The sequence below is a fragment of the Pseudomonas sp. P7759 genome (assembly GCF_013386445.1).
Taxonomy (GTDB): domain Bacteria; phylum Pseudomonadota; class Gammaproteobacteria; order Pseudomonadales; family Pseudomonadaceae; genus Aquipseudomonas; species Aquipseudomonas azotoformans_A.
The window spans coordinates 1-54363 of record NZ_JACART010000016.1 but is presented as its reverse complement, the minus strand read 5'-3'; the positions used below and the strand labels follow the sequence as shown (position 1 = coordinate 54363).

Below are 54363 nucleotides of genomic sequence, written 5' to 3'. Positions count from 1 at the left end.
TGAGTGGCCGCGCCGCTGAGTTGTTGGCGCGGGGTGACTTGCATGACATTTACCTGGGCAAACAGTAAGGGCGACTATGCATGACTGAATCCATCCGCAACGCTGATGTACTGATCATCGGCGGCGGCCTGAGCGGCACGATGCTGGCCGTGCAACTGCTGCGCCTGCCGGGTCGGCGCCGGATCCTGGTGATCGAGCCGCGTGCCGAACTCGGCCGGGGCGAGGCCTATAGCGCTGTCGAACTGGGCCACACCCTGAACGGCAATGCGGCGCGCATGAGTGTCGACCCGGACAATGCCGACGATCTGACTCGATGGCTCACCGAGTACATCGGTGCGGGCGGCTGGCCGGAGTCGCGTCAGCAGCCTGTGCCGATCAGCGAATTGTTCCCGCCGCGCGGGATTTTCGGTTTGTATGCCCAGCAACGCTTGGCCGAGGCGAAGGCGCAGTCTGCCTCCAGCGTCGAGCATGTACGTGCTGAAGGGGTCGACCTGCAGGTGGACCAAGGTTCAGCACTGCTCACCCTGGATGACGGCCAGCAATTGCGCGGCGGTGTTGCGGTATTGGCCACCGGCATGTTCCCGGCGGCGCGCACACCGCAGACCGAGTCCAGCGGGTTGAACGCAGCGGCGGTGGATCCCTGGGATGTGCAAGCCATGACCGCGATTGACCCGCAGGCACCGGTGCTGATCATCGGTTCCGGGCTGACCATGGTTGATGCGGTGGTGTCCCTGGAACAGGCCGGGCATCGTGGGCCCATCGAGGTTTTCTCGCGCCACGGCCTGTTGCCCCATGTGCGTCGGCAGCCGCCGAGCTGGGTGGATTTCCTTGGCGAAGATCAGCGCCTGCGCAGCCCTCGGCAATTGCTGCGCGAGGTGCGTCGGCAATGCGCTCTGGCGCAAGCACAGGGCATCGATTGGCAGGCGCCGCTGGACACGGTGCGTGCGCATATCGGCCGGCTGTGGAGCCAGGCCAGTGAGCGCGAAAAACGCCAGTTCGTGCGCCATGTGCGGCCGTGGTGGGAAAGCCATCACCACCGTTCGCCGCCGTTGAGTGCGCAGTTGGTGGCACGCTTACATGATGAGGGGCGGTTGCGGATTCGAGCGGCGTCGTTCAAAGGCCTGGAGCCTTCGGTCGAGGGCGTGACCATTGGTGTGCGCTACCGGGGTGAGCAGGCGTTGCAGCAGGTTTGCGGCGCGGCGCTGATCAACTCCAGCGGTATCGAATACGACTGGCGCCGTGTGGCCCGGCCGTTGCCCCGGCAATTGCTCAAGCGTGGGCTGATCCAGCCTGGGCCGTTGGCGTTGGGGATTGCGGCGGATGTTTCGGGGGCAGTGGTGGATGCCCTGGGGCAGGTCAGCCCTCGGTTGTTCGCCATGGGACCGCCGTTGCGGGGGATGTGGTGGGAAAGCACAGCGGTGACGGATGTGGCGCTGCAAGCGAAGGCCTTGGCCGCAAAGCTGACACAAATCTAACTGTGGGAGCGGGCTTGCTGTGGCGAGCAAGCTTGCTTGCGCTGGGGTGCGTAGCGCCCCTAAAAAGCCGGAGACTGCTGCGCAGTCAACGGGAGCAAGCTCCCTCGCCACAGCAAGCCCGCTCCCACATTTGAATCTTCATTTATCTTGAGGTTTTCACAAGTCCCGGTTTCAGCCCAAACACCTCAACCCCCTGCGCCGTCGATTGCCCGGTCGTCACCTTCACCCGCTCCACCGGCTTATCCATCGCCTCGCGGTATTCCACCGTCATATCCGGCCCAATCGCCTGGCTTGGAATCACCATCGCCTGCGCGTTGTTGTAGGTCACGATGGTCAAGCGCGCACTCATGCCCAGTCGCACCCGTTGCAACTGCTGCGACGTAAGCTTGGGGATCGACAAGGTCACTGGAAACTGCGCACTGCCCTGGCTGTCATTGGCAATCGCCAAGCCGCTCACCACGCTCACCGAGCCGCTCAGCCGCTCGCCGTCAAACCCATCGCCCAGCACTTCCACGGCCTGGCCTTGATGCAATTGGTTGATGTCGAGTTCCGAGACCTTGGCGACGATTTTAAGCCGTTCGATGTTCGCCAGGCCAAACAGCACCTGACCCTGGCTGACCTTGCTGCCGGCCTGCACTGGAGCCGTGTTGCTGCCGCCAGCCTGAGTCGAATTATTGCCCGGCGGCGGCACCACGATGCCGGAGAACGGCGCCTTGACTTCTTTGCCTTCAAGCAGTTTGTGCAAGGCGTCGTATCTCACCGTGGCGTTGGTCAGTTCCATGTCGGCGATCTGGCGGTACTCGCCCTTGCCCTGATTGACGGCCTGTTGCAGTTCGCTGCGGGCGGAGGCGAGATCCAGCTGTTGCTGTTGGGTCTGTTGCCTGAGGTCGTCCAGTTCGTTACGCGGGATGATGCCGCGCTGAAACAGGTTTTCGCTCTCGGTGAGTTTGCGCTGGGTATTGCCGGCGGTCATTTCGGCGGTGCGCAAGCTGCGGCGCGCACGGCTGACGGTGGGGCCGTTGTCCCAGTCCTGCATTTCCTGCACGGTACGCCGGGCCTTGAGTTGGGCGGAGAGGGCGTCGCGCAGTTGCACTTCCAGGGTGGCCGGGTCCATGCGCAGCAGCACCTGGCCGGCCTCGACCCGCTGGCCTTGCTCCACCAGGTTGGCTTGCACGTTGCCGTCGAATGGTGCGGTGAGGGTGATGGTGGTGTCGGGCTCGATCTTGCCCACCAGGCCGATCTGGTGCACCAGCGCGTCGGGCTGGACGGCTTGCCACTGTTCGCCGCTGCCGGCCGGATCGGAGGCCGGGCTGCGCAAGGCCAGGCCCACGCCGCCCAGCAACAGGATAATTACAGCACCCAGCAGGCGTTTCTGATTAGTAGTCATTGAGGGCGATTTCCCAACTTTCCAGCGTCATGCCCAGGGTCAAGTCGAGCTGGGTCTGGGCGTTCAAATAAGCGATCAGCGCATTGAGCCTTGCGTTTTCGGCGTTGCGCAGGTCGGTCTCGAAACTCAGCACCTGGAAGTTGGTGGAGCGTCCGGCGCTGAGTTTTTCCCGTTCGATGTCGATCTTGCGCCGCGACAGCTCGACGGCGCGCTGGGAGATTTCATATTGTCGCCAGCGGGTGCCGAGGTCGCGCACCACATTGTTGACGCTGCGCTCCAGCTCCTGGCGCGCATCGGTGATACGGATCTCCTGATCCTCCACATTCACCCGCGCACGTACTTCAGCCTGGCGTGTGCTGATATCGCCGATGGGGATTTGCACCTGCACCCCAGCGTAGCTATCCCAGGTTCGGTTATTGGAACGACCGGCGTCGTTGTCGGTGTTGGCCCGTATCTGGTTGGCACCGGCCACCAGGTCCACCTGCCAGCGCCCGGAATCCTTGGCGATCACCAGGTTGAGGTCGGCCTGTTGGCTGCCGAGTAACGCGGCAAGGTATTCCGGCTGCTGGGTCTGCGCGAGGTTGAAGGCCTGGCGCTTGTCGATCTGCACGGGCTGGGCCTCCAGGGCCTCGGTGGCGCGAATTGGCGTCGACAGGTCCAGCGCCAGCAGACGCAGCAGGGCCAGGCGACTGGTGTCCAGCTGGTTCTGCGCTTCTTCCACGCCCAGTTGCTGGGTGGCGATATCGGCTTCGGTCTGCACGATTTCGAACTCCGCCATACGCCCGGCATTGATCAGCGCCTTGTTCACTTCCAGCAAGGTGCCGGAGCGCTTGAGGGCGTCCTGCACGATGCTCAGTTGCTCCTGGGCGCGCAGCAGTTCGCGGTAGGTGGCGATGATCTGGCTGATGGTCTGCGCCACGGTGGCCTTGAGGTTCAGGCGGTTGGCCTGTTCCGACAGGCGCGACAGACGCAGCGGCGCCGTGGTGGCGTCCCAGCCGGCGCCGCGCAGCAGCGGTTGGATGACCGCCAGGTCGAGGCCGTCGCTGCGGTAGCGGCCGGCGCGGTCGGCGGTGTTCAGTTGTTGAGTCCAGGCCATGCTCAGGCGCGTGCCGTATTCGCTGAGCAGGCTGGTGGCCGGCGCGAGGTTGGCATTGCGTGTGTTGTCGGCGGAGCCACGGTTGGTGCGGTAATAACTGTTGAGGGTGAGCTTGGGGTTGAACACATCTTCGGCCACGCGCAGGTCGAACTTCTGCGCCACCCGTTGCAGGTAGGCGCTGCGGATCGCCGGGTTGTTGCGCAGGCCCAGGTACACCGCATCGCCCAGGGTCAGGGTGGTGACCTGGGCATTCAACGAGACGCTGCGGTCATAGCCGCTGCGGGTGGTACTGGGTGCCGATGGCTTGATCACCACGTCGGCGGCCATGCCGGGCAGGCTGGCGAATGCGAGCAGCCAGAGCCATTTATTCATCGCGCAGGGCCTCCACCGGCTGCAAGCGTGAGGCCGAGACCGCCGGGTAAATGCCGAAGAACAACCCCACCAGCAAAGTACTGCCCACCCCCAGCGGCAAGGCGGCGACCGCCAAGGCAAACTCCCAGCCCGACAGCCAGGCATACAGCCAGGCGGCAGTCATGCCCAGTACCGCGCCGCAAAGCGCGCCGACGGCAGTGAGGGTCACGGCTTCGAGCAGGAACAGGTTGCGGATATCCCGCTGGCGCGCACCCAGGGCCATGCGGATGCCGATCTCGCGGCGGCGCTCCGAGACGTTCATCAGCATCACGTTCATCACCCCCACGCCACCGCCCACCAGCGAGATCGCGCCCAGGGCCAGCAGCAGGTAAGCGAAGGTGCGGCTTTGCCGGGTCATGCCGTCGATCATTTGCTGGGGCACCTGGATGTCCACATCGTGGTCGGGAAGTCGGGGTCTCAACGCGGCGGCCGCGTCCTGGGCGATACGTTCCATGTCCTGGCCGGGCGCGGCGCGGATGATCACGTTGCCAATCTGCGGGGTTGCATAGATGCGGCGCATGCCTTCGGCGGGAATGAACAGCGAATCGTTGGCTTGCACCGGCATCAGCATCGCTCGTGGCTGGTTGCGCAGGATGCCGACGATCAGGAACAGGTAATCGTTGATGCGCACGCGATCGCCCAATTGCAGGGGATCGCCCGGCGCACTCAATGACTGGGCCACTTGGTCACCGATCACGCCGTAGGTTTCATTGGCATCAAAGCCCGAGAGGAAGCGCCCCTGCTGCACCGCCAGGCGCATCGCGTCCTTGATGTCCGGCGTGCTGCCGACGAAGTTGGCGTTGACGGTACGACCATGAAACACCACGGGCCCGCTGAACAACGTGAGGGCGCCGATATGGTCGATGCCTGGCACTGTCTGGCGTACGGCGTCGAGGTCAAGGCGCGCGGGCATCGGCACCGTGCTGGCGCCCTTGGGGGGGAACTGCGCGATCAGGGTGTCGGTGCCCATGTCCTTGAAAATCATCGCGGCATCTACCGCTGCGTTATTGCCGATATTGATCAATGCCACCACCGACGAGCTGCCGATCACGATACCCAGCAGGGCCAGGATCGAGCGCTTGCCCAGGGTGCGCAAGCTGACGAGGGCTTCATGCAGCAGTTGGCTGAGGCTTTGTTCGACCCACAGGCTGCTCCTTACCCGCTGCGTCATGGGCGCCCGGCCTCGTGCACCACGCCATTGCGCACCAGGATCTTGCGGTCCAGGCGCTCGGCGATGTGGGGGTCGTGGGTGACGATGATCAGGGTGACCTGTTGCTCGCGGTTCAGCGCCAGCAGCAGGTCCATGATGTCCTGGGCGGTGGTGCTGTCGAGGTTGCCGGTGGGTTCGTCGGCCAGGATCACCGAGGGCTTGCCCACCAACGCCCGGGCAATGGCGACGCGTTGGCGCTGGCCGCCGGACAGGTCGGCGGGGCGATGGTGAGCGCGGTCGGCCAGGCCGACCTGTTCAAGCATACGCAGGGCTTGTTCCACCGATTCATGGCGCGACACGCCGCGATAACTCAGGGGCAGGGCGACATTGTCCAGGGCGCTGAGGCGGGGCAACAGGTTGAAGCTCTGGAACACAAAACCGATCTGCTGGTTGCGGATCGCCGCCAGTTCATCGGGCGTGGCGTTGAAGATATCGTGGCCGGCGAAGTGGTACTGGCCGCAGTTGGGCAGGTCCAGCAGGCCGAGGATATTGAGCAGGGTACTTTTGCCGGAGCCGGAGGCCCCGAGGATGCCGCAACTGTCACCACGGGCGATGGACAGGCACACATCATTGAGAATGGACAGGTGCTGCCCGGCCAGCTGATAGCGTTTGCCGATGCCTTGCAGGGAGATCAAGCCTGGGTGCGCGGGAGTATCTGTCATGAATACGCCTTCAGTCTCGACGCCGTCGTCAGAGTCCCCGTAAAGCCTTGTAACAAGTTCGGGGCGCGTCAGGGTGCGTCATGGACCGGTTTTTGTTTCTTTTTTTTAAAATATTGTTTGAATACTAACCGCCTTCCAGCCGCTTCGCCAGCCGTCGATGTAGAGCGGTTTCAGCTTGGGAAAAGGCCTACTCAAAGAGGTCGGGAGGTTGGGGAAAACCCGCTTGCCTGTCGCCGACGGGCCCGTCGGCCAAGGCTTTCGATCATATGGCGGTGTGTCACTACTTGCTTTCGAACGAGGGCCCCGGTATAAAAAATCAAATTATTTTTTTAAACAATATTTCCTACGTGGAACTTCTATGGTCGCGAAGAAAGTCAGCGCTCCAAACATCACCAAGACTCGATTGCTGGATGCGACAGAGGCTCTCTTCATCAAGTATGGCTACGACGCCGTTCTGCTTCGGCAGATTACCGAGCGTGCCCAGGTGAACCTGGCGGCGGTGAACTACCACTTCGGGGACAAGGATTCCCTGATGCAAACCCTGCTCAAGCAGCGCCTGGAGCCGCTCAACGAGCAGCGCCTGGAATTGCTCGCGCGCTGCGAGGCGCAGGTCGACGGCCCGCTGGATTGCGACACCCTGCTCGGTGTGCTGTTTGCCCCGGCCATGGGCCTGGAACGCAGCGATCCCGCCAGCGCCAGTGGGGAAGGGCGTTCGTTTATCCGCTTCCTGGGGCGGGTGTACAGCGACACGTCGCCGTTTATCCAGGAATACCTCAAGGTGCATTACCAGCCGGTGTTCCAGCGGTTCTTCGAAGCCTTTGCCCTGGCCCTGCCGGATCTGCCGCGTAATGAACTGGGGGTGCGCCTGCAATTTGCACTCAAGGCGATTTCCGGGGTGATGGCCGGTACTGAGTTGCGCCTGCTGATGAACTCCATGAGCCTGGGCCGTCCGGCCACGGATGCCGAGGTGATGGCCAAATTGATCACGTTGGTGTCGGCGGCGATTCGCGTGCCACAGCAAAGCCCGGAGGCGGAACATGCCTTGGCCAAGGTGCTGGATACCCAGCGGGCGATTCGCGAGCAGTCCGCCGCGCCAGCGAGCAAGGCCGCGCGTTGACTCAAATCCCAGGCAAAAAAAAGCCCGCTGGGGCGGCGGGCTTGATATGCAACATTTGTAACGGATGAGGCTTCACACTACGTTCCGGGATGTGAATAAAACGTGAAAACTTTGTAAGGGAAAGTGTGAAATTCTTGAAATCTGTAAACGCGTTGAAAATGTCTTGTTCCGCCCGATGCATTCAGATCTTCCAGCGCCCCGCGCTCTTGGCCAACCGCTGGCGCATCGCATCCACGTTCTGCGCCAGTTGCAGCGTCAGCAGCCGATAACCATCCAACGCGCTGTACACCGGGGCATCCAGTGCCGGCTCAATACCCGTATGGCTCTGCCGCTCCAAGCGCTCCGTCACCCCCGACTTCAACGCTCGCGCCATCCCCACCAGTTGCACGCGGATCTGCCGATGCTCGGCCTTCAACATCACCTGCATACGCGCCATCGCCTGTTCATCGCGTGGGTCGGGCCGGGTGTTGCCGAGAATTTCCAAGGTGCTGATGCACATCCGCAGATGCCGCTGGATCGCGTCCAGTTCGGTCATGGAGATGCGCACTTCCTTGGACACCGACGGCATCAGCGAGCGCAACTGCAACATCGCCGCATTCAGGCGATTGAGCAGCTTGAGGTGTTCATCGCTGGTGACGGACTCGCCATTGATGATCCGGCTATAGATCGCGGCGCAATCGCGCAACGCGCTGGCCAGGTTGTAGCGCCAGGAGTACACGGCGTACAGCGGCAGGGCAAAGGAAAAGGCCAGGGCCAGGGCGATACCGATCAGGATGTCGACCGTGCGCCACAACCCATCCGACAGCGGGTTGTCACCGTGGCCGGCGACGATAAACACGGTGATCGCCGACAACAGCGCGGTGTACCCACCCTTGCCGATGGCGTGATAGGAAAAGAACCCGCACACCACCGACATCAACAGGTAAGTCAGCAATGGCTGGCCGACGTAGGCCTCCTGAACCACCAGCAGCAAGCCGACACTGGCGCCGATCAAGGTGCCGTAGGCGCGCTCCACGGCTTTCTTGCCGATATTGCCGTGGTGCTGCAACCCGCCGATCACCACCAGCATGGTCACCGACGCCCACTCACCGTGGGGCAGATTGATGCCGGTGGTCAGCAGGATCGTCGCCAGCAAGCCGATGGACACGCGCACGGCGTGGATCAGCTTGGCATGGCGATAGCGGCGGTACGGGTCGAGCAGGGGGCGCAACAGGCGCCGGGCAAACACAGGCAGATGCAGGTTAATCAACGACGAATCGTCCTCTAGAAAATGTAATCGGTGGTCAGGAAACTCGAATCGCGGTTACGCAGGATGTCGCTGACCAGTGCCTTGTTGCTCTCCTGGAACTTGGTCGCCACCAAGGTGCGGATCGAGAACACGCGCAAGGCGTCATGCACCGACAGCGTGCCCTCGGCCGAGTTCTTGCGCCCGTTGAACGGGAACGTGTCTGGGCCACGTTGGCACTGGGCGTTGATGTTGATGCGGCCGACCTGGTTGGCAAAAGTGTCCACCAGGCGCCCGACTTGCACGGCGTTGGTGCCGAAAATGCTCAACTGCTGGCCGAAATCCGAGTCCAGCACGTAGTCGATCACGGTCTCCAGGTCGCGGTAGGGCACGATGGGCACCACCGGGCCGAACTGCTCTTCATGGTACACGCGCATCTGCGGGTTCACCGGGTACAGCACCGCCGGGTAGAAGAACGATCCGCGGCTCTCGGCGCCGTGCGCATTCACCACCTTGGCACCGTGTTGTGCGGCGTCAGCCACCAGGCCGTTGAGGTAATCCACCTTGCCCACTTCGGGCAATGGCGTCAGCGCCACGCCGTCTTCCCACGGCATGCCGGGTTTGAGCGTGGCCAGCTTCTGGTTGAATTTCTCGATGAAACGGTCGACCACGTCTTCATGCACAAAGAGGATTTTCAACGCGGTGCAGCGCTGGCCATTGAACGACAAGGAACCGGTGACGGCTTCGCTGACGGCATTGTCCAGGTCCACTTCGGGCAGCACGATGCCTGGGTTTTTCGCGTCCAGGCCCAGCGCGGCACGCAGGCGATGCGGCTTGGGGTGCAGTTTCTTCAAGTCACTGGCGGCCTTGTTGGTGCCAATGAACGCAAAGATATCGATCTTGCCGCTGGCCATCAGCGCGCTGACGGTTTCGCGACCGCTGCCGTAGATCACGTTGATCACCCCGGCCGGGAAGCTGTCACGGAACGCTTCCAGCAAAGGGCGGATCAGCAGCACGCCCAGCTTGGCCGGCTTGAACACCACGGTGTTACCCATGATCAACGCCGGAATCAGCGTGGTGAAGGTCTCGTTCAGCGGATAGTTATAGGGCCCCATGCACAGGGCCACGCCCAGCGGCACGCGGCGGATCTGGCCGAGGGTGTCCTGTTCCAACTCGAAGCGGCTGGAGCGACGGTCGAGTTCCTTGAGGGCATTGATGGTGTCGGTGATGTAGTCGCAGGTGCGGTCGAACTCTTTCTGCGAGTCCTTGAGGTTCTTGCCGATTTCCCACATCAGCAGCTTGACCACCGCGTCGCGCTGTTCACGCATGCGGCGCAGGAAGGCTTCGACGTGCTGGATACGTTCGGCCACGCGCATCGTCGGCCATTCACCCTGGCCACGGTCATAGGCACGCACGGCGGCATCCAGAGCGGTGAGGGCGGTGTCGGCGTCCAGCAGGGGCGTGCTGCCGATGTGTACGCGTTCGTCGCCAAACTGCACCGGGCTCTGCACCTTGGCCAAGGGGCCATTCCACACCTGCAACTGGCCATCGACCAGGTAATCACGCTGTTCAATGGGCGCCCCCAGCTGAAATGGCTCGGGAATCTCGGCGGCGGAAGCGGGAAACAGCTGGGCGAGCAGGTTGCTGGTGGTCATGTCGCTACCCCTGGAATAGTTGCAAAACATGACTAGAGAGTCACCCAACAACAGGCTCTATGGCAAGGCTTGCGCGCTTTCTTGTACGCAGCCATGCGCCTGACGGTTAAACTGCGCGGCTTTTCAAAAGGAGTTCACATGAGTCAGTACCAGCCGGGCATTCTTGCCGCACCGGTGCCGTTGCAGGCACGCCATCTGTTTTTTGCCGTGGACTCACTGGCCGCCGTACCCGCTGCGTTGGACGCGCTGGTGCAGTTGACCGATTCGGCGGCGGTGGTGGGTTTTGGCGAACCACTGGTGAATGCCTTGGGCGCCCGGATTGAAGGCTTGCGCACATTCCCCACGGTCAGCGGGCCGGGCGCGCATAACCCGTCAACCCAACAAGCGTTGTGGGTATGGCTGCACGGCGTGGATCGCGGTGAATTGCTGTTGCGCAGCCGCGCCTTCGAAAAGGCCCTGGCCCCCGCGTTCCGCCTGGTGCAGATGACCGAAGGCTTCCGCTACAAGACCGGCTTCGACCTCACCGACTACGAAGACGGCACCGAGAACCCCCACGACGACGCAGCCGTCGAAGCGGCCCTGACCGACAGCGGCGCCAGCTTTGCCGCGATCCAGCAGTGGCAGCACGACCTCGACGGCTTCGCCGCCTTGCCTGCGCAAGAGCGCGACCACATCATCGGCCGCCGCCATGGCGACAACGAAGAACTCGACGACGCCCCCGAGTCCGCCCACACCAAACGCACCGCCCAGGAAAGCTTCACCCCGGAAGCCTTCGTTGTGCGCCGTTCGATGCCATGGGCCGAGAACGGCCAGGCCGGGTTGATGTTCCTCGCGTTCGGCCATTCCTTCGATGCGTTCGAAGCGCAGCTGCGCCGCATGAGCGGGCTGGAAGATGGGATTGTCGATGGCCTGTACCGCATCAGCACACCGTTGACCGGCGGTTACTACTGGTGCCCGCCGATCAAGGATGGGCGCCTGGACCTGAGCGCGCTGGCTTAAATCACACCGCACACCAGTCGCTCGCCGCCACCGCCCAATGGCTTGGGCATGTCGGAATGGTTGTCGCCGCCGGCATGGATCATCAGCGCGTGGCCCTTGATCTGTGCCAGGCTTTTCAAGCGGGGCGCCAGCACCGGGTTGTTCGAGGTGCCGTCCATGTTCACGTACAGCGCCGGCAGGTCACCCAAGTGGCCGTCGGCGTAAGGGCCCAGGTGCTTGCCGGTCTTCTCCGGATCGAAGTGCCCGCCAGCGGCCAGTGCCGCGACTTTCACGCCGTCTTTCACACCCGCTTCACAGCTGCCGTTTTCATGGATATGAAAGCCGTGCACGCCCATTGGCAAGGATTTGAGATCAGGGGTGAAAATCAAGCCGTAGGCCGATTCACTGATGGTGATGCTACCGACGGGCTGTGGCGCGCCATCGGCACTTACCAGGTTGACCGGCACTTGCAACGACGCCGCCTGGGCGGAGCCGACCGCGAAGAGACTGAGCAGGCCGAACAGAATAGAGCGATTCATAAAAGCGTTCCTGAAGGTTATGGGTGTTGGGCAGTTTCAGGAATAACAACGATTGGGCTGCGGCAAACATTCCGTTGGAAAAAACATATTTTTCCAACGGAATAACCTCGGGCCATCAACTGTTTTGCATACCCATCTGTGCAAACAGCGGCACCATCCCCGCGCCGCGACAATGGCGGCAGCCATACACACCCAGCACCACCGGTTCTCTCACCGCCGGTTTTGGCGCCCGCTCGAACCAGGTGGGCGCCACGAAGCGGTAGCCCAGGCCGGGTGCCGTGGCGATGTACAACGCTTCATCGTCACCGAGGGTGCGACGCAGGGTCTTGATCTGCGTGCGCAGGTTGCATTCCTCCACCACCAGTTTCGGCCAGGCAATGTCGAGCAGTTCGGTTTTCTTCAGCAGTTCGCCGGGGCGCGAGGCGAGGGCGATCAGCAGTGTCAGCGCGCGGCTGCCCAGGTTCACGGGTTGCCCGTGCTTGAGCAGTTGATGGCGCTTGGGGAGCAGTCGATAAGGGCCGAAGTGAATCTCAGCGCAACCGTCGTTGTCGAGGAGCGATGTGGGTGAATCATTCATGTCGGTCATAGATCACCTGGAAGTTTTATATATAGCCGGCCCGTGAACGAGTCCTTTGGTTATTAGTGCAGTTGCACTAACGGGCGCGGAGGAAAGTTGTTCTCCCAGCAATAAGGCTGCTTGGGAGGGGCTATCAAACGCGATGATTAAGTCGCTGTTGTTACAAATGGAAATATCTGGGAAGTTGGGCAAAAGGCTATTAGCGAGAAATGTGAAGTCGTCGCGAAAATAATTGCCATGCCTTGCTTCATAGCTCGTTTGCATCGCGCCTTATTGCTCACGTCCGTTGTGCTCATAGTTGAAAGGTCCCCGTAAAACCGGGCCTGCAGCGTGTCTTGGTTTTTTTCTGAAAGTTCCGTGACCCTAAATGGATGAGTTTTTCTCAACGCCAGGTTGAGCCAAACCTTTCACAGCGCCTGTGCGGAACGTTTCACAAGCTTTCACAGCGAAGGCGTTTTGATCGTGAGTAGTATGGAACCCATGCAAACCGACGGCAGTTCGAAGGCTCACTGTCTGACGTTTTGGGCATTCACCGGTTTGCATACTTTCAGCTTGCTGTTGCGCAACTGAATAACTTCCCTATCGATGCAAGGAGATGAACATGGCTGATGTCCCACCAGTAAAAGCAGGCGGCGCCGACGACGCTATCGCGAAGATGGAAGCGACCTTCAACATGGCTATCGAGAAGTCGGCCAAGATCACCGAAATCAGCACCGCGAAAAAAGCGGAGCTCGACGCCACCAAACAGCGTCCGCAGAACTGATTCGCCAAACGGGCGGCGCCGGCGCTGCCCGTTTACCCTCTGATGCTTGACCCCGTTGCACATGCTCAAGGGGGCAAACCCAACCATGACAGCCTTGATTTCCTTGGGGCCGGTCGCCGCTACTGGCGCACCGACCTTGACCGTGACCGATGGTTTGCACCAGGGCAGTTCCCTGGTGCTCGACCAGCCGGTCTATACCCTCGGCGCCGACCTGGCGGCCGACTTGGTACTCACCGATCCCGGCATTGCCGGCCTGCACCTGCGCCTGCGGTTTGAAGGCGACCAAGTGGCGGTCGAAGCGCTGGGCGGTGACGTGTTGCTCGCCGGCAATGTGCGTATTCCCCACGGCAACGGCCATCGCGCGCGATTGCCGTTGCAACTGCGGATCGGCACGGCGGGTGTGAGCCTGGCTGTGCCTGGTGGCGCTGAAAAACCGTCGGACGCCCCACGCAAAATCACCCCCTGGATTGTCGCGACCGTCCTGCTGTTTATCTGTGCGGGGGCGCTGGCGGTTCGTAGCGAAGCGCCACTGTTGCCCGCAACGGTCGTGGCCGACGAGGTTGCGCCGCTGAAAAAACCGTCCCGCGAGCAAGCCAAAGCCTGGTTGGAGCAGCAGCTACAAACCGCCCGCTTGGACACCGTGAAAATCAGTGACAGCAACGGCCAGCTCAGCGCCACCGGCACCTTTGAACAGTCGCAAAAGCCACAGTGGCTGGCCTTGCAGCAGGCGTTTGACCAGCGCTACGGCCAGCAGGTCGTGCTCAACCCGCGTGTGACGGCCCGCGCCGATGCCGCCGCGCCGCGCGTGCGCTTCCAGGCCGTATGGTTTGGCGCCCAGCCCTACGTGATCAACGACAGCGGCAAGCGCCTCTACCCCGGCGCAGCCCTGGCGGACAACTGGGTGCTGGAACGCATCGAAAACAACCAAGTGATCCTCGCCCGTGGCGAGGAGCGCTTCACCTTCACGCTGTGACCATGCTTTTAAGCTAAGGCCCTGGGATGAAAGTCGAACCCCGCCCGTTGATTCCCAGTGATGTGCGCAGTGCGCCGGTCGAAGCGGTTCGCCCGGTCAACGCGCGCCAGGCCACCGCCTTCGAAGCGGTGCTCAAGACCCGCAAGACCCAGACCCGCCGCTCCCTGCGCAGTGACCTCGAAGCACTCACCGCCGCCGCTGGCGTGGACTCGTTGCTGTTCGGCGGCGCGCGTTCGCTGGAGCTGCTGGAGCATGTGATGGAACACATCCTGCCCGGCCTGGACGCCGAGCCACACATCAAGGCACTGGCCATCGAGCTGATCGGCGAAGAGATCGAGATGCGCCGCAACCTCGAACAGCAACGCTCGGAGGTGCATACCTGATGGCCCGCGAAAACGACGACGCCGTGCAACTGCTCAAGGGCATTGGTGAGCTGTATCGGCGTAACGGCCAGTCCCAGCGCGCGCTGGTGATGCTGCTGATTGCCGTCAGCGTCGCACCCCACGACGGTGTGTTGCTGCGTTCGCTGGTGCTGGCGTTCACCGACAGCGGCGACGCCGCCCGCGCCCTGAGTGCCCTGGACCGCCTGGTGGCGCTGGAAGGCGAATCTGCCAGCCTGTTGCTGCTGCGCGCCCGCGCCTTGTGGTACGGCGAGCGCAAGGACGAAGCGCGCCAATGCTTCAAACGCTACCTGGCCGCACGCAGGGCTGGCGCATGAGTGCACTCAACCGCCTGAACAACCTGGCGCGCCTCGCTGCGCAGCGTACCGACGTGATCATCGTTGCGTTCATGCTGATGGCGATCGTGATGATGATCATCCCGCTGCCCACCTACCTGGTGGATGCGTTGATCGGCCTTAACATCGCCCTGAGCATCCTGATCCTGATCGTGGCGTTCTACATCGGCCATTCGGTGGAGTTTTCCGCGCTGCCGCCGCTGATTCTGTTGAGCACGCTGTTCCGGTTGTCGCTGTCGATCACCACCACGCGTTTGATCCTGCTGCACGGCGACGCCGGCCATATCGTCAAGGCCTTCGGCGACTTTGTGATCGCCGGGCAAGTGGTGGTGGGCATGGTGGTGTTCCTGATCATCACCGTGGCGCAGTTCGTGGTGATCACCAAGGGGGCCGAGCGTGTGGCGGAAGTGGCTGCGCGCTTCACCCTGGACGCGATGCCCGGCAAACAGATGAGCATCGACAACGACCTGCGCAACGGCGACATCGATCAGGCCGAAGCCCGTCGCCGTCGCTCGCGCCTGGAACGTGAAAGCCAGATGTTCGGCGCGATGGACGGCGCCATGAAGTTCGTCAAAGGCGATGCCATCGCCGGCCTGGTGATCCTTGCGGTCAACCTGCTCGGCGGCATGTTGATCGGCATGATCGAGCGCGACATGCCCTTCGGCGTCGCGGTGCACACCTACTCGTTGCTGACCGTGGGTGACGGCCTGATCGCGCAGATTCCGGCGCTGCTGATTTCCGTGGCGGCGGGCACCGTGGTCACTCGCGTCAACAGCGACGGCGAAGCGGGGGACCTGGGCAGCGAGATCATCAAGCAACTGGGCGCCAGTTACCGTGCGCTGGGCTTGACCGCCTTGATCATGATTGGCGTGAGCCTGCTGCCAGGGTTTCCGACCTGGGTGTTCCTCGGGCTGTCCCTGGTGTTTGGTGGTGCGGCGTTCATGATGTATCGCCGGCATCATCGCCAGCCAGAACTCGAAGCGCTGGTCGAGACGCCGGAACCGGTGGTCGAAGTGCAGGCCGAACTGGATGACAACCTGCTGCCCGATACCCGTGTGCTGCTGACCCTCGGCAGCGGTGTGTCCCAGAGCGCGCCGCGCCAACTGCTGCGCCAGCGCGTCGAAGCGCTGTGCCATGACCTGCGTACCGAACTCGGCGTGGACATGCCGGTGCCGGGCATCTACATGGAGGCCAAGGCCACGCCGGGCAGTTTCCGCGTGTCCCTGGAAGGCGTGCCGGTGAGCGAGGGCGAATTACCGATCAACTGCCTGCTGGTGCAGGACGATCCGGTGCATGTGCAGCTGCTGGACATCGCCACTGTGCAGGCCGACTCCCCCCTCAATGGTCGCAGCGCCCACTGGGTCGAACGCCAGCACGAAGACACCCTGCGCAACGCCGGCATCGGCTTCCTGCTGCCCGACGAAGTATTGCGCGGCGTGCTGGAACGTAGCCTGCGTCGCTATGCCGCCGACTTCCTCGGCATCCAGGAAACCCGCCTGCTGCTGGAGCGCACCGAGGCGACCTACGGTGAACTGGTCAAGGAGGCCTTGCGCCTGGTGCCGCTGCAACGGGTGGCCGAAACCTTGCGCCTGTTGGTTGGCGAGGGCGTGTCGATCCGCAACCAGCGCGCTTTGCTGGAAGCCATGGTGGAGTGGGGCGCCCGCGAAACCGACGCCGGGCGCCTGACCGAACACTTGCGCGCCGCGCTGGCGCGGCAGATCAGCCATCAATACGCCGACCGCAACCGGGTGATCGGTGCGCTGGTACTGGCGCCGGGCCTGGAAGATCAACTGCGTGCCTCATTGCGCCGCCAGGAGCCGCAGCGCGAACTGATCCCCGAAGAAGTCAGCCGCGCCTTGCTCGCCCAACTGCGCCAGGCCTGTGACAACACCCGCGAGGTCAACAGTGCGGTGTTGCTGGTGCACCCGGAACTGCGTCGCAGCCTGCGCCGCCTGGTACTGCGCGGTGAGCTGGAGCTGGCGGTGCTGTCGTTCCGCGAGCTGGCCACCGAGTACAACCTGCAAGCGCTGGTGACCATCAGCCTCACCGAAATCTCCAACCGCCGCGCGCCTGCCGCGGCTTCCGTCACCCCCCTGGCGTCCGCCTCATGATGCGTTTTTGTGTGCTGTTGCTGAGTGTTTTTGCGTGTGTGAGCCAGGCTCAGGAAATCGCGGCCGGTGCCGGGGGCTCGATTGCCCTGGCCTCCGGTGAAGGGCGCATCCTGCATTTTGTCGCGCCGGTGGATTCAGTACTGGTGGCCGAGCCGAATGTGGCCGACCTGCAAGTGGTGTCGCCGGGCACGATCTATATTTTCGGCAAAGCGCCGGGCAACACCAGCCTGATTGCCCTGGGCAGCGACGGCAAACAACTGGCGAGCCTGACCCTGGCCGTGAGCAGTGGCAGCCAGGCGGTGAGCACTCCGATGCAGGCGCTGCACCCCGGCAACGGCGCACAGATCAGCGGCGCCGGTAACCGTCTGGTCGCCAAGGGCACCCTGGGTTCGGTGGCGGAAGCGACCGACCTGAATGCCTTGCTCAACCCTCAGGGGCAAGGTTTCCAGAGCGCGATCAACACCACCGAATACGCAGGCTCCGCCCAAGTGAACCTGCGTGTGCGTTTTGCCGAGGTGTCGCGCTCCGAGCTGCTGCACTACGGTGTGAACTGGAACGCCATGTTCAACAACGGCACCTTCTCCTTCGGCCTGATCACCGGCGGACCACTGGCCGCCGCCACGGCAGGCGGCTTGGCAGCAGCAGGTGCCGGTTCAGGCAATGTGAATATCGACGGCATGCTCGATGCGTTGCAGGCCAACGGCGTGTTGCAGATCCTTGCCGAACCGAATATCACCGCCATGACCGGCCAGACCGCCAGCTTCCTCGCCGGTGGCGAAGTGGCGATCCCGGTGCCAGTCAACCGTGACCTGGTGGGCATCGAATACAAGTCGTTCGGCGTGTCGTTGCTGTTCAACCCGACCCTGCTGCCCAACGGCCGCATCGCCTTGCAAGTGCGCCCGGAAGTCAGCAGCGTGGTCAGCGGCGGCACTGTGGATTTCGGCAACTTCCACGTGCCGTCCTTCAGCGTGCGCCGCGCCGATACGCGGGTGGAGGTCGGCAGTGGGCAGACCTTCGCCATTGCCGGGCTGTTCCAGCGCGAAAGCAGCCAGGACATCGAGAAACTGCCACTGCTGGGCGACCTGCCGATCCTCGGCAACCTGTTCCGCTCCAAGCGCTTCCAGCGCAATGAAACCGAACTGGTGATCCTCATCACCCCGTACCTGGTGGAGCCGGTGCGTGGTCGCACCCTCGCCACGCCCCTCGACGCACAACCGGCTACCGCAGCGGCCACCGGACCGCGCAGCGGCGGGGCGTTCGGTTTCTACATGAATTGATCAGGGGGACTGCCGTGACTGCTTTACGCGTATTGATGCTGTTGCCCCTGGCGCTAATGGGTTGCCAGACCCACCTGGCGCCGACGTATTACTCGTCCGAGTACCGCGCGGATGGCTTGCCGACTCAGTGTCAGCAGCCTCCGGCCACGGACACCATCGGCCTGGGCGAAGACTTCAAGCCGACCCTGGCGTTGGGCTGCGCGAACAACCTGAACCTGATGCAAATGGTCGAGCGCAAGCAAGACCTGACCCAAGGCCGCCCAACCGGCCCGGTGATGGCCGCGCCCGTGGGCCGCGCTGCCCAGGTGTACATCGAAGGTTTCGATCGCGAGCAATTGCAGCGGCGCAAGGACCAGCAAGAAGCCAAGGCCGGCGCAGCGGGAGGCCAGCAATGAACCGCTTATCGCGGGTCTACCAACCCCAACTCCCGAGCCTGCGCCACCGGGTCACTGATGGCTTTGATGCGCTTGGCTTCCGTCACCAACCGCTCCCGCTCGGCCGCTGGAATGTCATCCAGCGGCAACCCCGCCACCCGCTGCTCATACCCCGCCAACACCATCACCAACAACTCATTACGCTGATGCCGGGGCAAGGCGCGGGGCGACTGCGCGACCGGTGCGATGGTCTCCAACGCCTGCTGCGACTGTCCACCCAACGCGTAAGCCAGGGCCAGGTTGCAGCGGTTGTCGAGGTCGTCGGGCTTGAGGCTCAGGCTCTTGGCGAACGCGGTTTGCGCCGCAGCGGCCTGGCCATTGAGGATCTGCGCCACACCCAGGCGGGTGTAGGCCACTGGCAACCCGCCAATCTCCGCCGCCTGGCCCAGGGCAGTGACGGCACGCTGGGTCTTGCCCGACTGCAATTGCGCGGTGCCCAGGCCGAGCAGGGCGTCGGCATTGTGCGCATCGAACCCCAGGGCTTGCTGGAAAGCCCGCTCGGCGCCCAGCGCATCCTTGGCGTCGAGCCTGGCCTGGCCGAGCTTGAGCCACAACTCGATGCCGGCACCGGGTTGCTGCGCCGCACGCTCGTACAGCGCGGCCGCACTGGCGTAGTCGCCGCGCTTGCGCAGGTCATTGGCCAGTTGCAACGACTTGTCGGAATCGGTCGCGGGCTTGCTGGAGCAGGCCGCCAGCAACAGGGTACTGGCGAGCAGAAAATTCTTGGACATCGTCACAACTCGTCTGGCGAAGGCGGACGCCATGTAAGCATATTTTTGCTGGCTGTCCTATGCCTGTTCGGCAGCCGTTTTGCCAATGCCGCCGAAGAACCGGCGTGGTTCTCCCAGCCCTATGCCTACGTGCTGGTGGACCAGGATGTGCGCAGCGCCCTGGAAGAATTCGGCCACAACCTCGACGTGCCCCTGGTGCTCTCCGACAAGGTGCGCGGCAAGGCCCGCAGCACGATTCGCGGCGCCACTGCCGGCGAATTCCTGCAGACCCTGTGCAGCACCAACGGCCTCACCTGGTACTTCGACGGCAACCTGCTGTACCTCAATGCCAGCGATGAAATCAGCACCAAGCTTTTCAAGGCCAACGCCCTGGACCTCGACCAGTTGCAGGCCTACCTCAGCAACCTCGATGTGTTCGGCCAGCAGTTGTCCATGCGCAACGGCCCCGAGGGCGATGAAGTGTTCGTGTCCGGACCACCGCCGTACCTGGCGCTGGTGCAGCAGCATGTGGATCACCTGCAACCCAAGGTCGTGGCCGCCCCGGTGGCGCGCGAGCGCGGGGTGCGGGTGTTCCGTGGCGCGCAAGTCAGTACCGAAACCCCAACCCAGTAAAGGAGCAGCACCATGTCCGTAACGGCCGTAGACAGCAATCTCGCCCCTGGTGGCGCCAGCCCTGAAGCCAAGTTCAATGCCGCGGTGGATAACGCCAAGGCCGCCGACAAACCCAACGAAGCCGATGACCCCGAGTTCACCGATGCGTTGATCACCCAGGCGGTCACCATCGGCGGTCAGTTCATCATCATGCCGAAGATGCAGGAACTGCTGAACGACGCCATGTCCGATGACGACGAAGAGTAGGAAGCCCCTATGACTATCAGTCTCGCCGCCGGCGCTTCGGCGCTGCCGCCGTCTGCCGGCGCGGGGCCCGCCGGGGCCTCGCAGAACCTGTTCGAGCACATGGCCAACACCGCCAAGGGCATGCCCGAAGGCGCCAGCCCACACCAGATCGGTTCGGGCCTGATGGAGCGTATGAACAGTTTCATCGACCGCACGCGGGCGTTTTCCGAGCGCGCCGACTTGCTCACCAACAACCCGTCGGCGCCGCCACCGGCATCGTCAGAGATCCGCACCGCCAGCGCTTCACCTCAAGGCGAGCCGGGGAAAAAGGTCGGTGAGCAACAGGTCGACCAGATCGTCCACTCCCTGGGCAAGATGTTCGACTACTCCATCGAAACCCAGATGGTGGTGCGCGGTGCGACGCAGATTTCCGGTTCCGCCAACACACTGCTCAAGGGCCAATAACGCCATGCCAAGCCCCAACCGCGCCTTGCGCCTGCTGCTGATCGGCCTGCTCGCCAGCCTGTTGCAAGCCTGCAACACCGACCTCTACACCAACCTCAGCGAGCGCGACGCCAACGCCATGGTCGCGGTGCTGCTGCGCGGTGGCATCCCGGCGGAACGCAAGGCCCAGGACAACGGCCAGCTCAAGGTGGTGGTCGATGAGTCACGCTTTGCCGAAGCCATGACCCTGCTCGACAACGCCGGCCTGCCGCAACAGAGCTTTTCCAACATGGGCGAGGTGTTCAAGGGCAACGGCCTGGTGTCGTCGCCGGTGCAGGAGCGGGCGCAGATGATCTATGCGCTGAGCGAAGAGCTGTCGCACTCGGTGTCGCAGATCGACGGCATCGTCGCCGCCCGCGTGCACGTGGTGCTGCCGGACAACGACTTGCTCAAGCGCGTGATTTCGCCGTCTTCGGCCTCGGTATTGGTGCGTTACGACCCAGGCACCGACATCAATACGCTAATCCCGCAGATCAAGACCCTGGTCGCCAACGGTATTTCCGGCCTGAGTTACGACGGCGTTTCGGTGACGGCAATCAAAGCCGCTGTGGCCATCAGCAATAACCCGGCACAGCCGCGCCTGGCCCGCTTCATGGGCCTGTGGCTGCTGGAAGACAACCTGCCCCAGGCGCGGCTGATGTTTGGTGCGCTTCTGTTGATCGCCCTCGGCGCCGTGGGAGTGCTGGCCCGTCAGCAATGGGCGCGTCGCCAGTCCCAGGCGCTGTATGTGCTCAAGGAGGGTGAATGAGTCTGTTCGAGCGTTGGCAGGGGCTGATCGCCGAGCCCCTGCAGTTTGTACGCGGGCCGAGCCTGGGCGCGTGTTTTGCCGATGAATTGCCCGACGCCGTGCTGCAGGCGATGCACGGCCAGCCGCGTTTTCGCCAGCGCCTGGAGCAGTTGCTGGTCAGCCATTACCAACTGGCGCCCATGGACCAGTTGGTCACGCCCTTGGCGGCGGACTTGTCGGTATTGCTGCTGTCACCCGCGCAGTTCGCCCGCTTGCCGAGGCTGTGCGGGGCGATCTGGCATGCCGCGACCCTGAGCCGGGAGATCCGCCGCGAGGTGGTCAATGAGCTGCGCGAAGGCCTGGGTGCTGAAGTCTTCGTTTCAGCCCTGGCCTTGCGCCAACTCGGCGGCGCAGCGGATTTACTGCGCGATCCCGGCGAATTGATCGAGGCCATCGACCGCGACGGCCAAGGCTGTGTCGCCGCCTGGCTGCACGCCCAGCATGCCGACTGGCAGGGCTGGTTGCGTTTGCGCTTTGCCTTCCCCCAGGGCCACAGCGCCCGAGTGCCCCGTGACCTGGAAATCGTCCAGGCCGCCGCCGCGTGCCTGCTGGCCGAGGAGATGACGCCATGAGCGAATTGCCGAGCCGTCCCACCGCACGCATCCTGCGCGCCGAAGACGCCGCGTTATGGAGCGACGGCTTTGCCTTCCTGCAAGCGGCCAAGCAACAGGCCGAACAGATCAAGGCCGACAGCGAACAATGGCTGAGCAGCGCCCGCGCCGAAGGCTTCGAAAGCGCCCGCCAAGCCGGGGCTGAGCAGGTCGCGCAGTTGCTGCTGCACACCCAGTCCCAGGTACAGCACTACTTGAGCAGCCTGGAAGCGTCTTTGGCCGACCTGGCCCTGGGCATCGTGCGTGAAGTGCTGGGCGAGCTGGACAGCGCCGACCGCGTGGTACGCAGTACCCGCCAGGCCTTGAGCGCGTTTCGCCAGGACCAGGCGTTGACTCTGTGGGTGCCGCCTGCGGAGGTCGATGCGTTGCGTCAACGCCTCAAGCTGGAAGGGCTGGCGATTGCCGTGGATGCAGACGAACAGTTGCACGCCGGCCAGGCACGCCTGAACAGCCCGGCTGGATCAGTGGAACTGGGCCTCGAAGCCCAATTGCAAAATCTGCGGCGCAGCCTGTTGCCGTTCGCCGAAGAGGGCGTGGCATGAACCTGGAACAGCTGCTGCCACGCCTGTCCGGGCGCTTGGCGCAAGCACGCTTGCGCCCCATGCACGGTACGGTGTTGAGCATTCGTGGTGTACTGCTGCGAGCCAGTGTGGCCGGCGCGAGCATCGGAGAGCTGTGCCAACTGCGCGACCCCGGCAGCGCCCGCAGCCTGAGCGCCGAGGTGATCGGCTTTGACGGTGACGAGGCGATCCTGTCGCCCATTGGCTCCATGGAAGGGCTGTCCACCCGCACTCAAATCACCGCCACCGGCGAGACGTTGGGTGTCGCCGTGGGTGATGCGCAACTGGGGAGGGTGATCAGCCCCATGGGCGATTTTCTCGACGGCGACGGCCTCCCGCCGACCGTGGCCCTGCAGCATTACCCGCTGCACGCCGAACCTCCGGCACCGTTTTCCCGGCAGTTGATCGTGCGTTCCATGGCGCTGGGCATTCGTTCCATCGACGGCCTGCTGACCCTGGCCCAGGGCCAACGCATGGGTATCTTTGGTGAGCCCGGCGTGGGTAAGTCTTCGCTGTTGGCCAGCATCATTCGCAACAGCGAAGCCGATGTGATCGTGATCGGGCTGATCGGCGAGCGGGGCAGGGAAGTGCGCGAACTGCTCGACGTGCAACTCGACGCCCAGGCCCGTGCGCGCACCGTGGCGGTGGTCGCGACCTCGGATCGCCCGGCGGCCGAGCGGGTGCGCGCGGCGTTTGTTGCCACCACCCTGGCCGAATACCACCGCGACCAGGGCCGCAACGTATTGCTGCTGATGGACAGCCTGACCCGCTTCGCCCGTGCCCAGCGCGAGATCGGCCTGGCCGTAGGCGAACCGCCGACACGGCGTGGTTATCCGCCGTCGTTTTTCTCGGCCTTGCCGCGCCTGCTGGAACGCGCCGGCCCCGGCCCCACCGGCAGCATCACCGCGTTGTACACCGTGCTTACCGAGGGTGATGCCGCCAGCGATCCGGTGGCCGAGGAAGCCCGTTCGATCCTCGACGGGCACATCGCCCTCAGCGCCGAACTGGCCCAGCGCAACTACTTTCCGGCGGTGGATGTGTTGCGCAGCCGCAGCCGTTTGATGGAGCAGGTTGCCGGTGAAGAACACAAGCGCCTGGCGATGCGCATTCGCGAATTGATGGCGCGGTATGGCGAGATCGAAATGCTGATCCGCGTCGGCGAATACTCCGTCGGCAGCGACCCCCTGGCCGACGAAGCAATCAACCGCCACGCCGCCATCGAAGCCTTCCTGCGCCAGAACGCAGGCGAGCCGAGCAACCTGGAACAGACCCTGGCCCATATGCGCCGGGTGTTGGCATGAACAAGGAGCAAACCCAATGAAAACCGAGCAACTGCGCACCCTGCAAACCCTGCGGGTGTTGCGTGAACAACGCGCCGCCAGTCAACTGGCCGCCCAGCAACAACGCTGCGAACAGACCCACGGCGTGCTCACCGACGCCAAGGAGCAACTGCGCCTGCACCGTGAAGCCATCGCCGAGGAAGCGCGGCAGGTGTATGCCTCGCTCACCGAAGGCCTGTCGGTGGCCAGTTGGCAGGCGGCCCAGGATCGGTTGCGCGGGCTGTCGGATGACCAGCAGCAACTGGAAAACGACGTGACCCACGTGTCCACCACGCTTGAAAGCCAGGAGCGCGAGCGCGACCTGTTCCGCCAGGAGCGCCTGAGCCGCCAGCGTCAATCCGACGCCTGGCAAAGCCTGCTGGAAGGCCGTGAGAGCGATGAGCGTCGCGTGGGCGAGCTGCGTGACGAAGGCGTCGGCACATGATTGCAGCCCTTGCCGACCCGTTGTCGCCGTGGCTGACCCACTACGATCCAGCGTTGCTGGCCCTGCATAACCTATTGCATCGCCGCTGTCGCCCTTGGCAAGGCCGCCTCGCCGGGCAGGACCTGAGTGTGCGCTGGGCCACCGAACCGCAAGCCCTCGCCGCGCCGCGTGACGTGCTGCTGTTACTCGGCCGCGCACCCGCGCGCCTGCGGTTGTCCGCCGCAGCGATGGAGCAGTTGTTGCTGCCGCTGGCGCTGTCATTCGATGTGCAACCGTTGCCCGCGCTGGCGCGTTCGTTGTTGCTGGAACTGGCACTGCTCGACCTGATCGAGACCCTCGAGCCGCTGCTCGGCCACCCCGTGCAGTTGCTTGATGTGAGCGAAGGCCAAGACCCGTTTGCCGTGCACGTGGCGCTGGAACTGACGTTCGCCAACCAGCCGCCTATGAGCGCCCAATTGGACCTGAGCGAAAGCGCCGCCGTGCGGGTGGCGCAGTTGCTCGCGCACTACGCCCAGCCCGAACCCGAGCCGTTGCTGGCCCTGCACCAGACCCTCACGGTGGTGGCGGGGCGGCAGTGGCTGAGCCTCGGCGAACTGCGCAGCCTGCGCCCCGGCGATGTGCTGATGCTGGACCAAGGCCCCGGCCTGCTGCTCGACCTCGACGGCCGCCTGCAGGCGCGTTGCCAACACCAGGGTGAAGTCCTGCGCCTGCAGGAAGCCTTGAAAGCCCCTTTTGTGGAACCGGAGAACCCCATGACTGATGTTGATGCCGCCGCGGCGCTGGATGAGTTGCCGTTGAAACTGGTGTGCCAGGTCGGCACGCTGGAGCTGACCCTGGCGCAATTGCGCGAACTGGGCGCGGGCAGCCTGTTGCAGCTCAATACGCCGGGCGTGGACAGCGTCGACCTGATGGTCAACGGCCGTCGCGTCGGCCAGGGCCAACTGGTGAAAATCGGTGACGGCCTGGGCGTGCGCCTGCTGAGTTTCGCCACCCCATGACCGGTTATCAGCCGAACCTGATCGAGATCATCCTGGTCGTTGCGACGATCGGGCTGATCCCGTTGGCGGTGGTGACGCTCACCGGGTTCATGAAGATCTCGGTGGTGCTGTTCCTGATCCGCAACGCCCTGGGCGTGCAACAGACCCCGCCGAACCTGGTGCTGTACGGCATCGCATTGATCCTGTCGGTGTACGTGACCACGCCGTTGATTGGCGACATGTATCGGCAAGTGGAAGGGCGCGACCTCAATATCGAGCATGTCGAGCAACTCAAGGATTTAGGCGACGCTTTGCGCCCGCCGCTGCAGGCGCACCTCAAGCGTTTCGCGAATGAATCCGAGCGCGGCTTTTTCGTGCAGGCCACCGAGACTATCTGGTCGCCGGAAGCCCGTGCCGACCTGCGCGATGATGACCTGGTGGTGTTGATTCCGGCGTTCGTCAGCTCGGAACTGACCCGCGCTTTCGAGATCGGCTTTCTGTTGTACATCCCGTTCCTGGTGGTGGACTTGCTGGTGTCCAACGTGCTGATGGCCATGGGCATGTCGATGGTCTCGCCGAACCTGATCTCCATTCCGCTGAAGATCTTTTTATTCGTGTCCCTGAGCGGCTGGTCGCGCTTGATGCACGGTTTGATTCTGAGTTACGGCTGAGGCACGACCCATGGGCCAGGACGTTTTCCTGTCATTGATGAAACAGGCACTGATGACCGTGCTGATGCTCTCCGCGCCAGCGCTGGGCGTGGCAATTATCGTGGGGTTGAGCGTGGGCCTGTTCCAGGCGCTGACGCAGATCCAGGACCAGACGCTACCGCAGGTGGTGAAGCTGGTGGCGGTGTTGCTGACCATCGTGTTCCTGGGCCCGGTTCTCGCCGGGCAAGTGGCGGAACTCGGTGGCCAGGTGCTGGATAATTTTCCGATGTGGACGCGCTGACCGCCCATGGATGCCAGCCTGACCGCGCAGTTCCTGGAGGTCGCCTACCCGGTGATCAGCTCCGCCTCGCTCGCCGCCTGCCGCGCCATGGGCGTGGTGGTGATCACCCCGGCCTTCAACCGCCTCGGCCTCACCGGCATGATTCGCGGCTGCGTGGCCGTGGCCATTTCCATCCCGATGTTTTTCCCGGTGTTCGAAGCGCTCACCTCGATGCCTGAACACGGCAGCGTGTTTATCGCCGGGTTGCTGATCAAGGAGTTCCTCATCGGTATCTTGATCGGCCTGCTGTTCGGCATTCCGTTCTGGGCTGCCGAAGTGGCGGGGGAATTGATCGACCTGCAGCGCGGCTCGACCATGGCGCAGTTGGTGGACCCGTTGTCGTCCGGGGAATCCAGCGTGATGGCGACGTTGCTGACGGTGATGCTGATCACGCTGTTTTTCATGTCCGGGGGGTTCATCCTGATGGTCGACGGGTATTACCACAGCTACCAACTTTGGCCGGTCACCTCGTTTACCCCGGTATTCGCCAGCTCGGCATTGCTGGCGGTGTTGTCGATCCTTGATCAGATCATGCGCGTCGGCGTGCTGATGGTCTCGCCGCTATTGATCGCGCTGCTGGTGACGGACCTGATGCTCGCCTACCTGTCACGCATGGCGCCGAATCTGCACATTTTCGACCTGTCGTTGCCGGTGAAGAACCTGTTTTTCACGATCCTGATGGTGATCTACATCGGCTTCCTGATTCCGATGATGCTTGATCAGTTGGCGGAGTTTCGCGGCACCGTCGAACTGCTCAAGACCCTGGCTGGCATGGAGTAGCCCATGGCCGATACCAGCGAAGAGAAATCCCAGCCGGCCACGGACAAGAAGCTCCAGGACGCGCGCAAGAAAGGCCAGGTCGCCAAGAGCCAGGACCTGGTGTCGGGCATGGTCATCCTGTTCTGTACGCTGTGCATCTCGATCCTCGCGCCCCGGGCCAAGGCCCAGGTCACGGCGCTGATTGACCTCACCGCACAGATCTACATTGAGCCGTTCGCCACGGTGTGGCCTCGGGTACTCGACCATGCCGAGCAACTGGTGATCGGCATCACCTTGCCGGTCATGGCGGTGACCACCGGCGTGGTGATCCTGACCAACATCATCACCATGCGCGGCTTTGTGTTCTCGGTGGACCCGATCAAGCCCGAGTTCAAGCGCATCAACCCGGCGGAGGGCATGAAAAAGATCTTTGCCCTGCGCAACCTGGTGGAGTTCATCAAGGGCCTGATCAAGGTGCATGTATTGGCGATCGCGTTCTATGTGGTGGGCAAGCATGCGTTGCAGGCCTTGATGGAGTCGTCGCGTTGCGGCGCCGAGTGCATGGAATCGACCTTCTTCCTGGTGCTCAAGCCACTGGTATTTACCGTACTCTGCGCGTTCATCCTGGTGGGCGGGGTGGACGTGATGATGCAGCGCTGGCTGTTCGGCCGCGACATGAAGATGACCCGCAGCGAGACCAAGCGTGAGCGCAAGGACATCGACGGCGACCCGCTGATCAAGAGTGAACGCCGGCGCCAGCGCAATGAGATGCAGGCCTTGGCCACCAAGATGGGCTTGAACCGCGCGTCGATGATGATCGGCACTACCGACGGCTGGGTGATTGGTGTGCGTTACGTGCGCGGGGAAACGCCGGTGCCGGTGATTGTGTGCCGGGCCTCGCCGGAGGAGGCGCTGTTGATGTTGCAGGAGGCGTATGACCTGGGCATTCCCCACGCGCCGGACAAAGGGCTGGCGGCGGAGATTGCGCGCAAGACCGTGCCGGGTGATCCGGTGCCGGATGCGTCGTTCCAGGCGGTGGCGGATTGGTTGGTCGCCGCGCGCCTGATTTAGCGTGTTCAGGCGCTGGAACTGGAAGGAACACGTCCGCCACAGAGTTTTGCAGAACAGTCCAGGACACCTCAATCATGGCAATCGTCAGCATATCTGTGCAGCAAACATCCGGCGCGTACACTCGGCCCAACGACAATGGCTTCTCCCAGATGTCGGATTCACAACTGGCAAAAGAGTTTGGGAATAACTTTCAAGCCTTCAAGGACCCGAAAACCGGGAATGCAACCGCCGACAAGATCCGTGAGGTGGCTGGACGCCCGCTGACCGGGGATGCACAAAAGGACAAAGAGACCCAGCTGGCCCAGGAAGTCCTCAAGCGCGATCGGGTGCTTAATTCCCTCGATTCGGTGGATGACAATGGCAAGAGGGACGGCATCATCGGGCCCTGGAATCCCGGGATGGCTGCTGGCGCATTGTCGTCCAAACCGTGCAATTGCATTCAGTACGGGAATGCGCAGGTCTCCGCTCAGATTTATTACTGACCTTACGCCATTGGCTGCGCGCCCTAAAGTGTGCAGCCAGCGTGAGGGTGCCGGTCAGGGCTTGTCTACATCGTGATAGTCGCCGCCATACCCGTCGCCGACTCGCCAGATGATGTCATGGTTGTCGTTGGTCCACTCCGACGGTTTCAGCGAGTACTTGTAGTCTTCCGAATTGCGGTTGTTGCCGTCGCCAATGTAATCCGGGTGATCGCGCCGATGATCGCCGCCACGGATACTCGAGCGCGCATCCCATTCTTCCTTGCGAAAGTCAAAGATGCTCTGGTCCTGTGGTGCATCGCGCTGGCCCCAGTCGGACAGGTAAGTCTGCAGCCACACATAAGCCTCATCACCGTTCGGCTTGAGCAGCCCGTCTTGCTTGAAGTCCTGGATCTGGTCCCAGTTCTGCATCGAGATCTTGTGCAGCTTGTGCGACTGCACGGTGCTGAGGATGGCGCCGACAAACGACAACGCGCCGGAAATCAGGAAGCCCACCGGCCCGAGGAACGGAATGATGCGCCCGGTAACGCCGAGGGTGGTCAGCACACCGCCGCCTGCCGCGACCAGGCTGCTCACGCCACCGGCCATCGACAATGAACCCGAGGCGATTTTCACCGGGTCTTTTTCGCGCACGCCATCCCGCAGGGTGAAGGCCGCCTGCACCACACTGATCACGCCGCCGGCGACGTCGGTGGCCATGCCGATCACCTTGATCGCGCTGCTGGCGAACTTGGCGCCAAAGCCCGCACCGGCCACGCCGCCACGGCTGGCGATGCCTTTTTCGATGCCTTCCTGGACCTTCTTCGCGCCTTCATCGCTCCAGCCGCCGCTGTTGAGCACCTTGCCCACGTCCTTGCCGTCGTCCATGGCCTGGTCGACGATGTCGAAATACTTCTTCTGCACCGCTTCGGCGTCCTTGGGCAGGGCGTGGTACCCCTCGCCGGGCTTGGCCCACAGGTCGGGCAACGAGCGGTCGAAGCCCATCAGTTTGTAGGCGTTGGTGCCGCGCAGCTTGTCGTAGACCTTCAGGCCCAGGGTGGCGAAGTGGGAGCCTGTGCCGAGGAAACCGAGGAAGTCGTTGGCGATCCCCAGGCGTTTCATCGGCGTATCGGCCAATTTGCCGCCTTGCCCCGCCAGTTGGTAGACGATCCGGCCCATGCCGATGGCGCCGCCCACCGAGCCGAGCACGCCGTTGTCCTTGAGGAAGGTCAGGTTCTTCACGAATGAACTGCGGTTTTCTTCGCTGAGGCTCGGCATGATCTCCTTGCTCACCGCGTGTTCGATGTCGCTGAAGCTGATCACGCCGTTTTTCTGCCAGGTGTCACCCAGTGAAATCATCGCCTTGCCGAAGTCGGCGGCGGCGCCTTTGTCCTTGAGCAACTGGTCGACGAACTTGGAATACACCCCCAGCGCCTGGCGCGGCAGGCCATCGGCACCGCCCTTGAGCATGGAAAGGATGGCCAGGGTGTTGTCGGTAGTGGCCAGGGCGGTGTTGTCGTCGCTGATCTTGCTTGGGTCGTCCATCAGTTTTTCGACGGCGTCGGTGTAGCCGTCAATCTGCAGGTTTTGCAGGAAGTTGTCGGCCTTGGCCGGGTCGATGTCGGCCAGGGCGGTGTAGGCGGTCTGGATTTCCTGGGTGGCCAGCTCGGTCTTGCCATCGTCCTGCAAGGCCTTGATGTATTTGGTGAAGTTTTCAGACGAGGTGCTGTCGATCAGCTTCTGGTGCACCTCGTCGACCTTGGCCTGACCGCCGTCGACTTTGCCCAGGGCCGCATCGTGATTGGCTTTGATATCGGCCTGGATAGTGGAGTCGCCCAGCAGTTCGCTGATGGTCTTGTCGATGGATTGGGTGTCGAAGATGTTGTCGCGCACATCTCGCGAGGTCACGTCGATGGGCGTGGTGGCGATGCCCTGGTTGCCGAAACCATGCTCGGGAATGATCGACATGCCGTTGTCGGCCATGCTCTTGGCTTCCACCGCGCGCAGGAACTTGGCGCGCGGGTCATCCTTGCCGATGCTGCCGTCCTTGACCCCGGCGCGGTAGCTGTCCACCAGGGTTTTCATCGACAGGTCCTGCACGCTCAATGGGTTGCCGCTTTCGTCTTTTTCAGTGGTGACGAGGTTGTCGACGGACACGTCCTTGAGCGGCGGCAAGCCGTTGTCGGCGCGCAGTTTGTCGACGTCGGTGGTTTGTTGGGCGATGTCGGTGCGATAGCCGGAAATCTGTTCGAACATCTGCGGGTTGGTGTCTTCGCTGACGACGATCTTCTCTTCGGCGCCACCCGGTTTGTGTTGGGTGAAGGCGATCAACCCTGGGCCGTAATCGCCCACGCCGCCGACGCTCATGATGTCTTCGGTGGACGCCAGGTAAGCATCCGGCCCGGCCAGGCTGTAGCCGTCGCCCTTGGCTTTTTCGATACCGGCCAGGCTCTGGCCCTTGGTGGTGTAGGCCGCAAAGGCTTCCGGGGTAATGTCCTTGGACACCACCAGCAGTTTGCCGTCGGCACCGTTGACCACCAGGATGCCGTCCATGGGCGCGTCGACCTTGCTGATGTCGCCCAGCTTGAGGCTGGCTTCGTCTTTGCGCAGCAGTTCCTGGCCAGGCAACGACTGCGCATTCTTGATGTAGTCGAACGCTGGGGTGCCTTCGCTTTTGTGCACCGCCTGCAGGAAGGTGTAGAGGCTGCTGCCGGCGTTGGGGTCGGGGTTGCTAAGGTCCGCGCCGGGCTGCGGCAGTGCGGCCTCGGACTGGCTGATCATGTATTTCTTGCCCTGGTGTTCGAACAGGATCACCCCGGACTTGGGGTCTTCGGACACCACTTTGAGCTGGCTGAAATCCAGGTCGCCGGGCAGGCGTGTGACTTCTTCAAAGCCCTTGGCCTTGCCGTCGTTGAGGGCCTCTTTGGTCACCCCGGCGTTGTTGTAGCTGGCAAACGCCTCGGGCGTGAGCGATTCGGCGATCACCAGGGTCTGGCCGTTTTCCATCTCGACCTTGACGACCCCGTCCTGGGCTTCGCCCACCGACTTGATGTTGGCCAGGCGCACGGTGGGCTCGTCTTCGCGCAACAGCTGCTGGTCAGGGTTGCCCAGCGCTTCACGGATTTGCTTGCCGGCCGGTGTGCCCTGGGTTTCGGCCAGGGTGTGCAGCAGGTCGTAGAGCGGCGTGCCCTCATCCGGCCCACCTTGGTTGACTGGCGCCACGGCATGGCCGAAATGCAGGCCCTTGAGCAGGTCGAAGCCTTCCTGGACCTTGTCCGCGCCTTCGCGGGTGATCTTGAATTTGTTGCCGTCCTGCTCGAAATAGATCACCCCGGCGTCCTTGTCTTCGGCCACCACCTTGAGCTTGTCGATATCCAGCTTGGCGGGCAGGGCGGTGACCTCCTTGTAGTCGTCCGGCTTGAGCTGTTGATTGCTGGCCCCGGTGGCCGCCAGGGTCTTGGCCTTGTTCAGCGCCGCATCAAAAACGCGCTCCGGCGCACGGGTTTCACTGACGCGGGGCGAGGCGGCTTTCTCGGGTCGGTTGATCATTGTTCAGTCCATGTGAGTGGGGGCGCACGAGGACTCGATACTAGGCGTTGGCGGGGGGTAAAAAGACGGCTTTTGGCAAGATCGCACAAGCTTTCACAGCTGTGAAATACCCCTGTCATCTCTGTAGTGAGCGGGCTTGTTGTGGTGAGCTGGGCAAGCCTGCTCACCACAACAAGCCCGTTCACCACAGAAAATCATCCCAGATTGATGTTTCTAGCGGTGCTGGAAGCGGGGCAGGGAGGCGATGCGCAATTTGGGCTCCTGAAGCCGCGCCAAATCCGTCGCAATCTGTGCCCGCCAAAAATGCGCTCCGGACAATTGCGCATCCACCCACGCCTGGCGCAGCAGTACTTTGGCCTTGTCCACCGAGCCGAAGTGGGCCTGGCGCAGGGTCAGTTGTGCCTTGATGCGCAACATCTGCGGTGCGAACCAGCGTTCGTGGCGGCCGAGGGCCAGTTGCAGGGTGTCTTCCAGCACTTCCAGGGCGAGTTTTTCCAGGCCCAGGCGCGCCAGGCCCAGGGCGTATTCACAGCGCAGCAGGCTGTAGAGCTGGCTGTCACCCTGGCCTTGCAGGTGATGCAGGGCTTCGCCCAGTTGCGGCACGCCGGCTTCCGGCGAGCCTTCGCGGATCAGCAGGATGCTTTCAAAGCACAGGCGAAATTGCCGCCAGATATGCAGGTCCTGGCCGGTGGTGCTGTCTTGCAGCAACCCCAGGTAGTAGCGCACTTTCGGCAGGTTGGACGCCAGCAACGCCAAGGGGATTGCGCCCAGGCACAGGGTGTACCAAAGGGTCGCGGGGTGATCGAGGGAGATGGCTTCGTCGACGCACTGGCCGATCAGGCGCAGTGCCGGGTCGACATCGCCTTCGAGCAGCTGCACCTTGGCCTTGAGGCAGCGCGCGGCGATGCGTTGGTCGAAGTGCACGTCGATGATGTGCGAGCGCGGCGCCGACGGAGAGCCGAGCGCTTCGTCGATATTCTGCCGTGCGCCCAGCAGGTCACCCATGTGGAACAGCGCCACGGCGCGCATGCGCTTGCCGAGCAGTTGGTGGCTGCCGCTGTTGTTCAGGGCGATGTAGCGCTCGGCCAGTTCCAGCGCTTCGGTGTACTGGTTGCAGCCGCAGCGGTCGGTCCACAAACCCCACAACGCGCGCAATTTGTGCTCGGCATCACCGAGGTCGCGGGCGTCTTCGCGCACCTGGCGCCAGGCTTCGCGCATTTCGCTGCCGGTGCCGTAGGTGAGCATCAGCACACTGGCCAGGGCGGTCTGCAACAGCATGCGCTGGCGCAACGGCAGTGGGACGAGGCCGTCGCTGGCCAGGCCTTTGTCGACCCAGGTGCGGCACTCGCTGACCAAGGACAAACGCAGCCACAGAGGCACGCCACCCAGGGTCAGTTCGATGCCCAATGCCAAGTCGCCGCTGGGTGAATAGGCCCAGTCGAGCGCCGCGCGGATGGTGTTGATTTCCGGGCCGTAGAGCGCCAGCCAGGTTTCCGGCGACAGGCCGTCAAGGGTCTGCCCGGCTTCCTGCAGCATGCCGAGGGCATAGCGTGCATGGCGTTGGCAGGTTGAGCGGGTTTCGCCTTGTTCGCTGAGTTTTTCCAGGGCGTAGGCGCGGGTGGTTTCCAGTAGGCGATAGCGTTTGAGCGCCTTGGACTCACCGGCGATCAGCAGTGACTTGTCCATCAGGCTTTCGAGCAGGGGCAGAGCGTTGCGCGGGTCGAGGCTGCTGCTGGCGGTCATCGACTTGACCGCTTCCAGGGTGAAGGAGCCGGTGAACACCGCGAGTTGGCGCAGCATCGCCTGTTCATCGCCACTGAGCATGGCGTAGGTCCAATCCAGAGTGGCGCTCAGGGAGCGGTGGCGGGCGAGGGCGGTGCGTCGACCGGTCATTTGCAGGCGGAAACTGCCGTCAAGCAGGCCCACCAGGTCCTGGATGCCAAAGGTGCGCACGCGGGCGGCGGCGATCTCGATGGCCAAGGCGTTGCTGTCGAGCTTGCGGCAGATCGCACAGACCGCCGCGACATCGGTATCACCGAACACAAAGTCGGGGTCGAGGGCGCGCACCCTTTCCACAAACAGGCGCACGCCGGACCAGGCGAGGGCTTCGTGGGCGCTGAGGCTGGCGTGTGCGTCGGGCACTTGCAGCGGTGCCAGGTCGTGCACCCGTTCACCGTCGGCGCGCAGGGGTTCGCGGCTGGTGGTCAGCACATGGCATTGAGGTGCGCTGCGCAGCAGGGTTTCCACGGCGTCGGCGGTGGCCGGCAGCACGTGTTCGCAGTTGTCCAGCACCAGCAACAGACGGCGGTTGACCAGGCTGGCGGCCACGCCGTGCAGTGGGTCTTCGCTGACCGTCTGGATGCCCAGGGCGCTGGCGAGCATGCCGGCCACCCATTGCCCGCTGGTGGCGGGGGCCAGGTCGACAAAACAGCTGCCCAGGTTGAGTTCACTGGCCAAGCGCTGCGCCACGGCCATGGCCACGGTGGTCTTGCCGATGCCGCCGGGGCCGGTGAGGGTGACGAAGCGCTGGCTCATGACCTGGTCGGCCAGGCTGGCGATCAAGGCGTCGCGGCCGATCACTTCAGCTGTCGACGTCGGCAGGTTGGGCTCATCCACCCGCACATAAGGCACCGGCAGGTGCTCTTCACCGGGAGCCAGTACTGTGACGGGCGCGACAAAACGATAACCCCGACCCGGCACCGTGACGATGTAGCTGAAGTTGCCATCGTCACCCAGGGCCCGGCGCAACGCGACGATCTGCGCGCGCAGGTTGCATTCCTCCACCACCACCTTGGGCCAGGCGAAGGAGATCAGTTCGGATTTCTCCAGCAGTTCGCCGGCGCGGGTCACCAGGGCAATCAGCAGGTAGAGCGCACGGCTGCCGAGGGTCACCGGCTCGCCGTTGCGCAGCAATACGTGCTGCCTTGCCAGGAGTAGGAAAGGGCCAAAGCCAATGGTGCTGTCCGGGGTGGCCGGCGTGGGGTGGTCTGCGTCCAGGAAGGACACTGCGTGGTTCTTGCTCGAGCTCATCAAATCGTCCTTTTTATAGTCGGGCTTGTTTTCGGCGATCAGGCCGTTCGCCCTTTTTGGGGTGCAGATGTGCAGCAGCAGTCTTGGAAAGTTGATGTCGATCAAAAGGTCGGAAGGCCGCCCTCCTTTGGGGCGTGGTGGTTTTTATAGGTGGATCGCCGGTCATGCTTCAGGGGATGAGACTGTCTCAGAGCTGAAACATTTTATTACCAGAAACACGGATAAAGCAGAATGTATGCCAGTTGGCATGTAACAAACATGACAACAACCGTATGAAATTTATGGTGATTTTTGCGGTCGTCGGCGGCCCGTAAGAGCCTTCGTTCGGAAAGGCGAATATTTCTAATTGTGTCGTTCGGGATGCCGAATAAACCGCCGGGGTTTTGGCATTGTTTTATTGACTGTGTATCGAACTGTATCCCCGCACCATCCTGATACACCCGCATGACGTTCTATCGCGTTCGCGACACAGACCGGATACACGCCTGGCTTTAACTCTGCACACCAGCTGGCGCAGGCGGTCACCGACCCCAAGGCGCCCTGGCCACACTCAGTCAAGCCAGGAGACTCACCCCATGAAGCGTCCTTACGCAGCCCTCGCGGCAACCCTCGCCCTGTCCCTCAGTGCCTTCGCGGCCGTGGCCCATGCCGATGAACCCAAGCCCCAGGAAAAATGCTTCGGCGTGGCCCTGGCCGGTGCCAACGACTGCGCCGCGGGCGCTGGCACTTCGTGCGCCGCCACCTCCACCACCGACTATCAAGGCAATGCCTGGGTGCTGGTGGACAAAGGCACCTGCACCCAGATCAAGACCCCTAAAGGCTTTGGCAGCCTGACGGAGCAGCCGTGATCCAGCGCCTGCTCCCCGAAGCCCTGCTGTTGCTGGTGGCGCGGGTGGCGATTGCGGCGGTGTTCTTCCTGTCGGGGCGCACCAAGGTCACGGGGTTTCTTGAGCTCAAACCGTCGACCTACACGCTGTTCCGTTCGGAGTACGCCTTGCCGCTGATCCCGCCGGACTGGGCTGCGCACCTGGCGACTTATGCCGAGCACCTGTTCCCGCTGTTGCTGGTGCTGGGCCTGCTGACCCGTCCGGCTGCGGCTGCGCTGTTGGGCATGACCCTGGTGATCGAGGTGTTTGTGTACCCAGCCGCCTGGCCGGTTCACCTGACCTGGGCGGGCTTGTTGTTGCCGCTGCTGGCGTACGGCGGTGGGGCCTGGTCGTTGGACCGCCTGATCTTGGGCAAACGTTCTTAACTTTGATGGAGATTTCCAATGCGTATGCTTTCTTCCCTGGCCATTGCCATGGCCCTGACTGTCCCGATGCTGGCCCAGGCGGCCGATGCCCCGCAGCCCGGCACCGGTAAAAGCGTGGTGATCGTGCCCGGTTCGTTTGTCGACGGTTCCGGCTGGCGTGTGGTGCACGACATCCTGATTCACAAGGGCTACAAGGTCACCGTGGTGCACCAGGGCCACGAGAGCCTGGCCGCCGATGTGGCCGAGGCCCGCGAGGTGCTGGAGCAGCAAGTCGGCCCGGTGGTGCTGGTGGGTCACAGCTCCGGTGGCGGGGTGATCTCGATTGCCGGTGACCGCGACAAGGTCAAGTCGCTGGTCTACGTCTCGGCGTTGCAGCCGGAAGTGGGCGAGAACATGGCCCAGTTGATCGGCTCGATGCCGGCGCCCAGCGATGACATCAAGGCCAGCCGCGACGGTCATCTGTTCTTCGACCGCACCAAATTCAACGCCGACTTTGCGGCCGACCTGACCACCAACCGCACCGACTTCATGGCCGCCTCCCAAGTGCCGGCGACCACTGCCTTGTTCGGCGGCACCGTGTGGGCTGCGGCCTGGCACAAAAAACCGACCTACGCCGTGGTCTCCACCGAAGACCGCGCCCTGAGCCCGGACCTGCAACGCTGGATGTACAAGCGTGCCGGTTCCAAGGTCACCGAAATCAAGGCCAGCCACTCGGTGTACATCTCCCAGCCTGAGGCTGTGGCGAAAGTCATCGAAGACGCTGCGTCCGTTATCAAGTAATTCACCCCAACCCCGGAGAAGCACCCATGAACACTGCACTCAAATCCCGCCTGAGCCTCGCTGCCGCTGCTGCCCTGATCGCCATGGCTTCGGCTTCGTTCGCCACCGCTGCCAGCGCCGCCGACCAGCCGGAAAAACCCGGCCGCTGCTACGGCGTCAACACCTGCAAAGGCACCAGCCTGTGCGCCACCGCCAAGAACGACTGCAAAGGCCTCAACAGCTGCAAAGGCGAAGGCGTGATCGTCAAGACCCCGTCCGAGTGCCTCAAGGCCGGCGGCACCCTGACCGAACCGAAGTAATCCACCCGGCGGGCCCCTCGTGGGCTCGCCACTTATTTTTTGCGGAGATCCGCCATGTCGACATCCAACCCGCACTTTTCAGGCTACGGCCTGGGCCTGCGCAAGGAGCATTACTGCGACTTCCTGGAGACCTCGGTGCCCGTGGATTTCGTCGAGGTGATCTCCGAAAACTTCATGGTCGCGGGCGGCCAGCCCCGGCACATTTTACGTCAGGTGCGCGAACGCTACCCGGTGGCGCTGCACGGTGTGTCCATGTCCATCGGCACCGCCGAAGGGCTGGACGGTGATTACTTGAAGCGCCTCAAGTCGCTGGTAGACGAGGTTGAACCGCTGTTCGTGTCCGACCATCTGAGTTGGTCGCGCAGCGGTGGCTTCAATTCCCATGACTTGCTGCCAGTGCCGTACACCGAAGAGGCACTGGACCGGGTCTGCGCCAACATCCAGCAAGCCCAGGACGTGCTGGGCCGCACCATGCTGTTCGAGAACCCGTCGAGTTACCTGGCGTTCGAAGGCGCCTCCATGACCGAGTGGGAATTTATCGCGGCCATGGCCCGGCGCACTGGCTGCGAGCTGCTGCTGGACGTCAACAACGTGTTCGTCAGTGCCAGCAACCACGGTTTCGACGCCCAGGCGTTTCTCAAGGGTATTCCCGCCGAACGTGTGCGCCAGGTGCACCTGGCTGGCCACAGTCAAGGCCGTGACATCTTGATCGACAGCCATGACAGCCCGGTGTGCACCGGCGTCTGGGAGCTGTACGCCCAGGCCATGACCCGGCTGGGGCCGGTGGCGACCATGATCGAGCGCGACGATGAGATCCCGCCACTGGCCGAGCTGCTTCAGGAATTGGCCATGGCCCGCACGTTGGGAGCGCAACGATGAACCTGGCACAGCTACAACAGACCTTTCGCAGCTGGTTGGTGAGTGCGTCGGATGAATCCGCGCAGGCGCTGGGCAATCATCACGCCGGCCTGGCGGTGTACCAGAACAACTACCGCGCGCAGTTGGTGGGTTGCCTGGAGCAGGCGTTTCCCAACCTGCGCCGTTGGGTCGGGGAAGAGGCCTTCCTGGCCGCGAGCATCACCCACATCGACAACCATCCGCCCCACGCCTGGACGCTGGACGCGTACCCGGAGGGCTTCTACGCCACCTTGAAGGCGGTGTTCCCGCGCAACCCGGATGTGCATGAACTGGCCTGGATCGAGTCGGCCCTGAATGAAGCCTTTGTCGCCGCCGATGCACAGCCGTTGGCCCTGGAGGCCTTGGCCGAGCTGGATTGGGACACGGCTGTGTTGCAACTCACGCCGTCGTTGCGCTGCCATGCCCTGACCACCAATGCCGAGGCCATCTGGTCGGCGCTGTGGCAGGAAGCGCCCGCGCCGGAAGCGGTGATGCTGGAACAAGCGGGCGGCTTGCTGGTGTGGCGACGCCAATTCACGTCGCGTTTGCGCCAGGTAGATGCGCTGGAATTACTGGCCGTGCAACAGCTACAGGCCGACGGCAGTTTCGCCGGGCTGTGTGAGTTTCTGGTGCAGCGCCTGGGGGAAGAAGCGGGCGTGATGCAGGCAGGGGAATACCTGGCCGGTTGGCTGGGCAGTGAATTAATAGTGGGAGTCCGTCATGTTTGATCGTCGTGGTTTTTTGCTGTTGGCAGCAGTGGTGATGGCCGCACCGGCATTGGCCGTGCAGCAGGTGAGCACCGATGACGGCGAGATCCGTTATGAAGCCTTCGGGCCGGAGGAGGGCCGGGCGATTATCTTGCTGGCGGCGGATGTGAACGCGTTTGCAGCGGTCAGCGGACCGTTGGCGGCTCAGGGTTTTCGGGTGATTGTCCCCAACCTGCGCGGGCAGGATGAGGCGGCGCAAGGCCAGGATGTGCTGGAACTGATGAACGCGTTGCATATCCCCGAGGCGGTGTTGGCGGGTGTGGAGGCGGGCGGGCGAGTGGCCGTGGGTGCCGCGGCATTGAAACCGAGCCGCTGTGTGGGCCTGGTCACCTTGAACAGCGCACCCCAGGCTGGTTTCGCCGAAGCGGTAGAGGTGATGGCCAAGACCGGGCACTGGCGAACATGAAAATACTGACAGCCAGCCAATCCAGCACTGAAAAAATTCGCCGCAGCCCTTAATCTAAACGCCTTTGTCACCTGCGCGGATTGTCCATGTCTTCTGTTGCCGATGGGTTGCCCCTCAATAAACGCCTGCCGGCCGTGATGGCGATCTCCCTGGGGATCGGCATGGCGACCCTGGACACGGCCATCGTCAACACGGCGTTGCCGACCCTGGCCGAGGGGATTGGCACCGATTCCGCCTCGGTAATTTGGGTGGTGAATGCCTACCAGTTGGCGATTATCGCCACGGTGCTGCCGTTTGCGTCCCTCAGTGATGTGCTGGGGCATCGCCGGGTGTACCTCGGCGGGTTGCTGCTGTTTATTGTCTCGTCGCTGTTTTGCGGGCTGGCCGGGTCGCTGGTCTCCCTGACGGCGGCGCGGGTGGTGCAGGGGCTGGGCGCGGCGGCGATCATGAGCGTGAACACGGCGCTGCTGCGGCATATCTACCCGTCAAAAATGCTCGGTCGGGGGCTGGGTTACAACTCGCTGGTGGTGGGGTTGGCGTTTACCCTGGGCCCGACCGCCGCATCGGCGATTCTGTCGGTGGCGACCTGGCACTGGCTGTACCTGATCAACGTGCCCTTGGGTTTGCTGGCGCTGGCGCTGGGCCTGCGCTCGTTGCCGACCCTGCCGATGACCGGGCACGCGTTCGATCGCCTTGCCGCGTTGTTGTGCGCGGGGCTGTTTGCGTTGTTGGTGTTGGGTTTGGGCACGGCGGTGCACGGCGCCCAGGGCGCGTTGACCTTGGGCCTGATCGCCGTGGCGCTGGTGTGCGGTGCATTGCTGCTGCGGCGCCAGGCCGGGCACCCGGCGCCGATGCTGGCGCTGGACCTGTTCAAGCGTCCGGTGTTTGCCTTGTCATCCCTTACCGCTATTTGCGCGTTCAGCGCCCAGGGCCTGGCGTTTGTGTCGCTGCCGTTCCTGTTGCAGGCGGTGCTGGGGCATAGCCAGGTGGAAACCGGTTTCCTCATGACGCCGTGGCCAGCGGTTGTGGCAGTAATGGCGCTGGTGGCGGGGCGCCTGGCCGACCGCGTGAACCTGGGCGTGTTGTGCGGCATCGGTCTGTTGATGCTCAGCCTGGGCATGGCCGCGCTCGCGACCCTGGGCAGCGGTGCATCGGCATTGGATATCGGCTGGCGCATGGCGTTGTGTGGCGCGGGTTTCGGCTTCTTCCAGTCACCCAATCTCAAGGCCTTGATGACCAGCGCGCCGTTGGCCCGCAGCGGCGGGGCCAGTGGCATCGTGGCGATTTCGCGGTTGTTGGGGCAGACGCTGGGCGCGTCGTTGGTGGCCTTGTGTTTTCACCTGTCCCTGGGCAGCGGGCCGCAATATGCGCTATGGCTGGGCTGCGGATTTGCCTTGGTCGGTGCGGTAGCCAGTGGTCTGCGGTTGTTTCCCTATGGGAAAAAGGGCTGATTAACGCTACCGTGGCGACCTGAATATTTCGGGATGTTTCCAGATTTATGTCCAGCCTGGCCCTCCGCACCGCTGATACCCATTCCCGCCGCGCCGCGCTGACCCTGGCGTTATGCCTGCCCAGCGACGTGTTGCTCTACCTGCTGCTGCCGATGGAATCCCAGGCCTTCGGCATCACCCTGGCCCAGGCCGGTGTGCTGCTGGCGGCCAACCGCCTGGTGCGGATTTTCGGCTACCGCCATGTGCTCAATTTTTACGCGCGCAACGGTGACCGCCTGACCTGCATGATCGCCGCCGGCGCTGCCACTCTGTGCGCCGTGGGCAACTCGCTGCTGTCCGGCTTCGCCGCCTTGCTCTGCCTGCGCCTGGTGTGGGGCCTGTGTTTTGCTGCGTTGAACCTGTCGACCCAAGTATTGGCCACCTCGGAACCCGCCGGTGCCGCACGCCGGGCCGGGCGTTCCCGCGCGCTGATCGCCCTGGGGCCGATGCTGGCGTTGCCCCTGGGCGGCTGGCTGACATTGATGGCCGGGCCGCGTCCGATCTTTCTGATTCTGGCCGGCTGCTGCCTGGTGGGCTTGTGGATGGCGCGCGGCTTGCCTACGGTCGGGCATGACTTGCACAGCACGCCGGGGCGGCGCTTCAAGTGGCCGGACAGCGTGGCGATGTGGTCGTTTATCGAGGGGGTGGCGCTGGACGGCCTGTTTATCTTCGGCCTGTCGATCCAGGCGCAGAAGCTGCTGGGCGGTGATGCGGTGCTGATCGCCGGTGGCCTGATGGCGCTGCGGTACGTCTCGGAAATGCTCCTGAGCCCCCTGGGCGGTCGCGCGGCTCAGCGGTTTGGCGCGACCTCGATGCTGTTGCTGTTTTCGTTCCTGAGTGCCCTGGCCCTGACCGCATTTGGCAGCTACTGGGTGATTGTCGGCGCGGCGGCGGTGCTGGTGCTGCGTGCGCTGCAACTACCGCTGGTGACGACCCTGGTGGCCGAGCGCAACCCCGGTTCCATGCGCGTGTCGGCGCTGGCTTCAAATGCTGTGTGGCGCGACATCGGCGCAGGCCTCGGGCCCTTGCTCGCCGGCTTGCTGCTGCCGATCGCCTCGGCGCCCTGGGTGTTTGGCCTGGCCGGTGCGGCCATTGCCGTCAGCGCGGTGTTCTGCTGGCGGGCAAAGATTTCCAACTGACGATGTGAGGGTGTGCGTGTCCCATCAAGAAGACTTCGTAGGCGTGCTGGACAAGGCGTATCGACACTGGACCGGCCAGGGACTGCCGGCCCCGACCACCTCGACCCGCAACAGCGCCTGGCCTGGCTGCACCGCGACGCGCCCTACAGCCTGCTCGCCCATGACGGCGCCGCAGATCCGCGTTTTACCTACGTGAATGACTGCGCGTTGCAGTGCTTCAAATACCCGCGCGAGCGCTTCATCGGCATGCCTTCACGCTTCAGCGCCTCGGAACTCGACCGCGCCGCGCGCCAGGTGCTACTGGAGCAAGTCACCGCCAACGGCATCGCCGCCGGTTACAGCGGTTGGCGCGTAGATGCCTTTGATCAGCCCTTCATGATCCACGCCGGGGTAGTGTGGACCCTGCTCGACGACGCCGGGCAACCCTGCGGCCAGGCCGCGCTGTTTTGGCCCGACGCGCAACGCATCGGCATGCTGGCCTAAGCGGTTTTAAAGGCCTCCAGCCAGGCGGGGTCGAACCGGGTCTGCTCGGGATCGATCCCCAGCGCCTGCATCTTGGCCTTATGCGCCTCGACCTCAGCGACCATTTGCACCTGGGCGCTGGAATTGGCATCCAGCTCATGCATCTGCGTCAGGCCCAAATGATAAAAACGCAGCACCTTGATCGCCGTCGGGTCATTCGCCTGCACCCGCTCGGTGACCTTGTGCATCACATTGGTCACGCTCATCAGGTTGCGCTTGAGCTGCCAGCCATACACCGCCGCCGCCAGCCACGGCTGGCTCCAGAACGGCCCGCGCACCAGCGCCACCGTAATCAGCACCCCGGCGAACACACCGCCGACATTAAAGCGGAAATTATCCCCGCCAGGCTGGCCAAACAGCATCACCGCCAGGCTCGACAGCAACATCGCCAAGGCCAGGAACAGCACCGCCACAATCAACGTGCTGCGCCGGGTCTGTTGGCGGAAGGTGACGGGGTCGCAGGGTTTGAGCTCGAACATCCGGTTCATGCCTCCAGAAGGGGCGCGCATCATCTCACGCCTGGGCAAACAAGTTGAACGATGGCGCACGGCGGTTTCTCTAAACCTGTGTAGACCCCTTCGAGGTGAACCATCATGTCCGACTACAACCAACCACCGCCCGGCACCCCAAACCCTGACCGCACACCTGGAGAAGAAGAGCGCGACAACGATGCGTTGCGCCCCAACGACCCGGCAGAGCGTCAGGACGACGACGTGGAACGCGTCGAGGAAGACCTGGAAAACCTGCATGACAAGGCCCGCCCACTCTGAACGAGGAGAACGCCGTGAGTAACCCACCCAAAGGCCCGGCTTCGGGCGAGCATTCCAGTGGCAAGGATGAACTGGGGTTTGACCCGGATTCGCCGGATGTGGCGGATCCGCAGGTGGACCCTATCGGGCCGGCGATTGCGCCGTTGGATCAGGAGAAGAAGGATAAGGATAAGGAGGGGAGGAAGCCGCCTTATGATCCGTTGGGCGACTTGAAGCCTTGAGTCTGTGCGACCTTCCCATACCTGCATCCTGCAGAAGGTAAGGAGTTGACCGGCACCAGTCAGTCACTGACCATTGGTCGTCCACATGCCTGACGGCTGTAGCGGGGAGCTCGACCGGGAGCTCCTGACCTTCCTGCGCTACGTGTGGAATTTCGACCGTGACTCGCGCTCTGGCATCGAGACGACGCGCCCGGCGGTGGGGCCAGCGGTGCCAACTGTCCAGTTGCAAAATCGCCGGCAAATAGAGGCGTTGCTCTAGGGTTTTCCAGCCGCGCCGCCAGTGTTTTATGCCAAGCCAGGGAGTACGGATGAACCAGGCGGAGATTCAACCGATCACACACCTACCGCCACAGATAGCTGACCTTGAGAACGCGGCGTTGGCTGAGGGTTTCAGGTTTCTTACCCGATTGATCTCGGAGTGGCAGTCAGGCGCTAATCGCTTCGATGCGCCTGGAGAGTGCCTGATGGCAGCGTACTTGAACGAGCGAATGGTGGGGATCGGGGGGCTTTCAGTTGATCCCTACGCTGAGGCCAGTGTCGGGAGGTTGCGACGTGTGTACGTGGTGCCTGGTTCCAGAGGGCAGAATGTTGGTCAGAGGCTGGTGAGCGAGCTGCTTGTCCATGCTGCTTTGCACTTTAGAAGCGTGAGGCTTAATACCGATACTGTCGAGGGAAGCGCGTTTTACCTGCGCTGTGGCTTTGTGCGGGTAGAGGATGGGGATGCGACGCATAGGGTGGAGTTGAGTAACGATTGATGTGGGTAGGTTTCGGCCAGAAGCGGACAGGCGATAAATGGGTGAAGATTCATTAACGTCAACGATACCCCTTCGAAAGCCCGTCAAGTGATTAGGGCCTCACTTCCATATTGGACACTTCAGCCATATATTTGGCATAACTGAAATAAACGGAGTTTGGTCAGTGAGAGCGACAGGGAATGTTAACGACCATTCGGTATTTTTTTGTAGGTCATGGTTGACGCCTCAGCGCTGGAGCACGCAATGAGGGTATTACTCTTGATTGTTTGCTTCTCGGCCATTATTGCCGGTTGCGGGCCAACCAGTCGCTATGAAGTGAGTGGGGATCACGTCGTTTTTAATACACGTCGGGGCCCAAATTTTGTATCGGAAGCCGATGTAACCACCTTTCGCCCCATTGGCGGTTTATTTGCGAAAGACGCACGCCACGTCTTCTTCGGTGAGGAGGTGGTCGAGGGTGCAGACCCGTTATCGTTCAGTGTTATCGACGCTATGACGGGTCGTGACGCGAAGTCGATTTATCGCGCTTCTGATCGATGCGATGAGTGTGATTTTGAGTCTTTCCAGCGCGTTGGCGATGATTGGTATGTCGATAAAAACGCCGTCTATTCCGCCCTGAACAATGGCTGGAAGCGCACGGAACGGGCGAACTCAGGCTCGCTCACGGTTATTAATGACTGGTTTGCCAAGGACCGCAGCAATGTCTATCTGAGCGGCTACCGTATTGCCGGTGCCGACGCAGCATCATTTAAACTCGCTTCCTGTGGCGTTTGCAAAGTCTGTGGGGAGGACAAGAACCGCTGTTATTGGAACGATCAAGCCGTACCTTGTGACTGCAAACCCCACAATGGTGGCGATTTCGCTTGGCCTTTGCCGGAAACGGCGCCTGGCAAGGCCAGGGTCAGGACGCTTGAGATGAAGAGTCCGGTGCACGTTGTCAGTGTCGATGGCGTTGCAGAAAAAGCCTATTTGAATTTCGAGCTTGCTGCGGGTGAACACGTCTTGGGGCTCAATTGTCTGGACGCTAAAACAGGCCTGGCCGGAACACTTCCCATAAAGGTAAAGGCCGGTCGTTTGTATAGGCTTGAGCCCTTTGATGATCAGGCATGCGGGTTGCGTCTCCAACAACACGCGACGGTGCGTGGCAAGGCTTTCGGGCCCGAAATTCGTTTGGACAATGTACCGGGATCAGTTTCGGGAGTGAGACCTAATGGTGTGTTAGAAGCCGTACTACCCTCAGGCCGTCAGACCCTGACCTTTACTTGCCGTGACGTTACACGGGAAACCGTTCGACAAGCTTCGAGCCATTTGGAACTGGAACTCGCCCCTGGTTATTTCTATCAAGTCGATGCGAGCTTCAACGCACCTGAAAATAAATGCGATGTACGAGTTGTTACGGCTGAACCCTTGTAGTGCCGAGCTTTTGAGTTCGAATGGGCAGCAGGCAACTGACGCTACTGGCCGCTTCCCTCTTCAGGGACTCATGGCTGGATCCATGTCAGCTATGGGTCGATTAGCGACGGTCTGATCTCGACCGTCGCTATGCATCTCAAACCTCAGTCTGTTCCGCCATCTCCAGAGCGTCATCGACCTCAATACCCAGATATCGAACGGTGCTCTCCAGCTTCGTATGGCCCAGCAGCAGTTGAAACGCCCGCAGGTTCTTTGTCCTGCGATAGATCAGTGACGCCTTCGTACGTCTCATCGTATGAGTACCATACATGGCTGGATCAAGCCCAACGGCCTCCACCCAGCCTTTGACGATGCGAGCGTACTGCCGAGTGGATAGATGGTCTGAGTTATGCAGTCGGCTCGGGAAAAGGCAGTCCTCGCTGCGTAACTGGGCCTGACGTATCCAGGCCGCGAGAGCGGACCGTGTTTGTTCAGTAATCTCGAATTGCACAGGCCGCTGCGTTTTCTGCTGCATAACCATGGCTCGTGATGATACGTGCTCGCCATGGGCGACGTCGCGCACGCGGCGCTTGGTTAAGTCGCAAGCCCGAAGCTTGCTATCGATAGCCAGATCGAAAAGAGCCAGATCTCGAGTTCTTTCTGCAATTTGAAGCCTTACTCGGATAGCCCAGATATCTCTCAGTTGTAGCGGGGGTTTCTGTCCAACCAATTTTCCTTTGTTCCAAGGCTGACGGCTGCGGGTAGCGATAATGCTCATGACATGTCCTCCACATGTGGAAGGACAAGGATGGCTAACCAGAGCAACGGTCGCTGACCGGCCAATAACGGTCATTCGGCCACGGACTGTTCGGGTTGCAAGCGGTCGATTCCAGCAGAAACTTCGTGCAATTCAGAACGTGCAAAAATTAGGTGAAGGGTAGCCTGGTGAATGTCATAAAATCCGATTTGTCGTCCTTTTAGGATGCAATACTGCCCGTGGGAGCTTAGATTAAGACCTCCAGTGACCTTAGCGAGCTGCTAGCAAACCGCTGCCATTATGGCGTGTTGCCGTTTAGGTTTGGCGTGCATGGAACACATGGTTACTCACAAGAATTTTTTGGGCCATGCGCAGGATTGGATGCCGTCGGAAGTCATCCCATCGCTCAGTATCCTTGGAGATTTCGCGGCGAATACCACGGTTACCAGTAGCACGAAGTTTATTTCGTAACGGCATGATCTTAATTAAGGGCATCGGATGAGTAAGAGAAGGATTTTAACCATCGGTCTTGATTTGGCAACCGATGATACCGAGTATGTTGAGTTTTCATCTAAAATCTCTCTCTTGGATTGGGATATAGTTTTATTCAAGCCTGAGATAGATGAGTTTGTCCATGGCCACGCCCGGAGCTATCAGGGTAGACCACGGCTTGATGATGTTAAATCATTTCAGCTAAAAGAGAGCTGCGAACATTGGCGACGAGAGATAAAGCAAGCAGTTGAAGCAGGTAAAACTGTTTTTGTGTTTCTGCCGATACCGCTCGAGGTATATGTTGATACGGGAGGTCGCCAATATTCAGGTACTGGAAGGAATCAGAAAACCACTGTGCTGGTTGAGCCTTACAGTAACTACGAAGCTTTGCCGATGAATATTCCAAAAGTCGTCGCAAGCGGAAGCTCTATAAAGTTATCACCGAAGGGTGGGGATATAGTTGCTGCTTATTGGGCGCAATTTGAATCATTGTCTACCTATCACATTACAATGAGCGGCTCTGAAGTTCCAGCATGTTTAACGACAAAGGCCGGAGATAAACCGGTCGGAGCAATCTATCGAATGGGTGCCTCTCATGGCACGTTGCTGCTTCTTCCAGATCTGGATTTCTACGATCAGACTTACATGCTTGAAGATGACGAGTGCTCTTGGAGTAAGGAAGGGGAGCAATTCGCGAGTCGGATGATGGCGTGTGTCGTAGGGATAGATAAAGTCCTTCGTTCAAGGTCTGAGAAGACCCCGGAACCGAAGTGGGCATCGGAGTTAGAATTCGTGCTGACGGCCGAATTGGAGCTGAGAGTAAAGCTTCTCCATGCCGAGAGCCTCCTTGAGGAAGCCCAGAAAAATAAGGAAGTAATAGTTAATAGCCTAGCCAAGGCTGGATCCTTGCGAGCTTTGTTATTTGAAAAGGGTAAAACTCTTGAATTCGCAATTATTGACGCCTTACGGCTGTTAGGGTTTACCGTTTCAAATTTTCAGAATGCCGAGTCAGAGTTCGATGTGGTTTTTGAATGCGATCAAGGAAGATTGGTAGGCGAGGCTGAAGGCAAGGATACCAAAGCTGTTAACATCGAAAAGCTTCGACAACTTGCAATGAATATACATGAGGATTTGGCTCGAGACGAAGTCAGCATGCCCGCCAAGCCAGTGCTTTTCGGGAACGGTTATAGGCTTTTGGCACTTCATGAAAGAGCCGACCCATTTACCACGAAATGCCATAGTGCGGCTGCTAGCTCGTCAACGGCATTAGTATTTACTCCGGATCTCTTTGCCGTGGCGAAATATATACATTCTGCAACTGACCCAGCCTATGCTCGATTGTGCAGGGAGGCAATTTTGTCAAGCGCGGGGCGAGTAATATTTCCAATAGTTCCTGCTCTAGATGATGCGAGTGAGGTGACAAGCTTTGTTCAAGAGCCTGCGAGCTAGCGCGGCCTGCGGGCGGCGGTGGGTTAGAGTGATTGGCCGTTTTCCGCCTATCACGATGTAAGGCCCCCCTTTGCAATGAGTTGCTAATGGCTGATAGCACCCAGTTATATACATTAGCTGACGTTTGCTCACTGGGACGGGGTTTAGCCCGTCCCAGTGAGCAAAGCGAGCGATTAATTTAATTCAATTGTTAGATTTTGGCTGGCTTTCTGGCCATAAATCGATTGAATTTCTCACTTAGAACAAAAACGTACTCGCAAATTGCTTCAGCAAAATCTAGCAAATCTTTAGCATCTTCTTTTGATATTTTTTCGTCTGAGGCGTGTGCGCCGACATTTCTGTGCTTTCGAAGCTCATCACTCCACTGATAGAGTCTCTCATCAATTACCCCTTTTGATTTCAGTTCTTCCAGTCCTTTTGCGAGTGTCTTGCTTGAAGTGTTGTGATGTTTACATACCGCCTCTAAGGTGCGTCCGCTCATTACTACTGAGGCGCTATAGGCTCTGGCTTTATAGCAAAGCCTTGCTTCAGTTAGCGAGTTACGCGCAATATCGGGAATACTCCAGTCAATGTGGCTATCCTGCTTAGGCCATAACCTGACCACATCTGACCATTCATGCTTGTCCCAGCTGATTTGAATGAGCTCTGCACCGCCGAGTAGAGAGTTGTTGCAAATTGGGCATTGAAGGAGGATTGCCTTAAATGGGAACGGATCTTCATTAGGGTCATAAGACTCATGCTCACCCTTATAAACTCCATCGACCTTTGACTCGCAATATGAGCATTGAATGATCATGATTTAGACTTAACAATTTACTTTCCAAAAAACTGGGTGCGTAGCTCGAATTTTTCGAGCACAGAAACTTGTTAAGTACGTGATTATTCATTTTTACCGATTTTAGGCAAAAATAACTCTTCAATTGCTGACTCGGCAGATTCTCTAACTTCTTTAGAAGGCTCCGGATCTAACTTGTTCTCTACAAAACTTATTGCATTCATCCAGCTCATATATTCTTCATCGGAAAATTCAGTAGCTTTTTTACCTGCTTTGCCCTCAATAAAGGCAATCAATGAAAACGTTAATGTCTTTGCCTCTACTGAGGGGTAACTCTGAAAATCATCTTCAAAAAAATCTTTTTCATATTCTTCAAAATAGTCGGCTTGCTTCAAGTATCGACTGAGATAATAAAAAGCGGCTCTTGCATCGGATATTTCGTAACCTGAGATTACATCTTCTAGTTTTTCCATGTTAGCCAATCCTGATAATGTCAAATGCTGATTGAGGTAGGTCGGACAATATATACTCATGAGACAAAGGGTTTGCTCGATCTTTGACATCTACTTTTTGATAAAAAGGTACGGCTTCAAGGCGCGCAATCACACATAGAAGGGGCCTGAAGTGTTGATCTTTTGTCTTCTTAGAAATGTATACAATTTCATCATGAGCTTCTTGCGTGATTTTACCTAGCTTCAACATGATCGAAGCGCCTTTCCTAATACCCCTTCGATTTAACTCTATTTTCGTATTGTGGTGATCTGCGGCATCAACTTCTTTTTTTAGAGTATTGTAGATTTCCACAGGTGATGAACTCGGTGGGACCGTGAAATGCGGAGATTCAAAATCAGACCCAAAATATGGGGTGCACCACATATAGTGTTTATCCCCATAATATTTTTTATTTATATTGTAGGCCAGCGTCGTCATGGCCGAATATAGAATCGGATGAGTTATGTCCTTTAGCGACATCATTTTCCCTCTTTGATAACCATTGCTTTGCTTTCATATAACTATAAATAGGCGGAAAACGGGGTGATTTTTTCGTTATTAGTGTCTGATAACGTTCCTTGTGCACCTGCGATTCCGTGATCTGCTTAACTGCCCCGTTAGCAAAGACTGCATACTGCGGGGAGAAAAGCGATGGGGCTCCAAGGCACATTACGGTGTGATAAGCACTGTGTCTATAGTCCGCTCCTGGTCGCTAGCGAACATCCAGGAACGACAGCTTCTTGGCCGATTTCTGCCTACCGCCACCGACAGCTTTTGGCCGAAAGCAGTCGTTCGTAAGTGGCAGCTCTCGGCCAGAATCTGTCATCTAGACTCAAAAAAAACTCCACCCACTAACCCCGCTTTTTAACCGGCACAGCCCAATGCCTCAGCCCTTCCTCAGCATACTTGCCCAGGCCTGTGTCGAACTGCTGCGCCATAAGCTCCAACGCTACCTTCGAATCGCCAGAGCCAATACGCGCTAACGCATAAGCGCACTTGCGCTGGAACTCTTCCAGGTTGCCCCACCTGATCAGGTATTCGAAATTCTTCTGCGAGGCTTGCGCAATTGCGGGCGTCGCGCAGTTTTCCCCGATTAGCCCCAACTCAAAAACGATATCTTCATGCTCTTCATGCCAGTCTTCCAGCAGGAGCTTCGCCAAAAGTGGCGCGGTCGTTTGTGCGTCGACGCCGGCGAGTGCAGTCCAGAAGGCCGCACTGTCTTTGGCTCGCAAGGCGAACTCGGCTTTCTCATACAGCCCGCTCATGGGAACGTCGCTCCTGGCTATAAACAGATGTGTGGAAAACTGCTGGGGTTTGGATTTATGTAGCCCACTCTAATCCATTGCCGTCGTCCGAGTTGAACCCTCGGGTGCTTTCGATCATTTCGTAAGCGTGAATCGAAACGCCTGCTCTTGCAGGCTCGTTTTGATTAACGCGATCAATTGTTGGGTGGCGGGACTCGGGTCGTCGTTATCGCAGTGAAGCACATAGCCAAGGCTTGGCACGGGGGGCAAGCCCGACACAACGGTCAAGTGGCTCGGCAGCCCAATGCGGGTTCGCAGTGTCAGGCCCAGTCCGGCGGCGACGGCCGCCCAGATGCCGTCGACGCTGGGGCTGGTCAGGGCAATTCGCCATGGAATGCGTGCGGCATCCAGCGCTTGGGTGGCGGCGCTGCGCAATAGGCATGGCGCGTCGAACAGGATCAATGGCAACGGTGAGTCGTCAAGGGCCGTCAGCAGTGATGTGTCGCGGGGCCCGATCCAGTGCATCTGTGTTTCGCCCAGATGTGTGGCATAGGGCGACGCGTGCCCGGTGTCCCAGGTCAGGGCGAGGTCCAGATTGGAGCGTTCGACCAGCGCCAGCAGTTCGGCGTTACGGGCGATCCTGACTTCGAGATTGACCCTCGGGTAAGCCTGGACGAAACGTCGCAGGATATCGCTCAGGAAATGCTCGCCAAAGTCTTCTTGAAGCCCAAGGCGTAGGGTTCCGGCGGTTTGGCCTTCGTGTAGGGTCTGAAAAATGCCGTCGTTCAGCTCCAGCAAACGGCGGGCATGACTGAGCAGTGTTTCTCCCGTGGGGGTCAAGGCCAGCCCGCGGCCGGACTTGGCCAGGATCGGCGTACCGACCTGCTCTTCGAGTTTCTTCAATTGGGCGCTGATGGCAGACGTCGAACGACCGAGACGATCCGCCGCTCTGGCAAAACTGTTGAACTCCACGCCGGTGACGAAGGTACGCAATACGTCAAGATCGAAGGTTGGGCGGCGCATTCAACGGTCCACTAATTCGGGATGATGGGTGCTATTAAATCTGATATTCGGGACTATCGCGAGTTGATAGTTTTTCCTCGTCAATAGGGACTTTAGGGGGAAAAACGATGATCACGGGGCGAGAACACCAGAGCAGCTACCCGCAAAAATTTGCCGAGCTGACTGACGACGTATTGTTTGGTGACATGTGGACGCGTACGCAATTGAGTCCCCGTGAGCGCAGCCTGGCGACAGTGGCCGCGCTGGTGGCGATGTACCGTCCGGAACAGCTGCCTTTTCATTTGAAACGTGCACTGGATAACGGCTTGAGTGTTGAGGAGCTGGCAGAGGTCATCACCCATCTGGCGTTTTATTCAGGTTGGCCAACAGCCGCCTCGGCGTTGAATGTGCTCAGTGAACTACAGGCCAGCCTTCCAACACCTCAGGAGTAACCGTTGATGCCGTTTGCACGAATTTCACTGCACCGTGGGAAGTCGGTCGAGTATTTACACGCGCTGTCTGACGGGTTGCACGACGCCTTGGTCGAGAGCTTCGAGGTGCCGAAGACTGATCGCTTCCAGGCTATTCACCAACATGAGGTTGGCGAGCTGATATTCGACTCCCATTACTTGGGCGGGCCGCGTAGCCATGATTTTGTGCTGATCGCGATAACCGCCGGCCGTCCTCGAAGTGTTGAGACCAAGCAGCGTTTTTACCGCGATCTGGTTGAAAAATTGGAGCGGGCGACGGGACTGAACGCGGAGGATGTGATGGTGGTGATTTCGACTACAGCCGGTGACGAGTGGTCGTTTGGAGGCGGGCGGGGAAACTAGCCTGCAAGTTTATGCATCGCCTGTACGGATAGCCGAAAGGCGTCATTTACGAATAGCTGCGACTACCCAGAAAGCCCCGCCTCACCCAGCGGGGCTTTCCCCCCTCACTTCGGCGCCACCCACGTCACCTCCGTAATCCCAAACTTCTCTGCCCACGGTCGGGTCGTCTTCTTCACTTGTTCATGCCCAACCCGCCCCACGCGGCTTACATGGGCGATATCGGCATCCACCGCCGCCCAGTGCCAGGCTTCGGCGTTGTTCATCACTTCGGCGCGCACCACAAAGGATTTTGGTTTGCCGTGCAGCTGGTAGTTGATGGTGTAGATTTTTGCGGTACTCATGTTGCCTCCCTGTGTTGTTATAGATGGATAGGGCAGCGTTCAAAAAGGTTCATTCAAAATGACAATCTGTCTGTCGGCGCGGCATAGTGTCGCCTTCCTCCCGCGCCCAAGGATTGCGCCATGTCACTGTTGATCCATAGCCGCCTCTATCTGCAACGCCTGGGTTATGACTCGCCGCCAGCGCCGACCTTGCACACCTTGCGGGAGCTGCAACTGCGTCATGTGTGCACCTTTGCGTTCGAGAACCTGTCCAGCCTGATGCGCCTGCCGGTGCCAATCGATTTGGCCAGTGTCGAGCAGAAAGTGCTGCTGGAGGGGCGGGGTGGGTATTGCTACGAGTTGAACCAGATGTTCCTGGCGTTGTTGCAGGAACTCGGCTTTGACGCGCGCGGCATCACCGGGCGGGTGGTGATGGGTGGGCCGCCGGATGCGCGGACGGCGCGTACCCATCGCTTGAGCCTGGTGACGTTGGATGGCGTGCGCTATATCACCGATGTCGGCTTTGGCGGCATGGTGCCCAGCAGTCCGTTGTTGTTGGACACCGAGGCGGTGCAGTCCACGGCGCATGAGCCTTATAGACTGAGCTTCGACGGGCAGGGCAGTTACACCCTGTGGGCGCAAGTGGCCGAGGAGTGGCGCGGCCTGTATGTGTTCGATCTGCAAGTGCAGGCGGTCATCGATTATGAAATCGGCAACTGGTATGTCTCCACCCACCCGGACTCGGTATTCGTTGGCCAATTGAAGGTTGCACGATTGGCTGCGGGTAGACGGCACACGCTGAACAATGCCAACTATGCAATTCACTACCTGGACCGGCCGAGTGAAAAGCGCGCGCTCGCCAGTGCCGACGAGGTGCTGCAGGTGTTGACGGAAACTTTCGAGATTCGTGTACCGGTCACGCTGGAGCTGCGGGCAGCCCTTGACGGCTTGCTAGTGACCCATTGATTGAGATAGAGCCTTCGCTGAACCTGAAGGGCGACGTGCCGGTGGCGGCGGGTGAGGCGGGGTCCCTGCGCCTTTCGCGGCAAGGGGGG

The 54363-nt window shown here is 61.1% G+C and carries 61 protein-coding genes and 1 pseudogene (1 of these 62 only partly in view); 43 read left to right on the top strand and 19 right to left on the bottom strand.

All coding sequences use genetic code 11. The annotated features are described in order from the left end of the window. Positions 1 to 68 carry the 3' portion of an ABC transporter ATP-binding protein gene (locus tag HX823_RS14945; RefSeq protein ID WP_177075305.1) on the top strand. 700 nt of this gene lie to the left of the window's left edge, so 68 of the gene's 768 nt are visible here — the last part of the coding sequence; the start codon falls outside the window, past its left edge; its stop codon occupies positions 66 to 68. A gap of 12 nt (positions 69 to 80) precedes the next feature. Continuing rightward, on the top strand, positions 81 to 1475 hold the full coding sequence (locus HX823_RS14940) for an FAD/NAD(P)-binding protein (RefSeq protein ID WP_038846053.1): 1395 nt from the start codon (positions 81 to 83) through the stop codon (positions 1473 to 1475). 142 nt (positions 1476 to 1617) lie between these two features. Here HX823_RS14940 and HX823_RS14935 read toward each other — a convergent pair whose 3' ends face one another. The 4 genes from HX823_RS14935 to HX823_RS14920 are packed head-to-tail and all read right to left on the bottom strand — an operon-like array spanning position 1618 to position 6241. Next, the gene (locus tag HX823_RS14935; protein WP_038846054.1) at positions 1618 to 2862 is read right to left on the bottom strand and encodes an efflux RND transporter periplasmic adaptor subunit; all 1245 of its coding nucleotides are present in this window, start codon (positions 2860 to 2862) and stop codon (positions 1618 to 1620) included. Then, positions 2852 to 4330: a TolC family protein gene (locus HX823_RS14930; RefSeq protein WP_177075304.1), complete on the bottom strand. Its 1479-nt coding sequence runs from the start codon at positions 4328 to 4330 to the stop codon at positions 2852 to 2854. Before HX823_RS14930 ends, HX823_RS14935 begins: the two co-directional genes overlap by 11 nt. After that, a complete protein-coding gene (locus HX823_RS14925; RefSeq protein WP_177075303.1) occupies positions 4323 to 5540 on the bottom strand; it encodes an ABC transporter permease in 1218 nt (405 codons plus the stop codon). The genes HX823_RS14930 and HX823_RS14925 overlap by 8 nt, the downstream gene beginning before the upstream one ends. After that, complete coding sequence (locus HX823_RS14920) at positions 5537 to 6241, bottom strand: ABC transporter ATP-binding protein (RefSeq protein ID WP_038846064.1); 705 nt, start codon at positions 6239 to 6241, stop codon at positions 5537 to 5539. Before HX823_RS14920 ends, HX823_RS14925 begins: the two co-directional genes overlap by 4 nt. Positions 6242 to 6599: 358 nt before the next feature. Between HX823_RS14920 and HX823_RS14915 the strand changes: the two genes are divergently transcribed. Next, on the top strand, positions 6600 to 7358 hold the full coding sequence (locus tag HX823_RS14915; RefSeq protein WP_177075302.1) for a TetR/AcrR family transcriptional regulator: 759 nt from the start codon (positions 6600 to 6602) through the stop codon (positions 7356 to 7358). Positions 7359 to 7539: 181 nt separating this feature from the next. On the opposite strand, the gene HX823_RS14910 is transcribed toward HX823_RS14915, so the two are convergent. Beyond that, complete coding sequence (locus tag HX823_RS14910; RefSeq protein ID WP_038846105.1) at positions 7540 to 8598, bottom strand: FUSC family protein; 1059 nt, start codon at positions 8596 to 8598, stop codon at positions 7540 to 7542. Between the two features lie 23 nt (positions 8599 to 8621). Beyond that, a complete protein-coding gene (locus tag HX823_RS14905) occupies positions 8622 to 10238 on the bottom strand; it encodes an NADP-dependent glyceraldehyde-3-phosphate dehydrogenase (RefSeq protein ID WP_177075301.1) in 1617 nt (538 codons plus the stop codon). 138 nt (positions 10239 to 10376) lie between these two features. On the opposite strand from HX823_RS14905, the gene HX823_RS14900 reads away from it, so the two are divergent. Next, positions 10377 to 11237, top strand: a complete 861-nt coding sequence (locus HX823_RS14900) for a Dyp-type peroxidase (RefSeq protein ID WP_038846076.1) — start codon at positions 10377 to 10379, stop codon at positions 11235 to 11237. Here HX823_RS14900 and sodC read toward each other — a convergent pair. After that, positions 11234 to 11755 carry a superoxide dismutase family protein gene (gene sodC / locus HX823_RS14895; protein ID WP_038846078.1) on the bottom strand — a complete coding sequence of 174 codons (522 nt, stop codon included), beginning with the start codon at positions 11753 to 11755 and terminating at the stop codon, positions 11234 to 11236. The genes HX823_RS14900 and sodC overlap by 4 nt on opposite strands. 115 nt (positions 11756 to 11870) lie before the next feature. Beyond that, complete coding sequence (locus HX823_RS14890) at positions 11871 to 12332, bottom strand: transcriptional regulator (RefSeq protein ID WP_371317966.1); 462 nt, start codon at positions 12330 to 12332, stop codon at positions 11871 to 11873. A 601-nt stretch (positions 12333 to 12933) separates the two neighbouring features. Here HX823_RS14890 and HX823_RS14885 point away from each other — a divergent pair. The 7 genes from HX823_RS14885 (at position 12934) to HX823_RS14855 (ending at position 18587) form a co-directional block, all read left to right on the top strand. Further along, positions 12934 to 13095: a hypothetical protein gene (locus tag HX823_RS14885; RefSeq protein WP_016969018.1), complete on the top strand. Its 162-nt coding sequence runs from the start codon at positions 12934 to 12936 to the stop codon at positions 13093 to 13095. An 85-nt stretch (positions 13096 to 13180) separates the two neighbouring features. Beyond that, on the top strand, positions 13181 to 14068 hold the full coding sequence (locus HX823_RS14880; RefSeq protein WP_038846080.1) for an FHA domain-containing protein: 888 nt from the start codon (positions 13181 to 13183) through the stop codon (positions 14066 to 14068). A 26-nt stretch (positions 14069 to 14094) separates the two neighbouring features. After that, positions 14095 to 14451, top strand: a complete 357-nt coding sequence (locus HX823_RS14875) for a hypothetical protein (RefSeq protein WP_038846082.1) — start codon at positions 14095 to 14097, stop codon at positions 14449 to 14451. Then, positions 14451 to 14786, top strand: coding sequence for a lipopolysaccharide assembly protein LapB (locus tag HX823_RS14870; protein ID WP_016977474.1), 336 nt, complete (start codon positions 14451 to 14453; stop codon positions 14784 to 14786). The genes HX823_RS14875 and HX823_RS14870 overlap by 1 nt, the downstream gene beginning before the upstream one ends. Next, positions 14783 to 16915, top strand: coding sequence for a type III secretion system export apparatus subunit SctV (gene sctV, locus HX823_RS14865; RefSeq protein ID WP_177075299.1), 2133 nt, complete (start codon positions 14783 to 14785; stop codon positions 16913 to 16915). The genes HX823_RS14870 and sctV overlap by 4 nt, the downstream gene beginning before the upstream one ends. After that, complete coding sequence (locus HX823_RS14860; protein WP_033901346.1) at positions 16912 to 18192, top strand: type II and III secretion system protein family protein; 1281 nt, start codon at positions 16912 to 16914, stop codon at positions 18190 to 18192. Before sctV ends, HX823_RS14860 begins: the two co-directional genes overlap by 4 nt. Before the next feature lie 35 nt (positions 18193 to 18227). Further along, positions 18228 to 18587, top strand: coding sequence for a hypothetical protein (locus tag HX823_RS14855; protein ID WP_177075419.1), 360 nt, complete (start codon positions 18228 to 18230; stop codon positions 18585 to 18587). Between the two features lie 5 nt (positions 18588 to 18592). Here the strand turns inward: HX823_RS14855 and HX823_RS14850 are convergent, their stop codons facing one another. After that, on the bottom strand, positions 18593 to 19357 hold the full coding sequence (locus tag HX823_RS14850; RefSeq protein WP_177075298.1) for a lipopolysaccharide assembly protein LapB: 765 nt from the start codon (positions 19355 to 19357) through the stop codon (positions 18593 to 18595). Positions 19358 to 19405: 48 nt separating this feature from the next. On the opposite strand from HX823_RS14850, the gene HX823_RS14845 reads away from it, so the two are divergent. The 14 genes from HX823_RS14845 (at position 19406) to HX823_RS14780 (ending at position 28699) form a co-directional block, all read left to right on the top strand. Beyond that, complete coding sequence (locus tag HX823_RS14845; protein ID WP_025999889.1) at positions 19406 to 19969, top strand: hypothetical protein; 564 nt, start codon at positions 19406 to 19408, stop codon at positions 19967 to 19969. Positions 19970 to 19981: 12 nt separating this feature from the next. Next, on the top strand, positions 19982 to 20215 hold the full coding sequence (locus HX823_RS14840; protein WP_028616832.1) for a hypothetical protein: 234 nt from the start codon (positions 19982 to 19984) through the stop codon (positions 20213 to 20215). Positions 20216 to 20224: 9 nt separating this feature from the next. Then, complete coding sequence (locus HX823_RS14835) at positions 20225 to 20659, top strand: hypothetical protein (protein WP_177075297.1); 435 nt, start codon at positions 20225 to 20227, stop codon at positions 20657 to 20659. Positions 20660 to 20663: 4 nt separating this feature from the next. Continuing rightward, a complete protein-coding gene (sctJ, locus tag HX823_RS14830; protein ID WP_038846091.1) occupies positions 20664 to 21446 on the top strand; it encodes a type III secretion system inner membrane ring lipoprotein SctJ in 783 nt (260 codons plus the stop codon). Further along, entirely contained in the window at positions 21443 to 22057 is a 615-nt protein-coding gene (locus tag HX823_RS14825; RefSeq protein ID WP_038846093.1) for a hypothetical protein, read from the top strand. Before sctJ ends, HX823_RS14825 begins: the two co-directional genes overlap by 4 nt. After that, positions 22054 to 22638, top strand: a complete 585-nt coding sequence (locus tag HX823_RS14820) for a FliH/SctL family protein (RefSeq protein WP_038846094.1) — start codon at positions 22054 to 22056, stop codon at positions 22636 to 22638. Before HX823_RS14825 ends, HX823_RS14820 begins: the two co-directional genes overlap by 4 nt. After that, positions 22635 to 23957 (top strand): FliI/YscN family ATPase, encoded by a 1323-nt coding sequence (locus HX823_RS14815; protein ID WP_177075296.1) that lies wholly within the window; start codon positions 22635 to 22637, stop codon positions 23955 to 23957. The genes HX823_RS14820 and HX823_RS14815 overlap by 4 nt, the downstream gene beginning before the upstream one ends. 16 nt (positions 23958 to 23973) lie before the next feature. Next, positions 23974 to 24420: a hypothetical protein gene (locus HX823_RS14810; protein ID WP_016978393.1), complete on the top strand. Its 447-nt coding sequence runs from the start codon at positions 23974 to 23976 to the stop codon at positions 24418 to 24420. After that, positions 24417 to 25418 carry a type III secretion system cytoplasmic ring protein SctQ gene (gene sctQ / locus HX823_RS14805; RefSeq protein WP_177075295.1) on the top strand — a complete coding sequence of 334 codons (1002 nt, stop codon included), beginning with the start codon at positions 24417 to 24419 and terminating at the stop codon, positions 25416 to 25418. Before HX823_RS14810 ends, sctQ begins: the two co-directional genes overlap by 4 nt. Then, positions 25415 to 26068: a type III secretion system export apparatus subunit SctR gene (gene sctR / locus HX823_RS14800; RefSeq protein ID WP_017137580.1), complete on the top strand. Its 654-nt coding sequence runs from the start codon at positions 25415 to 25417 to the stop codon at positions 26066 to 26068. Before sctQ ends, sctR begins: the two co-directional genes overlap by 4 nt. Positions 26069 to 26078: 10 nt before the next feature. Next, positions 26079 to 26348, top strand: coding sequence for an EscS/YscS/HrcS family type III secretion system export apparatus protein (locus HX823_RS14795; protein ID WP_016969171.1), 270 nt, complete (start codon positions 26079 to 26081; stop codon positions 26346 to 26348). A gap of 6 nt (positions 26349 to 26354) precedes the next feature. Then, positions 26355 to 27167, top strand: coding sequence for a type III secretion system export apparatus subunit SctT (gene sctT / locus HX823_RS14790; protein WP_016978389.1), 813 nt, complete (start codon positions 26355 to 26357; stop codon positions 27165 to 27167). Positions 27168 to 27170: 3 nt separating this feature from the next. After that, complete coding sequence (locus tag HX823_RS14785) at positions 27171 to 28217, top strand: EscU/YscU/HrcU family type III secretion system export apparatus switch protein (RefSeq protein WP_177075294.1); 1047 nt, start codon at positions 27171 to 27173, stop codon at positions 28215 to 28217. 74 nt (positions 28218 to 28291) lie between these two features. Then, positions 28292 to 28699, top strand: a complete 408-nt coding sequence (locus HX823_RS14780) for a hypothetical protein (protein ID WP_033901354.1) — start codon at positions 28292 to 28294, stop codon at positions 28697 to 28699. A 54-nt stretch (positions 28700 to 28753) separates the two neighbouring features. Here HX823_RS14780 and HX823_RS14775 read toward each other — a convergent pair whose 3' ends face one another. Both HX823_RS14775 and HX823_RS14770 read right to left on the bottom strand, forming a co-directional pair. Continuing rightward, positions 28754 to 32224 (bottom strand): hypothetical protein, encoded by a 3471-nt coding sequence (locus HX823_RS14775; protein WP_177075293.1) that lies wholly within the window; start codon positions 32222 to 32224, stop codon positions 28754 to 28756. 213 nt (positions 32225 to 32437) lie between these two features. Beyond that, positions 32438 to 35254, bottom strand: a complete 2817-nt coding sequence (locus HX823_RS14770) for a winged helix-turn-helix domain-containing protein (RefSeq protein WP_177075292.1) — start codon at positions 35252 to 35254, stop codon at positions 32438 to 32440. A 575-nt stretch (positions 35255 to 35829) separates the two neighbouring features. On the opposite strand from HX823_RS14770, the gene HX823_RS14765 reads away from it, so the two are divergent. The 10 genes and pseudogenes from HX823_RS14765 to HX823_RS14720 all read left to right on the top strand — a co-directional run bounded on the left by HX823_RS14765 (position 35830) and on the right by HX823_RS14720 (position 42767). Beyond that, positions 35830 to 36102, top strand: coding sequence for a DUF2282 domain-containing protein (locus tag HX823_RS14765; protein ID WP_010209548.1), 273 nt, complete (start codon positions 35830 to 35832; stop codon positions 36100 to 36102). Next, positions 36099 to 36506, top strand: a complete 408-nt coding sequence (locus tag HX823_RS14760) for a DoxX family protein (protein ID WP_033901356.1) — start codon at positions 36099 to 36101, stop codon at positions 36504 to 36506. The genes HX823_RS14765 and HX823_RS14760 overlap by 4 nt, the downstream gene beginning before the upstream one ends. A gap of 18 nt (positions 36507 to 36524) precedes the next feature. After that, positions 36525 to 37286 carry an alpha/beta fold hydrolase gene (locus HX823_RS14755; RefSeq protein ID WP_010209550.1) on the top strand — a complete coding sequence of 254 codons (762 nt, stop codon included), beginning with the start codon at positions 36525 to 36527 and terminating at the stop codon, positions 37284 to 37286. 26 nt (positions 37287 to 37312) lie between these two features. Then, complete coding sequence (locus HX823_RS14750; RefSeq protein ID WP_038850270.1) at positions 37313 to 37585, top strand: hypothetical protein; 273 nt, start codon at positions 37313 to 37315, stop codon at positions 37583 to 37585. 54 nt (positions 37586 to 37639) lie between these two features. Beyond that, positions 37640 to 38464, top strand: a complete 825-nt coding sequence (locus tag HX823_RS14745) for a DUF692 domain-containing protein (protein WP_038850271.1) — start codon at positions 37640 to 37642, stop codon at positions 38462 to 38464. After that, positions 38461 to 39210 carry a DNA-binding domain-containing protein gene (locus HX823_RS14740; protein ID WP_177075291.1) on the top strand — a complete coding sequence of 250 codons (750 nt, stop codon included), beginning with the start codon at positions 38461 to 38463 and terminating at the stop codon, positions 39208 to 39210. The genes HX823_RS14745 and HX823_RS14740 overlap by 4 nt, the downstream gene beginning before the upstream one ends. After that, the gene (locus HX823_RS14735; protein WP_177075290.1) at positions 39203 to 39655 is read left to right on the top strand and encodes an alpha/beta fold hydrolase; all 453 of its coding nucleotides are present in this window, start codon (positions 39203 to 39205) and stop codon (positions 39653 to 39655) included. The genes HX823_RS14740 and HX823_RS14735 overlap by 8 nt, the downstream gene beginning before the upstream one ends. 86 nt (positions 39656 to 39741) lie before the next feature. After that, a complete protein-coding gene (locus tag HX823_RS14730; protein ID WP_177075289.1) occupies positions 39742 to 41106 on the top strand; it encodes an MFS transporter in 1365 nt (454 codons plus the stop codon). A gap of 47 nt (positions 41107 to 41153) precedes the next feature. Next, positions 41154 to 42284: an MFS transporter gene (locus HX823_RS14725; protein WP_016979669.1), complete on the top strand. Its 1131-nt coding sequence runs from the start codon at positions 41154 to 41156 to the stop codon at positions 42282 to 42284. A gap of 43 nt (positions 42285 to 42327) precedes the next feature. Continuing rightward, positions 42328 to 42767: pseudogene (locus HX823_RS14720) on the top strand (MEKHLA domain-containing protein). On the opposite strand, the gene HX823_RS14715 reads toward HX823_RS14720, so the two are convergent. Continuing rightward, positions 42764 to 43285 carry a DUF3087 family protein gene (locus HX823_RS14715; RefSeq protein WP_177075418.1) on the bottom strand — a complete coding sequence of 174 codons (522 nt, stop codon included), beginning with the start codon at positions 43283 to 43285 and terminating at the stop codon, positions 42764 to 42766. The pseudogene HX823_RS14720 and the gene HX823_RS14715 sit on opposite strands and share 4 nt — an antisense overlap. A 114-nt stretch (positions 43286 to 43399) precedes the next feature. Here HX823_RS14715 and HX823_RS14710 point away from each other — a divergent pair, with 114 nt between their 5' ends. The 4 genes from HX823_RS14710 to HX823_RS14695 all read left to right on the top strand — a co-directional run bounded on the left by HX823_RS14710 (position 43400) and on the right by HX823_RS14695 (position 45965). Then, complete coding sequence (locus HX823_RS14710) at positions 43400 to 43576, top strand: hypothetical protein (protein ID WP_016979666.1); 177 nt, start codon at positions 43400 to 43402, stop codon at positions 43574 to 43576. Positions 43577 to 43590: 14 nt separating this feature from the next. Next, entirely contained in the window at positions 43591 to 43797 is a 207-nt protein-coding gene (locus HX823_RS14705; RefSeq protein WP_177075288.1) for a DUF6021 family protein, read from the top strand. Positions 43798 to 44105: 308 nt separating this feature from the next. Beyond that, positions 44106 to 44552 (top strand): GNAT family N-acetyltransferase, encoded by a 447-nt coding sequence (locus HX823_RS14700; protein WP_177075287.1) that lies wholly within the window; start codon positions 44106 to 44108, stop codon positions 44550 to 44552. 243 nt (positions 44553 to 44795) lie between these two features. Further along, positions 44796 to 45965: a DKNYY domain-containing protein gene (locus HX823_RS14695; protein ID WP_177075286.1), complete on the top strand. Its 1170-nt coding sequence runs from the start codon at positions 44796 to 44798 to the stop codon at positions 45963 to 45965. Positions 45966 to 46101: 136 nt separating this feature from the next. Here HX823_RS14695 and HX823_RS14690 read toward each other — a convergent pair whose 3' ends face one another. Next, positions 46102 to 46722, bottom strand: a complete 621-nt coding sequence (locus tag HX823_RS14690; protein WP_177075285.1) for a tyrosine-type recombinase/integrase — start codon at positions 46720 to 46722, stop codon at positions 46102 to 46104. 477 nt (positions 46723 to 47199) lie between these two features. On the opposite strand from HX823_RS14690, the gene HX823_RS14685 reads away from it, so the two are divergent. Next, positions 47200 to 48642 (top strand): hypothetical protein, encoded by a 1443-nt coding sequence (locus HX823_RS14685; protein ID WP_177075284.1) that lies wholly within the window; start codon positions 47200 to 47202, stop codon positions 48640 to 48642. A gap of 190 nt (positions 48643 to 48832) precedes the next feature. Here HX823_RS14685 and HX823_RS14680 read toward each other — a convergent pair whose 3' ends face one another. The 5 genes from HX823_RS14680 to HX823_RS14660 all read right to left on the bottom strand — a co-directional run bounded on the left by HX823_RS14680 (position 48833) and on the right by HX823_RS14660 (position 52176). Beyond that, positions 48833 to 49438, bottom strand: a complete 606-nt coding sequence (locus HX823_RS14680; protein WP_177075283.1) for a DUF4145 domain-containing protein — start codon at positions 49436 to 49438, stop codon at positions 48833 to 48835. Between the two features lie 83 nt (positions 49439 to 49521). Continuing rightward, the gene (locus HX823_RS14675) at positions 49522 to 49890 is read right to left on the bottom strand and encodes a hypothetical protein (RefSeq protein ID WP_177075282.1); all 369 of its coding nucleotides are present in this window, start codon (positions 49888 to 49890) and stop codon (positions 49522 to 49524) included. Between the two features lies 1 nt (position 49891). After that, positions 49892 to 50392, bottom strand: a complete 501-nt coding sequence (locus tag HX823_RS14670; protein ID WP_156684351.1) for a hypothetical protein — start codon at positions 50390 to 50392, stop codon at positions 49892 to 49894. Positions 50393 to 50760: 368 nt separating this feature from the next. Continuing rightward, a complete protein-coding gene (locus HX823_RS14665) occupies positions 50761 to 51174 on the bottom strand; it encodes a hypothetical protein (RefSeq protein WP_177075281.1) in 414 nt (137 codons plus the stop codon). Positions 51175 to 51288: 114 nt separating this feature from the next. Beyond that, positions 51289 to 52176 (bottom strand): LysR substrate-binding domain-containing protein, encoded by an 888-nt coding sequence (locus tag HX823_RS14660; RefSeq protein ID WP_177075280.1) that lies wholly within the window; start codon positions 52174 to 52176, stop codon positions 51289 to 51291. A 107-nt stretch (positions 52177 to 52283) separates the two neighbouring features. On the opposite strand from HX823_RS14660, the gene HX823_RS14655 reads away from it, so the two are divergent. Continuing rightward, positions 52284 to 52607, top strand: coding sequence for a carboxymuconolactone decarboxylase family protein (locus HX823_RS14655; protein ID WP_177075279.1), 324 nt, complete (start codon positions 52284 to 52286; stop codon positions 52605 to 52607). A 6-nt stretch (positions 52608 to 52613) separates the two neighbouring features. After that, entirely contained in the window at positions 52614 to 52988 is a 375-nt protein-coding gene (locus HX823_RS14650) for a tautomerase family protein (protein WP_177075278.1), read from the top strand. 104 nt (positions 52989 to 53092) lie between these two features. Here HX823_RS14650 and HX823_RS14645 read toward each other — a convergent pair whose 3' ends face one another. Continuing rightward, positions 53093 to 53329, bottom strand: coding sequence for a DUF6555 family protein (locus tag HX823_RS14645; RefSeq protein ID WP_016979650.1), 237 nt, complete (start codon positions 53327 to 53329; stop codon positions 53093 to 53095). 120 nt (positions 53330 to 53449) lie between these two features. On the opposite strand from HX823_RS14645, the gene HX823_RS14640 reads away from it, so the two are divergent. Further along, complete coding sequence (locus tag HX823_RS14640; protein ID WP_177075277.1) at positions 53450 to 54274, top strand: arylamine N-acetyltransferase; 825 nt, start codon at positions 53450 to 53452, stop codon at positions 54272 to 54274. The last annotated feature ends 89 nt before the right edge of the window (positions 54275 to 54363 follow it).

Excerpts from the sequence above, each read along its gene's own strand:
- HX823_RS14935 (WP_038846054.1), bottom strand. The coding sequence starts at position 2,862 with ATGACTACTAATCAGAAACGCCTGCTGGGTGCTGTAATTATCCTGTTG.
- HX823_RS14670 (WP_156684351.1), bottom strand. The coding sequence starts at position 50,392 with ATGATGTCGCTAAAGGACATAACTCATCCGATTCTATATTCGGCCATG.
- HX823_RS14740 (WP_177075291.1), top strand. The coding sequence starts at position 38,461 with ATGAACCTGGCACAGCTACAACAGACCTTTCGCAGCTGGTTGGTGAGT.
- HX823_RS14765 (WP_010209548.1), top strand. The coding sequence starts at position 35,830 with ATGAAGCGTCCTTACGCAGCCCTCGCGGCAACCCTCGCCCTGTCCCTC.
- HX823_RS14815 (WP_177075296.1), top strand. The coding sequence starts at position 22,635 with ATGAACCTGGAACAGCTGCTGCCACGCCTGTCCGGGCGCTTGGCGCAA.
- sctQ (WP_177075295.1), top strand. The coding sequence starts at position 24,417 with ATGATTGCAGCCCTTGCCGACCCGTTGTCGCCGTGGCTGACCCACTAC.
- HX823_RS14890 (WP_371317966.1), bottom strand. The coding sequence starts at position 12,332 with ATGAATGATTCACCCACATCGCTCCTCGACAACGACGGTTGCGCTGAG.
- HX823_RS14870 (WP_016977474.1), top strand. The coding sequence starts at position 14,451 with ATGGCCCGCGAAAACGACGACGCCGTGCAACTGCTCAAGGGCATTGGT.
- HX823_RS14755 (WP_010209550.1), top strand. The coding sequence starts at position 36,525 with ATGCGTATGCTTTCTTCCCTGGCCATTGCCATGGCCCTGACTGTCCCG.
- HX823_RS14685 (WP_177075284.1), top strand. The coding sequence starts at position 47,200 with ATGAGTAAGAGAAGGATTTTAACCATCGGTCTTGATTTGGCAACCGAT.
- HX823_RS14690 (WP_177075285.1), bottom strand. The coding sequence starts at position 46,722 with ATGAGCATTATCGCTACCCGCAGCCGTCAGCCTTGGAACAAAGGAAAA.
- HX823_RS14700 (WP_177075287.1), top strand. The coding sequence starts at position 44,106 with ATGAACCAGGCGGAGATTCAACCGATCACACACCTACCGCCACAGATA.
- HX823_RS14645 (WP_016979650.1), bottom strand. The coding sequence starts at position 53,329 with ATGAGTACCGCAAAAATCTACACCATCAACTACCAGCTGCACGGCAAA.
- HX823_RS14660 (WP_177075280.1), bottom strand. The coding sequence starts at position 52,176 with ATGCGCCGCCCAACCTTCGATCTTGACGTATTGCGTACCTTCGTCACC.
- HX823_RS14875 (WP_038846082.1), top strand. The coding sequence starts at position 14,095 with ATGAAAGTCGAACCCCGCCCGTTGATTCCCAGTGATGTGCGCAGTGCG.
- HX823_RS14925 (WP_177075303.1), bottom strand. The coding sequence starts at position 5,540 with ATGACGCAGCGGGTAAGGAGCAGCCTGTGGGTCGAACAAAGCCTCAGC.
- HX823_RS14675 (WP_177075282.1), bottom strand. The coding sequence starts at position 49,890 with ATGGAAAAACTAGAAGATGTAATCTCAGGTTACGAAATATCCGATGCA.
- HX823_RS14680 (WP_177075283.1), bottom strand. The coding sequence starts at position 49,438 with ATGATCATTCAATGCTCATATTGCGAGTCAAAGGTCGATGGAGTTTAT.
- HX823_RS14820 (WP_038846094.1), top strand. The coding sequence starts at position 22,054 with ATGAGCGAATTGCCGAGCCGTCCCACCGCACGCATCCTGCGCGCCGAA.
- HX823_RS14750 (WP_038850270.1), top strand. The coding sequence starts at position 37,313 with ATGAACACTGCACTCAAATCCCGCCTGAGCCTCGCTGCCGCTGCTGCC.
- HX823_RS14775 (WP_177075293.1), bottom strand. The coding sequence starts at position 32,224 with ATGATCAACCGACCCGAGAAAGCCGCCTCGCCCCGCGTCAGTGAAACC.
- HX823_RS14930 (WP_177075304.1), bottom strand. The coding sequence starts at position 4,330 with ATGAATAAATGGCTCTGGCTGCTCGCATTCGCCAGCCTGCCCGGCATG.
- HX823_RS14915 (WP_177075302.1), top strand. The coding sequence starts at position 6,600 with ATGGTCGCGAAGAAAGTCAGCGCTCCAAACATCACCAAGACTCGATTG.
- sctJ (WP_038846091.1), top strand. The coding sequence starts at position 20,664 with ATGCCAAGCCCCAACCGCGCCTTGCGCCTGCTGCTGATCGGCCTGCTC.
- HX823_RS14640 (WP_177075277.1), top strand. The coding sequence starts at position 53,450 with ATGTCACTGTTGATCCATAGCCGCCTCTATCTGCAACGCCTGGGTTAT.
- HX823_RS14655 (WP_177075279.1), top strand. The coding sequence starts at position 52,284 with ATGATCACGGGGCGAGAACACCAGAGCAGCTACCCGCAAAAATTTGCC.
- HX823_RS14715 (WP_177075418.1), bottom strand. The coding sequence starts at position 43,285 with ATGTTCGAGCTCAAACCCTGCGACCCCGTCACCTTCCGCCAACAGACC.
- HX823_RS14770 (WP_177075292.1), bottom strand. The coding sequence starts at position 35,254 with ATGAGCTCGAGCAAGAACCACGCAGTGTCCTTCCTGGACGCAGACCAC.
- HX823_RS14735 (WP_177075290.1), top strand. The coding sequence starts at position 39,203 with ATGTTTGATCGTCGTGGTTTTTTGCTGTTGGCAGCAGTGGTGATGGCC.
- HX823_RS14780 (WP_033901354.1), top strand. The coding sequence starts at position 28,292 with ATGGCAATCGTCAGCATATCTGTGCAGCAAACATCCGGCGCGTACACT.
- HX823_RS14840 (WP_028616832.1), top strand. The coding sequence starts at position 19,982 with ATGTCCGTAACGGCCGTAGACAGCAATCTCGCCCCTGGTGGCGCCAGC.
- HX823_RS14855 (WP_177075419.1), top strand. The coding sequence starts at position 18,228 with ATGCTGTTGCCCCTGGCGCTAATGGGTTGCCAGACCCACCTGGCGCCG.
- HX823_RS14850 (WP_177075298.1), bottom strand. The coding sequence starts at position 19,357 with ATGTCCAAGAATTTTCTGCTCGCCAGTACCCTGTTGCTGGCGGCCTGC.
- HX823_RS14730 (WP_177075289.1), top strand. The coding sequence starts at position 39,742 with ATGTCTTCTGTTGCCGATGGGTTGCCCCTCAATAAACGCCTGCCGGCC.
- HX823_RS14710 (WP_016979666.1), top strand. The coding sequence starts at position 43,400 with ATGTCCGACTACAACCAACCACCGCCCGGCACCCCAAACCCTGACCGC.
- HX823_RS14725 (WP_016979669.1), top strand. The coding sequence starts at position 41,154 with ATGTCCAGCCTGGCCCTCCGCACCGCTGATACCCATTCCCGCCGCGCC.
- sctV (WP_177075299.1), top strand. The coding sequence starts at position 14,783 with ATGAGTGCACTCAACCGCCTGAACAACCTGGCGCGCCTCGCTGCGCAG.
- sctR (WP_017137580.1), top strand. The coding sequence starts at position 25,415 with ATGACCGGTTATCAGCCGAACCTGATCGAGATCATCCTGGTCGTTGCG.
- HX823_RS14825 (WP_038846093.1), top strand. The coding sequence starts at position 21,443 with ATGAGTCTGTTCGAGCGTTGGCAGGGGCTGATCGCCGAGCCCCTGCAG.
- HX823_RS14795 (WP_016969171.1), top strand. The coding sequence starts at position 26,079 with ATGGGCCAGGACGTTTTCCTGTCATTGATGAAACAGGCACTGATGACC.
- HX823_RS14920 (WP_038846064.1), bottom strand. The coding sequence starts at position 6,241 with ATGACAGATACTCCCGCGCACCCAGGCTTGATCTCCCTGCAAGGCATC.
- HX823_RS14860 (WP_033901346.1), top strand. The coding sequence starts at position 16,912 with ATGATGCGTTTTTGTGTGCTGTTGCTGAGTGTTTTTGCGTGTGTGAGC.
- HX823_RS14650 (WP_177075278.1), top strand. The coding sequence starts at position 52,614 with ATGCCGTTTGCACGAATTTCACTGCACCGTGGGAAGTCGGTCGAGTAT.
- HX823_RS14880 (WP_038846080.1), top strand. The coding sequence starts at position 13,181 with ATGACAGCCTTGATTTCCTTGGGGCCGGTCGCCGCTACTGGCGCACCG.
- sctT (WP_016978389.1), top strand. The coding sequence starts at position 26,355 with ATGGATGCCAGCCTGACCGCGCAGTTCCTGGAGGTCGCCTACCCGGTG.
- HX823_RS14835 (WP_177075297.1), top strand. The coding sequence starts at position 20,225 with ATGACTATCAGTCTCGCCGCCGGCGCTTCGGCGCTGCCGCCGTCTGCC.
- HX823_RS14810 (WP_016978393.1), top strand. The coding sequence starts at position 23,974 with ATGAAAACCGAGCAACTGCGCACCCTGCAAACCCTGCGGGTGTTGCGT.
- HX823_RS14885 (WP_016969018.1), top strand. The coding sequence starts at position 12,934 with ATGGCTGATGTCCCACCAGTAAAAGCAGGCGGCGCCGACGACGCTATC.
- sodC (WP_038846078.1), bottom strand. The coding sequence starts at position 11,755 with ATGAATCGCTCTATTCTGTTCGGCCTGCTCAGTCTCTTCGCGGTCGGC.
- HX823_RS14745 (WP_038850271.1), top strand. The coding sequence starts at position 37,640 with ATGTCGACATCCAACCCGCACTTTTCAGGCTACGGCCTGGGCCTGCGC.
- HX823_RS14695 (WP_177075286.1), top strand. The coding sequence starts at position 44,796 with ATGAGGGTATTACTCTTGATTGTTTGCTTCTCGGCCATTATTGCCGGT.
- HX823_RS14665 (WP_177075281.1), bottom strand. The coding sequence starts at position 51,174 with ATGAGCGGGCTGTATGAGAAAGCCGAGTTCGCCTTGCGAGCCAAAGAC.
- HX823_RS14940 (WP_038846053.1), top strand. The coding sequence starts at position 81 with ATGACTGAATCCATCCGCAACGCTGATGTACTGATCATCGGCGGCGGC.
- HX823_RS14905 (WP_177075301.1), bottom strand. The coding sequence starts at position 10,238 with ATGACCACCAGCAACCTGCTCGCCCAGCTGTTTCCCGCTTCCGCCGCC.
- HX823_RS14900 (WP_038846076.1), top strand. The coding sequence starts at position 10,377 with ATGAGTCAGTACCAGCCGGGCATTCTTGCCGCACCGGTGCCGTTGCAG.
- HX823_RS14785 (WP_177075294.1), top strand. The coding sequence starts at position 27,171 with ATGGCCGATACCAGCGAAGAGAAATCCCAGCCGGCCACGGACAAGAAG.